This is a genomic window from Aeromonas sp. 600282 (genome assembly GCF_049175755.1).
Classification (GTDB): Bacteria; Pseudomonadota; Gammaproteobacteria; order Enterobacterales; family Aeromonadaceae; genus Aeromonas; species Aeromonas veronii_A.
Window position 1 is genome coordinate 1 of the sequence record NZ_JAAKVR010000012.1, and the last position, 56,533, is coordinate 56,533.

49 protein-coding genes, 4 tRNA genes, 1 rRNA gene and 1 pseudogene are annotated in these 56,533 nt (G+C 59.2%); 21 read left to right on the top strand and 34 right to left on the bottom strand.

The window, feature by feature from the left end:
* A 16S ribosomal RNA gene (locus G5137_RS12410) occupies window positions 1-246 on the bottom strand; the annotation flags it as partial.
* 491 nt (window positions 247-737) lie between these two features.
* Here G5137_RS12410 and G5137_RS12415 point away from each other — a divergent pair.
* Window positions 738-1,934 (top strand): NnrS family protein, encoded by a 1,197-nt coding sequence (locus tag G5137_RS12415; protein WP_421255473.1) that lies wholly within the window; start codon window positions 738-740, stop codon window positions 1,932-1,934.
* Between the two features lie 16 nt (window positions 1,935-1,950).
* Here the strand turns inward: G5137_RS12415 and G5137_RS12420 are convergent, their stop codons facing one another.
* On the bottom strand, window positions 1,951-2,520 hold the full coding sequence (locus G5137_RS12420; RefSeq protein ID WP_216947454.1) for a helix-turn-helix domain-containing protein: 570 nt from the start codon (window positions 2,518-2,520) through the stop codon (window positions 1,951-1,953).
* A 119-nt stretch (window positions 2,521-2,639) separates the two neighbouring features.
* On the opposite strand from G5137_RS12420, the gene G5137_RS12425 reads away from it, so the two are divergent.
* Together G5137_RS12425 and G5137_RS12430 are read left to right on the top strand one after the other, a co-directional pair.
* Window positions 2,640-3,815 (top strand): benzoate/H(+) symporter BenE family transporter, encoded by a 1,176-nt coding sequence (locus G5137_RS12425; RefSeq protein ID WP_421255474.1) that lies wholly within the window; start codon window positions 2,640-2,642, stop codon window positions 3,813-3,815.
* Window positions 3,816-3,937: 122 nt separating this feature from the next.
* The gene (locus G5137_RS12430; RefSeq protein WP_421255475.1) at window positions 3,938-5,002 is read left to right on the top strand and encodes a DUF3103 family protein; all 1,065 of its coding nucleotides are present in this window, start codon (window positions 3,938-3,940) and stop codon (window positions 5,000-5,002) included.
* A gap of 69 nt (window positions 5,003-5,071) precedes the next feature.
* On the opposite strand, the gene metF is transcribed toward G5137_RS12430, so the two are convergent.
* Complete coding sequence (gene metF / locus G5137_RS12435; protein WP_005340191.1) at window positions 5,072-5,962, bottom strand: methylenetetrahydrofolate reductase; 891 nt, start codon at window positions 5,960-5,962, stop codon at window positions 5,072-5,074.
* A 329-nt stretch (window positions 5,963-6,291) separates the two neighbouring features.
* On the opposite strand from metF, the gene G5137_RS12440 reads away from it, so the two are divergent.
* Window positions 6,292-7,092 (top strand): GNAT family N-acetyltransferase, encoded by an 801-nt coding sequence (locus G5137_RS12440; protein WP_258721854.1) that lies wholly within the window; start codon window positions 6,292-6,294, stop codon window positions 7,090-7,092.
* A gap of 73 nt (window positions 7,093-7,165) precedes the next feature.
* Here G5137_RS12440 and G5137_RS12445 read toward each other — a convergent pair whose 3' ends face one another.
* The 12 genes from G5137_RS12445 to G5137_RS12500 all read right to left on the bottom strand — a co-directional run bounded on the left by G5137_RS12445 (window position 7,166) and on the right by G5137_RS12500 (window position 21,604).
* On the bottom strand, window positions 7,166-8,653 hold the full coding sequence (locus tag G5137_RS12445; RefSeq protein WP_421255476.1) for an ABC transporter substrate-binding protein: 1,488 nt from the start codon (window positions 8,651-8,653) through the stop codon (window positions 7,166-7,168).
* Window positions 8,654-8,661: 8 nt separating this feature from the next.
* Complete coding sequence (locus tag G5137_RS12450; protein WP_421244496.1) at window positions 8,662-10,641, bottom strand: HAMP domain-containing methyl-accepting chemotaxis protein; 1,980 nt, start codon at window positions 10,639-10,641, stop codon at window positions 8,662-8,664.
* 222 nt (window positions 10,642-10,863) lie between these two features.
* Entirely contained in the window at window positions 10,864-11,460 is a 597-nt protein-coding gene (locus G5137_RS12455; protein WP_421255509.1) for an OmpW family outer membrane protein, read from the bottom strand.
* 458 nt (window positions 11,461-11,918) lie between these two features.
* Window positions 11,919-13,595, bottom strand: a complete 1,677-nt coding sequence (locus G5137_RS12460) for a sensor domain-containing diguanylate cyclase (protein ID WP_279464243.1) — start codon at window positions 13,593-13,595, stop codon at window positions 11,919-11,921.
* Between the two features lie 121 nt (window positions 13,596-13,716).
* Complete coding sequence (gene uvrA / locus G5137_RS12465; protein WP_421255477.1) at window positions 13,717-16,545, bottom strand: excinuclease ABC subunit UvrA; 2,829 nt, start codon at window positions 16,543-16,545, stop codon at window positions 13,717-13,719.
* Window positions 16,546-16,634: 89 nt separating this feature from the next.
* Window positions 16,635-16,949 (bottom strand): curli-like amyloid fiber formation chaperone CsgH, encoded by a 315-nt coding sequence (gene csgH / locus G5137_RS12470; RefSeq protein WP_254204223.1) that lies wholly within the window; start codon window positions 16,947-16,949, stop codon window positions 16,635-16,637.
* A 110-nt stretch (window positions 16,950-17,059) separates the two neighbouring features.
* Complete coding sequence (locus G5137_RS12475; protein WP_216952160.1) at window positions 17,060-18,511, bottom strand: curlin; 1,452 nt, start codon at window positions 18,509-18,511, stop codon at window positions 17,060-17,062.
* A gap of 34 nt (window positions 18,512-18,545) precedes the next feature.
* Window positions 18,546-19,067: a curlin gene (locus G5137_RS12480; protein ID WP_201952781.1), complete on the bottom strand. Its 522-nt coding sequence runs from the start codon at window positions 19,065-19,067 to the stop codon at window positions 18,546-18,548.
* Between the two features lie 186 nt (window positions 19,068-19,253).
* Entirely contained in the window at window positions 19,254-20,093 is an 840-nt protein-coding gene (locus G5137_RS12485; RefSeq protein WP_005355003.1) for a CsgG/HfaB family protein, read from the bottom strand.
* A 7-nt stretch (window positions 20,094-20,100) separates the two neighbouring features.
* Window positions 20,101-20,502 (bottom strand): curli assembly protein CsgF, encoded by a 402-nt coding sequence (locus G5137_RS12490; protein WP_270905357.1) that lies wholly within the window; start codon window positions 20,500-20,502, stop codon window positions 20,101-20,103.
* An 11-nt stretch (window positions 20,503-20,513) separates the two neighbouring features.
* Entirely contained in the window at window positions 20,514-20,957 is a 444-nt protein-coding gene (locus G5137_RS12495; protein ID WP_201952785.1) for a curli production assembly/transport protein CsgE, read from the bottom strand.
* On the bottom strand, window positions 20,957-21,604 hold the full coding sequence (locus tag G5137_RS12500; protein WP_158113813.1) for a LuxR C-terminal-related transcriptional regulator: 648 nt from the start codon (window positions 21,602-21,604) through the stop codon (window positions 20,957-20,959). The genes G5137_RS12495 and G5137_RS12500 overlap by 1 nt, the downstream gene beginning before the upstream one ends.
* Window positions 21,605-22,030: 426 nt before the next feature.
* Here G5137_RS12500 and G5137_RS12505 point away from each other — a divergent pair, with 426 nt between their 5' ends.
* Both G5137_RS12505 and G5137_RS12510 read left to right on the top strand, forming a co-directional pair.
* On the top strand, window positions 22,031-22,609 hold the full coding sequence (locus G5137_RS12505) for a single-stranded DNA-binding protein (protein ID WP_204480312.1): 579 nt from the start codon (window positions 22,031-22,033) through the stop codon (window positions 22,607-22,609).
* A 149-nt stretch (window positions 22,610-22,758) separates the two neighbouring features.
* Window positions 22,759-23,502 carry a substrate-binding periplasmic protein gene (locus G5137_RS12510; RefSeq protein WP_421255510.1) on the top strand — a complete coding sequence of 248 codons (744 nt, stop codon included), beginning with the start codon at window positions 22,759-22,761 and terminating at the stop codon, window positions 23,500-23,502.
* Between the two features lie 72 nt (window positions 23,503-23,574).
* Here G5137_RS12510 and G5137_RS12515 read toward each other — a convergent pair whose 3' ends face one another.
* Complete coding sequence (locus G5137_RS12515) at window positions 23,575-23,697, bottom strand: hypothetical protein (protein WP_005306071.1); 123 nt, start codon at window positions 23,695-23,697, stop codon at window positions 23,575-23,577.
* 463 nt (window positions 23,698-24,160) lie between these two features.
* Between G5137_RS12515 and G5137_RS12520 the strand changes: the two genes are divergently transcribed.
* The 8 genes from G5137_RS12520 (at window position 24,161) to G5137_RS12555 (ending at window position 31,847) form a co-directional block, all read left to right on the top strand.
* Window positions 24,161-25,063: a cation diffusion facilitator family transporter gene (locus tag G5137_RS12520; protein WP_268011852.1), complete on the top strand. Its 903-nt coding sequence runs from the start codon at window positions 24,161-24,163 to the stop codon at window positions 25,061-25,063.
* Window positions 25,064-25,209: 146 nt separating this feature from the next.
* Window positions 25,210-25,494 carry a DUF3811 domain-containing protein gene (gene yjbD, locus G5137_RS12525; protein WP_005340165.1) on the top strand — a complete coding sequence of 95 codons (285 nt, stop codon included), beginning with the start codon at window positions 25,210-25,212 and terminating at the stop codon, window positions 25,492-25,494.
* A 596-nt stretch (window positions 25,495-26,090) separates the two neighbouring features.
* Window positions 26,091-26,303 (top strand): transcription antiterminator/RNA stability regulator CspE, encoded by a 213-nt coding sequence (gene cspE / locus G5137_RS12530; RefSeq protein ID WP_005316548.1) that lies wholly within the window; start codon window positions 26,091-26,093, stop codon window positions 26,301-26,303.
* A gap of 305 nt (window positions 26,304-26,608) precedes the next feature.
* A complete protein-coding gene (locus G5137_RS12535) occupies window positions 26,609-27,967 on the top strand; it encodes an NCS2 family permease (RefSeq protein ID WP_421255478.1) in 1,359 nt (452 codons plus the stop codon).
* A gap of 238 nt (window positions 27,968-28,205) precedes the next feature.
* A complete protein-coding gene (dhaK, locus tag G5137_RS12540) occupies window positions 28,206-29,276 on the top strand; it encodes a dihydroxyacetone kinase subunit DhaK (RefSeq protein WP_421255479.1) in 1,071 nt (356 codons plus the stop codon).
* A 9-nt stretch (window positions 29,277-29,285) separates the two neighbouring features.
* On the top strand, window positions 29,286-29,915 hold the full coding sequence (dhaL, locus tag G5137_RS12545; protein ID WP_421255480.1) for a dihydroxyacetone kinase subunit DhaL: 630 nt from the start codon (window positions 29,286-29,288) through the stop codon (window positions 29,913-29,915).
* 1 nt (window position 29,916) lies between these two features.
* A complete protein-coding gene (dhaM, locus tag G5137_RS12550; protein WP_421255481.1) occupies window positions 29,917-30,633 on the top strand; it encodes a dihydroxyacetone kinase phosphoryl donor subunit DhaM in 717 nt (238 codons plus the stop codon).
* A 131-nt stretch (window positions 30,634-30,764) separates the two neighbouring features.
* Entirely contained in the window at window positions 30,765-31,847 is a 1,083-nt protein-coding gene (locus G5137_RS12555) for a glycerol dehydrogenase (RefSeq protein WP_042032199.1), read from the top strand.
* 90 nt (window positions 31,848-31,937) lie between these two features.
* Here G5137_RS12555 and dhaR read toward each other — a convergent pair whose 3' ends face one another.
* The 5 genes from dhaR to G5137_RS12580 form a co-directional block, all read right to left on the bottom strand.
* On the bottom strand, window positions 31,938-33,839 hold the full coding sequence (gene dhaR / locus G5137_RS12560) for a dihydroxyacetone kinase operon transcriptional regulator DhaR (RefSeq protein ID WP_421255482.1): 1,902 nt from the start codon (window positions 33,837-33,839) through the stop codon (window positions 31,938-31,940).
* Between the two features lie 110 nt (window positions 33,840-33,949).
* Window positions 33,950-34,810, bottom strand: a complete 861-nt coding sequence (locus tag G5137_RS12565; protein ID WP_216952179.1) for a patatin-like phospholipase family protein — start codon at window positions 34,808-34,810, stop codon at window positions 33,950-33,952.
* 277 nt (window positions 34,811-35,087) lie between these two features.
* Window positions 35,088-35,987: a hypothetical protein gene (locus G5137_RS12570; RefSeq protein ID WP_227341848.1), complete on the bottom strand. Its 900-nt coding sequence runs from the start codon at window positions 35,985-35,987 to the stop codon at window positions 35,088-35,090.
* A 74-nt stretch (window positions 35,988-36,061) separates the two neighbouring features.
* Window positions 36,062-36,751: an LrgB family protein gene (locus G5137_RS12575; protein WP_005341581.1), complete on the bottom strand. Its 690-nt coding sequence runs from the start codon at window positions 36,749-36,751 to the stop codon at window positions 36,062-36,064.
* On the bottom strand, window positions 36,744-37,145 hold the full coding sequence (locus G5137_RS12580; RefSeq protein ID WP_041202734.1) for a CidA/LrgA family protein: 402 nt from the start codon (window positions 37,143-37,145) through the stop codon (window positions 36,744-36,746). Before G5137_RS12580 ends, G5137_RS12575 begins: the two co-directional genes overlap by 8 nt.
* Before the next feature lie 134 nt (window positions 37,146-37,279).
* Between G5137_RS12580 and G5137_RS12585 the strand changes: the two genes are divergently transcribed.
* Window positions 37,280-38,164: a LysR family transcriptional regulator gene (locus G5137_RS12585; protein WP_216952181.1), complete on the top strand. Its 885-nt coding sequence runs from the start codon at window positions 37,280-37,282 to the stop codon at window positions 38,162-38,164.
* Here the strand turns inward: G5137_RS12585 and G5137_RS12590 are convergent.
* From G5137_RS12590 to argE, 6 genes and pseudogenes are all read right to left on the bottom strand, one after another.
* A pseudogene (locus tag G5137_RS12590) lies at window positions 38,158-39,041 on the bottom strand (hypothetical protein). The gene G5137_RS12585 and the pseudogene G5137_RS12590 sit on opposite strands and share 7 nt — an antisense overlap.
* Window positions 39,042-39,152: 111 nt before the next feature.
* Window positions 39,153-39,944, bottom strand: coding sequence for a substrate-binding periplasmic protein (locus tag G5137_RS12595; RefSeq protein ID WP_216952183.1), 792 nt, complete (start codon window positions 39,942-39,944; stop codon window positions 39,153-39,155).
* 67 nt (window positions 39,945-40,011) lie between these two features.
* Complete coding sequence (locus tag G5137_RS12600) at window positions 40,012-40,905, bottom strand: hypothetical protein (RefSeq protein ID WP_216952184.1); 894 nt, start codon at window positions 40,903-40,905, stop codon at window positions 40,012-40,014.
* 136 nt (window positions 40,906-41,041) lie between these two features.
* On the bottom strand, window positions 41,042-41,506 hold the full coding sequence (gene ybaK, locus G5137_RS12605; RefSeq protein WP_005336092.1) for a Cys-tRNA(Pro) deacylase: 465 nt from the start codon (window positions 41,504-41,506) through the stop codon (window positions 41,042-41,044).
* A gap of 351 nt (window positions 41,507-41,857) precedes the next feature.
* Entirely contained in the window at window positions 41,858-44,491 is a 2,634-nt protein-coding gene (gene ppc / locus G5137_RS12610; RefSeq protein ID WP_069554237.1) for a phosphoenolpyruvate carboxylase, read from the bottom strand.
* A gap of 231 nt (window positions 44,492-44,722) precedes the next feature.
* Window positions 44,723-45,868: an acetylornithine deacetylase gene (argE, locus tag G5137_RS12615; protein ID WP_421255483.1), complete on the bottom strand. Its 1,146-nt coding sequence runs from the start codon at window positions 45,866-45,868 to the stop codon at window positions 44,723-44,725.
* 271 nt (window positions 45,869-46,139) lie between these two features.
* On the opposite strand from argE, the gene argC reads away from it, so the two are divergent.
* From argC to argH, 5 genes are all read left to right on the top strand, one after another.
* Entirely contained in the window at window positions 46,140-47,147 is a 1,008-nt protein-coding gene (gene argC / locus G5137_RS12620) for an N-acetyl-gamma-glutamyl-phosphate reductase (protein WP_421255484.1), read from the top strand.
* 23 nt (window positions 47,148-47,170) lie between these two features.
* Complete coding sequence (gene argB, locus G5137_RS12625; RefSeq protein ID WP_411587105.1) at window positions 47,171-47,950, top strand: acetylglutamate kinase; 780 nt, start codon at window positions 47,171-47,173, stop codon at window positions 47,948-47,950.
* Between the two features lie 25 nt (window positions 47,951-47,975).
* On the top strand, window positions 47,976-48,887 hold the full coding sequence (locus tag G5137_RS12630; protein ID WP_421255485.1) for an ornithine carbamoyltransferase: 912 nt from the start codon (window positions 47,976-47,978) through the stop codon (window positions 48,885-48,887).
* Window positions 48,888-48,941: 54 nt separating this feature from the next.
* Window positions 48,942-50,177, top strand: coding sequence for an argininosuccinate synthase (locus tag G5137_RS12635; RefSeq protein WP_010635203.1), 1,236 nt, complete (start codon window positions 48,942-48,944; stop codon window positions 50,175-50,177).
* 423 nt (window positions 50,178-50,600) lie between these two features.
* Window positions 50,601-51,986: an argininosuccinate lyase gene (argH, locus tag G5137_RS12640; protein WP_421255486.1), complete on the top strand. Its 1,386-nt coding sequence runs from the start codon at window positions 50,601-50,603 to the stop codon at window positions 51,984-51,986.
* A gap of 435 nt (window positions 51,987-52,421) precedes the next feature.
* Here argH and G5137_RS12645 read toward each other — a convergent pair whose 3' ends face one another.
* Window positions 52,422-52,877: a hypothetical protein gene (locus G5137_RS12645; RefSeq protein ID WP_421255487.1), complete on the bottom strand. Its 456-nt coding sequence runs from the start codon at window positions 52,875-52,877 to the stop codon at window positions 52,422-52,424.
* Window positions 52,878-53,320: 443 nt separating this feature from the next.
* Here G5137_RS12645 and G5137_RS12650 point away from each other — a divergent pair, with 443 nt between their 5' ends.
* A complete protein-coding gene (locus G5137_RS12650) occupies window positions 53,321-54,013 on the top strand; it encodes a B3/4 domain-containing protein (protein WP_421255488.1) in 693 nt (230 codons plus the stop codon).
* Window positions 54,014-54,089: 76 nt separating this feature from the next.
* On the opposite strand, the gene G5137_RS12655 is transcribed toward G5137_RS12650, so the two are convergent.
* The 6 genes from G5137_RS12655 to plsY form a co-directional block, all read right to left on the bottom strand.
* Complete coding sequence (locus tag G5137_RS12655) at window positions 54,090-55,262, bottom strand: CD0519/CD1768 family membrane protein (RefSeq protein ID WP_215802146.1); 1,173 nt, start codon at window positions 55,260-55,262, stop codon at window positions 54,090-54,092.
* 106 nt (window positions 55,263-55,368) lie between these two features.
* Window positions 55,369-55,444, bottom strand: a tRNA-Asn gene (locus G5137_RS12660).
* Between the two features lie 8 nt (window positions 55,445-55,452).
* Window positions 55,453-55,528: transfer RNA gene (locus G5137_RS12665), tRNA-Phe, on the bottom strand.
* A 3-nt stretch (window positions 55,529-55,531) separates the two neighbouring features.
* Window positions 55,532-55,607, bottom strand: a tRNA-Thr gene (locus G5137_RS12670).
* 53 nt (window positions 55,608-55,660) lie between these two features.
* Window positions 55,661-55,736: transfer RNA gene (locus G5137_RS12675), tRNA-Phe, on the bottom strand.
* 47 nt (window positions 55,737-55,783) lie between these two features.
* Window positions 55,784-56,446 (bottom strand): glycerol-3-phosphate 1-O-acyltransferase PlsY, encoded by a 663-nt coding sequence (gene plsY, locus G5137_RS12680; RefSeq protein WP_421255489.1) that lies wholly within the window; start codon window positions 56,444-56,446, stop codon window positions 55,784-55,786.
* Window positions 56,447-56,533 lie beyond the last annotated feature (87 nt).

Genomic DNA, 56,533 nt, shown 5'->3' on the forward strand with positions numbered 1-56,533 from the left:
ATCCCACCTGGGTTCATCCAATCGCGCAAGGCCCGAAGGTCCCCTGCTTTCCCCCGTAGGGCGTATGCGGTATTAGCTACCGTTTCCAGTAGTTATCCCCCTCGACTGGGCAGATCCCCAGGCATTACTCACCCGTCCGCCGCTCGCCGGCAAAAGTAGCAAGCTACTTTCCCGCTGCCGCTCGACTTGCATGTGTTAGGCCTGCCGCCAGCGTTCAATCTGAGCCATGATCAAACTCTTCAATTTAAGTTTGGTTGCTTCGAAAAGCGGCTCAATGAATTGCTGAATTAACTGCTGCAACTTTCGTTGCTTTGGTCACTTCATCAGACATTGAAAATCAAAAATTGTTTTTGATGCTCGATGCTGTGAGTGCCCACACAGATTGCTTGATTCAAATTGTTAAAGAGCGTCACGCTTGTCGCGTTGAGGAGGCGCATATTACACCTCTCACTTCGAAAGTCAAGCGATTGTTTTCGCTTTTCTTTCGGCGCTCACTTCGCTAGGAAGCTGGCTCATCAGTTTGGCGTGCTCCGCCGTGCTGGTAGGGGCGCATTATAGGGAGCCGCGCCGGGATGACAAGGGCTTTTTCAGCAAAAAAGTTCGTTCGCTCAGATATCAAGCAACCACCTCTTTTTTTGCTCAAAATGGCATCAATCCTGACTATTGCCGGATTTAAATTGAACATTTGAAAAGCCAATTTATAATTGCCATTTCAAATGTTCAATTGGAATACCCTCATGCATCAAATCCTCGATAGCCATAAGGAAGAGCAAATCGTCCCGCTGTTCCGCTTGGGGTTCCGACCCTTCTTCTTGTTCGGGGCTCTGTTTGCTGCCGTCGCCATGTTGCTCTGGCTGGGGCAGCTCAACGGTTGGCTAACCTTGCCAGGGATTGCCAACCCGATCTGGTGGCATGGTCATGAAATGCTGTTTGGTTTCGGGGCAGCCATCGTCGCGGGCTTTCTGCTCACCGCGGTGCAGAACTGGACGGCCCATCCCAGTATTCGGAGCTGGCCATTGGCAATGGTGGTGGGGTTGTGGATATTGCCAAGGACCTTGTTACCCTGGCTGGGTGAGGAGAACATGATCCTGATGGTAGCAGACCTGCTCTGGCTGCCGCTGTGCGCCTGGTTCCTTGCCAAGCCTATCTTGATAACCCGGCAATGGCGCAATCTATTCTTCGTGCCCCTGTTGCTGATACTGACCTTGCTCAATGGTGCCAGCTGGTTATGGCAGGCCGATTGGACCACCGTTGAGCACCTATTGATCACCACAGTGCTGTTGTTTACCACCCTGATCGCCGTGATGGGTGGAAGGGTGATTCCGTTCTTCACCGCCCGAGCAACCGGTCAGGATAAAGCTGCACCTCAGCTCTGGCTGGAGCGGGCGGCGCTCGCGACACTGTGGCTTATCTTGCTCTGCTGGCTGCTGCTCCCCACCCAATGGGTCACCAGCATATATATAGTGCCTCTCTATATAGTGGCGGCGAGTTTGCATCTGTGGCGGCAACTGCGTTGGCATCTGCCATCGACCCTTGCGCATCCCCTGCTGTGGTCACTCCATCTCGCCTATCTGTTTATCCCTCTTGGCCTGCTCGCCCTTGCGGCACATAGCGCGGGTCTGCCCATCACGTTGTCGATGGCCAGTCACCTGCTCAGCGCAGGCTGTATGGGCACCATGATCCTGGGCATGATTGCGCGAGTCTCCCTCGGCCATAGCGGTCGGGCCTTGCAGGTAGGACGCAGGATCACTGGCGCATTCGCCCTGGTTATCGCTGCCGCTACAATGCGGGTGACGATTCCGCTGTTCTGGCCTGCTTATACCCTGCATGGCTGGAACCTCAGCGCGCTTGCCTGGATCGCTGCCTATGGTCTGTTTGTCTGGGTCTATACCCCGATACTGATCCGCCCCAGAGCAGATGGTCGACCGGGTTGATGACTGCGGAACATGTTCAGGGTGTTGCCACTGGATAGTGGATGAGGTTGTGGAAAATCGCCGGGGCTATGCCCAGATTGCGATAACCGTGGGGACGGTCGGCAGCAAAACGCACCGCCTCTCCTTGCACCAATGAACGCCACTCCCCTTCCACCAGCACCTCCATCATGCCGCTGATGACGATGACATGTTCGGTCACTCCCGGCTCATGGGACTCGGATTCACGCTGGTAACCCGGCAACAGGGTCAGCTCAAGCAATTCGAAGCCAAACCGGTTTTCATAAGGGAAGAGCGGCGCCACTTGCATGCCCTCTCCCGCTGGCTGCTGGCGAATGGCATCGGCGGTGCGATAGAGCACCTCAGCCTGCGCAGCGGGTGTGGGCTCAATGAAACTGGAAAATGAGACTCGAAAACCGGTGGCTATCTTCCATAGCGTCGCCACCGTCGGGCTGGACTCTCCCCGCTCAATCTGCCCCAGCATCGCTTTGCTGACACCCGTTTCGCGCGCGGCGGCATCCAGGCTCCAGCCGCGCTCGCTACGCAGCCCCTTCAGTCGAGCAGCCAGATGCTGACTCATCTCTTGCATAACTGCCTCTTTATTACTCTTGCACGATGCACCTTGTGCGCTATAACGCACAGCGATATAGTCAAAGCTGTATTGTACGTAATAACGCACAGCGCGTCACAACGCCAAGAGGAAGAGTCATGCCCTTCGTCATCCCCCATCTGGTCGCAGGCTTTATCGCCGTGATGGTCGGCTACACCAGCTCCGTCATCCTGATCATCCAGGCCGCCACGGCAGCAGGTGCTGATACTGCTCAAGTCGCCTCCTGGCTCTGGACGCTGGGGATCGGCATGGGGGTGAGCTGCATCGGCCTCTCTCTCTATTACCGCATACCCATACTAACCGCCTGGTCCACACCGGGCGCGGCACTGCTGATCACCACGCTGGGCAACTTCACTCTGGCGGAAGCTATCGGCGCCTTTGTGATCGCCTCCCTGCTGATCACTCTGTGTGGCATCAGCGGCTGGTTCGACCGTTTGATGAAACATATCCCGGCTCCACTGGCCGCCGCCATGCTCGCTGGCGTGCTGCTCAGATTCGGATTGGATCTGTTCAAGGTCGCCCCGCAAGATCCCTTGTTGCTTGGCACCCTGCTGCTGGCCTTCCTGCTGGGTCGTCATCTCTGGCCCCGCTATACCATGGTGCTGGTACTGGGAGTGGGGATGCTGACCTGCAGCGTGCGGGGGGATTTGCAACTGGGCACCCTTCACTGGCAACTCGCCAGCCCGGTCTGGACATGGCCAGCCTTCTCCCTTGATGCCCTGTTTGGCATCGCGCTGCCGCTGTTCATTGTCACCATGACATCGCAAAACATGCCGGGAATTGCCATCTTGCGGGCCCACGGCTATCAGCCTTCCACCTCCTCGCTGATCAGCTGGACCGGCCTGACTGGCCTGCTGCTCGCCCCTTTTGGCGGCTATGCCTTCAATCTGGCCGCCATCACTGCCGCCATCTGCATGGGCAAAGAGGTCGACCCGGATACCAAGCGCCGCTGGCCAGCTGCGGTATGGGCGGGTTGCTTTTATCTTGTGACCGGCTGCTTCGGCGCAACCGTCGCGGCCCTGTTTAGCGCCTTTCCGGCAACCCTTGTCACCTGCGTCGCCGGATTGGCCCTGCTAGGTACCATCGGCAGCAGCCTGCACTCTGCCTTGCACCAGGATGAAGCGCGAGAAGCTGCGCTGCTCACCTTTATCATTACCGCGTCCGGGATCAGCCTGCTCGGCATCGCGGCAGCCTGCTGGGGTCTGCTGATTGGTCTGGCGATCTATCAGTTCCAACCACATCGACAAAGGAATCAATTGAACCTCAAACCGTGAACCTCTGCACACTATCCAGATAAAATGATTCACAAGTGAAACTAATTTCCTTCTAGTGGTGCCAGGGCACCAATCTTCCCGGACATGGTGCCCTGTCAGGTTCCATGCAACGGAGTATAAAAATGAAAAATCAGGCTGTCTTGTTACTACTGGCCATACTGGGAGCCACGAGCGTCCAGGCTGCCGATACGGATCGAGAGCTGGCTCGCCAGCTCGCACTTCAGCAGAAAAACCTGCTGCCCCTGCTGAGCAATCAGCAATATCAGAGCCCGCTTCCCAATCTGCTGCAGAAGGCCAGCCCGCGCCTTAAGCGGCAGGCGACCGATGCCAACCAGGCAGCCATCAGCCGGCAAGGACTGGATGGCGAGGTCAAGCAACTGATGCAGTTGCGGCTGGCCAACACCGATCAGGCCGCTGCACTGCAACAGGGCGTCGAACCGCTGGTCGCCTATGTTCCAAGTGGAGATGAGAAGAGCTGGAGCGCCATTGAAGCGTTCGACAGCGCCGGTAATCCAGTCTATCTGGATATCGACAAGGCACCGGCCCGGCCGGTTCTGGTAGTCGAAGCCGATCCCGTCAAAGCCAAAAACGCAGGCTTGAAGGTGATGCGCAAAGCGCTGGCCGATGCGGATCTGCAAAGCGCTCCACGAGCAGCGTCCAGCACAGCGCCGCTCAAGACCAGTATCCTGAAAAAGATCAGATTGAAGGATGATCAGGAGCCCTGGCTACTCGGCGCGGCCGAAGTGTATGCAGTGGTCGCAGGGGTCAATCCCAGCCGAGATGAGCCAGTAGTCGATATTGTCGACATGCCCTACCTCGACTATGACAACACAGACTACACCCCCAACCAGATCCTGGTTTACTGGGATCGCTATCGCTGGGGTGCCGTCGATGTGGTGATGATGGAGCAGGATGACAACGTCAACTACAAGGAGCTGAGCGCCCTGCTGATTGAAGCTCTCAAACTCGGCTTTACTGCGGGTGGCGTGCCGGAAGCACTGCCCTTCCTCGATCTCGGCGGTCGCATCGTCAAGGCGCTACCCGACTCCTGGATGACCAATAACGACGACTATCTGGATACCTTCTACACACTGGAGCAGGATCAGGTCTATCGCCAGTATCCGGGGGCTGCCGGTAATGCGGTTATCGATCTTGAGCCAAAAGAGCTCGCCCCGACCAGACCTTGATAATCGGCCATAACGAAAAAGCCAATGAGCAACTCATTGGCTTTTTGCTTTTATCGCGGTGACCACCGGTCAACCCTTGGGACGAACCCCCAGAGTATGGCAGATGGCATAAGTCAGCTCGGAGCGGTTCAGGGTATAGAAGTGGAAATCCTTCACCCCTTCCTGACTCAGCACGCGCACCTGATCGATGGCGATGCTAGCCCCCACCAGATTGCGAGTCATCTGATCGTTATCCAACCCCTCAAAACGCTGATGCATCCAACGCGGGATCTTCACGTTGGTAAAACCGGCAAACTTGGCCAGGGTCTGATAGTTGGAGACCGGCAGGATCCCCGGCACGATTTCAGCATCAATACCGATGGCGGCGCAGCGATCCCGAAAGCGCAAATACGTTTCCACATCGAAGAAGAACTGAGTGATGGCGCGGTTGGCACCGGCATCGATCTTGCGCTTGAGGTTGAGCAGGTCGGATTGCGCACTCTTGGCCTCCGGGTGCCCTTCCGGATAGGCGGCAACCGAGATATCGAAGTCAGCCTCCGACTTGAGCAGGGCAACCAGGTCGGTGGCATACATATCCGGTTTCTCCAGCCCCTGCGGCAAGTCACCGCGCAGAGCCACGATATGACGAATACCGCTGTTCCAGTAGTCGCGGGCGATGGTGCGCAGCTCGTCGCGGCTGGCATCGATACAGGTCAGGTGCGGCGCCGCAATCAGGCCTGTCCGTTCCTTGATGTCCTTGATCACCTTGTGGGTGCGATCACGGGTGCCGGAGTTGGCGCCATAGGTGACGGAAACGAACTTGGGTTCCAGCACTTTCAGCCGTTCGATGGACTGCCAGAGGGTATTCTCCATCCCTTCACTGTTGGGCGGAAAAAACTCGAAACTGACCGATATATCGCCATTCAAATCTGCCAAGCTCTGGTTGAGCGCCTCAACCTGACGTGCACTGTGAAAACCCATCTGCTCTTCTCCCTGTCCTACAATCCATCTGCCCACGTCAAAACGGATGTTTGGACGTCTAAACGTCTTTATATTTATGAGTAAAACGACACAAAGTCAACAGGGATTTACCTCACATCCGATCTGACGAACTTCATATTTACAAAATTAACGGTACGTAACCGAAAAGTGCCCATCCCAAAATCGCCCCAGTCGAGTTATGATGGGGGCAGATCGTCCTGGACGTTCTGAATCTGCGTGTGATTGTTTGGCCGGAGGTTTCTCCGGCCCCTTTTCATCTATTTCCCACTCCTGCCGATAACAGAATGAGTCTTTGCAGGAGCACCATCATGGATACCCACCCCGGCTTTGCCACCGACTTGCTGTTCGATCGCTATCAGGGCGAGGTTGTTCAGCACGATCAGTTCTGGGCGGTTCGTACGCCGGATGCTCCCGACTACTACTTCGGCAACTACCTGCTACTCCCCAACCCACCCAGCGACCGTGACAAAGGCTGGCTGGAAGCCACATTTGATCAGCTGATCGGCCAGGATCCTCGAGTGCGCCACCGCACCTTCCAATGGCCGCTGGCCGCCGGGCAAAACAGCCGGATCGCCGGTTTTGTCGCAACGGGATACCAATATATGGAGTGCGTGGTACTGGCGCTGGATGAACAGAGCTGCCCACCTCCTCACGACGACATGAACAAGGTTGAGGCACGCACCTTCACTACTGCTGATTGGCCTGAGTGGCTCGACTTCGAACTCAATGAACGGGATGAGGGACACTCGGAACAGAGCTATCTCCCCTATCTGCGATCCCGCCAGGCGCTCTATCAGGCCATGATTGCCGATGGTCTCGGGGACTGGTGGGGGATCTGGAAAGAGGAACAACTGGTCGCCAGCTGTGGCCTCTTCTTTTGCGGCACACTTGGGCGCTTCCAGTTGGTACGCACGCACCATGCGTGGCGCAATCAGGGGTTATGCCGCCAGCTGCTGAGTCAAGTGGCTCGCGCAGGATTATCCCGTGCCAAACAGCTGATCATAGTGGCTGACGAGCATTACCATGCCCAGCGCATTTACCGCTCTCTGGGGTTTGCCCCGGTTGCCCGCATCGGCAGCCTCTGCCGCTGGCCCCACGAAGCACAATAAAGCGATACATGCTGGCCGCGAGCCATAAAAAAACGGGAGGCTGATGCCTCCCGTTTTTATTGATGCAGATGACCTATTGCTGTGGCTGCTGTGGCGCCTCCAGCTCGTTGGAGAGCGCCTGTTCCACCTCATCCGACGGCGCCGGTAATGGGGCAGCGGCCGCTGATGCGGGTTCTGCGGGAGTCACAGCTGGTGCCACCACGGCCGATGTTTCACTGGTCGCGGGAGCTGCGGACACCTCAGTCGCCGGCGCTGAAGCCGAAGCAGGGGCAGGGGCAGGGGCAGGGACAACCGCATCACACTGACAATCCGCGCTCTTGGCCTTGTTGCCCTGATGAGGGGCATACCAGCTCTTCAAGCCACTTTCCAGTCGATCCGCGGCAGCCTTGGGCTCCATCTTGCCGAGCAACACAGCCTGACTCACCTCGGCCAGCTCATCCCCCAACTTGGGCGTACCACGGGAGAGGATCTGAGTCGCCACCCGAATGGTCGAGTCACACTGATCCCGCCACTCCATCATCTCTTTAGCCGCCGGATTGGTGACATCGAAGAAGTGGTTGGAGAGGGAAAAGAATCCAGGCAACGAGTTGGTATAGAGCTCGGCAAATTGCGGCGTCGTCAGCCACTGCAGGAAAGCCATCGCCCCCTCTTTGTTCTTGCTGGCCGGATTCATCCCCATACCGATATCGGTGTGGTCGGTAAAGAAACAGCCATCACCCTGTTTGGCCACCGGCGGGCGCATGACACCAAAATCGACCTTGCCGGTGAAGGGGGCAATCTCCCAGGATCCTGCAACATAGAAAGCGGCCTTGCCGGAGGTAAACAGTTCGTTGCTGGTCGCATAATCGCGGCTCTCGGCCCCCTCGCCAAGGTAGGAACGCCAGCGGGCCAGCTCATCGAACACCCTCACATATTGCGGGTTATCCAACCGCTCCTGCCCGCCGATCAGAGCCAGACGGCCGTCCTCTCCCTTCCAGTAGTTGGGGCCAATATTCTGGAAGCCAAGCTCTGAGGCAACCCAGCTCTCGGAACCGCTCATGGCCAACGGCACATAGCGCCCATCAGCCTTGATCTTGTCCAGCACGGCAAAGAACTGATCGCGGGTTTGCGGCAATGTCAGCCCCAACTCACTGAAGATCTTCTTGTTATAGAAGAAGCCATGGATGACCGACGCCATGGGTACACAGAAGGTCTGGGCACCGGAATCGGTCTGCCAGGGTGACTGGGCAAAACTCGGGAAGTTCTCCATTCCCGCCATCTCGGTCAGCTCGGCCAGATGTCCCGCCTTGAACAAGGCAAGCGAGTCATCAAACGGACGACAGGTAATGAGATCCCCCGCCTTGCCCCCTTTCAGGCTCTCCCACAGAGTGGGCATGTAGTTGACGTTCTGCACCGGATGAAAACTCACCTTGATGCCGGGATGCGCCGCTTCAAACGCCGGGATAATCTTCTGCTCCCACAACGCTTTGTCATCGGTTCGCCAGCTTTCAATCACCAGCTCGCTGGCCATCAGCTGGCCACACAACAGGAGACTCAGGGCTCCAATCCACTGTTTAGACATAAGCCCTCCTAGACCTTGAAATGTGAGATCAATTGCTGCTGTTTGGCGACCAGGTCGGCCAGCACTTCACTGCTGCTGGCGGATTCGCGCGCCTCCCGCTCCGTTTCGTATGCCACATCGGCAATACCGGCGATATGACGAGCGACCCCCTGACTGACGGAGATCTGCTCCTGAGCGGCATGGGCCACCTGATCAGCCATCGACTTGATGGCACTCATCCGATCGGCAATCGATTGCAGCGCAACATCCATCTCGCGAGTCTGCTCGACACAGCTCTGGGTCTGCTCTTGGCTGCGCCCCATCACTTCAACCACATGCTTGCTGGAGCTTTGCAGGTTCTCAATCATCCCCTGGATCTCTTCGGTCGAGGTCTGGGTGCGATTGGCCAGCGCCCGCACTTCATCGGCCACCACCGCGAAACCGCGGCCGGCATCGCCAGCACGGGCGGCTTCGATGGCGGCGTTCAAGGCCAGCAGGTTGGTTTGCTCGGCAATACTGCGGATCACATCGAGAATGCTGCCGATATTGTTACTGAATTCCCCAAGTTTGTAGGTGATGCCGACAGCCTCCTCCATGGCGCCAGCCAGCTGCTCGGTGATCCGGCGAGTGGTGGCCACTTTCTGGCGACCATTGCGCGCCTCTTCGTCAGCCAGATCCACTTCCCGCTTGGTGCCATCGGTAGAGCGGGCCACCTCGGTCGCACTCACTTCCAACTCGGTAATGGCGGCGGCTACCTGATCGGTCTGGCTCTTCTGCTCCTGCACCCGAGACATGGCCCGTTCGCTGATCTCGGCAGCGCGACTCGCCTCGTCCACCAGATGGCGGGAGCCCGCATTGATTTGGGAGAGCAGCTCGCCAGTCTTGCCCGCCAGCGTATCAATGGAGCGAGAGAGGCTGCCAAATTCGCAACTGCTGCGGTAGTTGATGCGCCGTGTCATGTCGCCAGCCGCCATGTAATCGAGCTCCTTGTTGATCATCTGCAACGGACGCTGAATGCTGCGTGCCGTGGTATAGCCGATCACCAGTGCGGCAGCAGCCGACATCGCGGCAACCACCAGGATCCAGAAGCTGGCACTGCTGACCGCCTCATCCGCATTGACACGGCTCTCGCTGGCGATGGCTCCGGCAGACTTGCCCATCTCATCGAGCAAATTGAGGCTGTTGACCAGACTGGCATCCAGCTGTTGATTCTGAGTAGCCAACGATAGCTCCAGTTGTTGGGCCTGACGCATGGTCGCCAGCAAGCCCTGAGCGCCGAGCGCCAGCTCCTGCATCCGATCCAGGTTGGAGACAAAGCGCGCTTTCACATCATCGGGCACCAGTACACGCTCCAGACGCTTGCGGGCCATCTCAATATCCTTGCTAAGCACCTTTTCCAGCTCGTTCAGGTCGGTTTTGGCATCGGCACGGCGGATATTCTTCAGATCGCGGGCGATCCCTGAGGTAATGAGTTCCGCCTTGTTGCGCATGGAACGCTTGCTGGCCGTCTGTTGCAACAGCAGATCAGCCGCCCACTGGTAGGTATCCTCAAGGCGGATAAATTCCATCTCCAGCTTGTGGCGCTGATCCAGTGCACTGACCCACTGCCTATGCTGGGCCAACACCTGATCCGCCAAGCCATAAAATTGGGTGGTAGCACTCTCGACCTGCTGGAAACGGGCTCGGGCATCCGCTACGCCGGTAAATTTACCCATCTCCTGACTCAGCTGGGCGAAGCGGTTCTGCTGCTCCTTGAACTGATTGGCCAGCTGCGGCAACTGGGCGGCATCTTCACTAGTGCGGTAGACCAGCACCCAGCGGTTACTATCCTGCAGTGCCCCCTTTAGACCTGCGACAGCCACTACCAGCGGGGTTGCCCGGTCAGATACGGCAGAGAGGCCGTCATTTATACCCTTGATTTTAAAGGTACTGATCACACCAAGCAGGATCAGCAACAGCAGCATCAACACAAATCCGGCGATGATCCGCTGCACAATAGATAAGCCCATGGAGACATCCTCACTCATTGGGGGAAGGTAAAGTGAACATAGTCACTATCGGCAAGGGTGGCGAATAACTGAAATAAAGCGACAGGGATTTAATTGATTTGTATCGGGTTGGATCACAGTCCAGACAAAATCAGCAATACGAAAAAAGCCCGGCAAAAGCCGGGCTGAAAGAGACGTACTTTGCTATCTTCCGCGATCCGTTCAGAACCGCAGTCAGAATCATTAGAAGCGGTAGCCAACACCCACCATAAAGGCCATCGGGTCGACCTTGGTATTAATGGTGCCAATCGCAGTATGCACATCGGTATCGATATCCATGATCCAGGCTGAACCGTTGATAAACCAGCGGTCAGTGATCGCCATATCGATACCAACTTGTCCGGCAACCCCCCAGGAGTCATCGACTTTGACATCGGTTCCTGACAGTGCACCACGACCCTCTTCATCAAAGAAGGTGGTGTAGTTCACGCCAATACCGACATACGGGCGAACCTTGCTTTGAGCATCGCCAAAATAGTACTGACCCATCAGAGTCGGCGGCAGATGCTTGATCTTGGCAACTTCAGCGCCACCCAGTTTGACTGAATGAGAGAAGGGGGTTGCAGCCAGCAATTCGATACCCCAGTTATCAGTAATCATGTAAGAGAGAGTCAATCCCAATTGCATGTTGTCATTAATTTCCAGCTCTACAGGCGTGCTGCTTTCCTGCGGCGATACAAATGCCAAACCACCACGAACCAGAATGTCGCCAGCCTGATGGGCCATGGCGAAAGGAGAGGCCACTGCAGCGGCAATCATCAGAGGAAGTAATTTTTTCATCACGTAATCCCTTTTTTTGTTTTCATTTGATGCTGTAAGCCCGCTGACTATATGCCCTTGTAAATGCAAAGTTATTGACTTGAAGCAAAGGTTGCGCGGAAATAAATCGATTGGTGTGACATCTTTGCGCGCCATCCCAATCTCCTTGAGTCCCCAGACAACAAGCCGGAATACCTGTTTCGACAGGTTGTAACTAACCCCATTCAGCGCCAAAACAAGCAAGCAAACCACACCTTATCGCTCGGCAGAGTGGCTATTAATTGTTGTTAATATGGGCAAATCAGCGTATTTTTTGCGCCATGCAAGTTACTGGGAAGTAATGGTTTATTTATGAAAAATGAGTCGAAATGGCAAAAGGTGGGGGCCTTTCTCGCGGCCGTTTGGGGGATCGGATCCTTTCTCTTTATCCTGCTCGGTTTTATTGTCGCCCTGGCCTATCTGGTATTGGTCCGGCAGGGCTAATCCGGGCTGACAGTATGTTGCAACGCAAGACTATTCCCTTCGACAAGTTGCTCCGGGGTCTTTTCCATCACCTCCCGAACAGACAGAGTGCCCGAATAGCCACAGCATCGATTACGGCCCCTCAGTTTTGCCTGATAGAGCGCCAGGTCGGCCAGCTTGAAACTGTGGCTCCAGAAGGTATCGGGGCACGCCGGATGCAGAGGATACCGACAATATCCCGATGAAACCGTTAACCATAGCGGCCTCTCCTCCGAACCGAAACGGTGCTGAACAACACGAAGCCGCAGATAATCGGCACGCTGTACCAACTCTTGCTCATTATCCACCTGCAACAGGAGTAAAAACTCCTCCCCTCCCAACCGGATAACGGGCTCGGCGTCACTCACCACCAGCTTGTGCAGCAGTTCTGCCAGCTGCTGCAACACCAGATCACCCATATCATGACCAAATCGGTCGTTGATCCGTTTGAAATGATCGAGATCGAGCAGCAACAGCTGACAAGGGCGGGCCCAATTGTCTTGCAACCAGCTATCCAGATAGCGACGATTGAAACAACGGGTCAAGGGGTCGGTGAATGCAGCCATCTCCATCTGGCTGGATTTTTCCAACAAATCATCGTGTTGCTGACTGACCTTGCTGGCCATCTCCTTGAACTTGCCGCTCAAGGTCGCCATCTCGGCGCTGCTGTCGATATAGGGGATCAAGGTGGCATCTGGCCGATCGCCAAAGCGTTGCAGCGCCGACACCAGCTGCTGCAACGGGGTAAGCACAATGCTGTTGAGCCGGTACATGGCGATCATGACGCAGATAAAACTGATAAAAAGCATACCAATAAAGGTCCAGAGCGCCCCCTCCATGACGCCACTCAAGATCTTTCTCTCCTCCTCAATCACCAGAGTCAGCACCGGCTGGTTATCGCTGTTGAGCAGTCGCACCTCTCCCCTAAGCCGGGTGAGCCCAAGGTCGATCAGGCGATACGTTATTTGCGGTTTCAGTTTTTTGAAGGTAGCGGTGACATCCAGATTGGCGTGGGAGATCGCCAGAGGCAGCGCGGTACGCTCCGATACCTGCTCGAGATAGGCCTTGTCGAGCCAACGTACAACCAGCAAGAAACCGTTGAACGGTGCCGACTCGTCACTGTTTCTGATCGGCTGCCACGAGTACATCAGCGGCCCCCACTGGGAAGCACGGATCCCGTGCAGATTGATGCCCCCTTGCGCCACCGAGCGCGCCCTTAACTGCTTTTTCAGCTCATCAAGGAAGTAGGGAAACTGGTCCGGATTGATCCCCGGCGCATCGGGTAGCAGGGTGCGCGTCCAGATTTCGTAGCCGGTGAGATCCATGAAGCTCATCAGGTTGAGACTAAAATCCCGCATCGGCATATCACTGAACAGGTTGGATTCGATGTACGCCCTGCTTTTGTTGTCCATAAAACGGTGACTGTCATCCCAGATGCCCCAATCCCGACTGAATGCATCCAGAGCGGCCACATCCGCCTGCACCGCCTTGGTCACGCGCAGCAGATGCTCCTTCATTCGCTGCTCTTCAATCCGGCTGGCAGCCGGGATTTGGGCCCACGCCAGCAGGACCAGCAATAGCAGGATCGCCCCCAGCCAGATGGGGAACATGGAGTAAGCCAACTGATGATCAATCGTGCGCGGAGCCTGAGCCATAACCCGATATATCCATTACCATGATGCTGAGATGCCAAGCCTGCCCACACTTGACGAGCTTCCCCCTATGCTCCCGATTTTTATAACAAAAAGGGGCCAAAGGCCCCTCGATTATAACGGCTTATCGCGCCAAAAGTGGCCTCAAAAAACGAGCTGTATGAGACTCTTTATTGGTGCAAATCTCTTCCGGCGTCCCCGTCACCAGAATGCGGCCACCACCGGCGCCCCCCTCCGGACCCAGATCGACGATCCAGTCGGCAGTTTTGATGACATCCAGATTGTGCTCGATGATGACGATGGTGTTGCCACGATCCCGCAGCTGGTGCAGCACCTTGAGCAGTTGCTGGATGTCGTGGAAGTGCAGGCCGGTGGTCGGCTCGTCCAGAATATAGAGGGTCTGACCGGTATCCCGCTTGGAGAGCTCGCGCGCCAGCTTGACCCGCTGTGCCTCACCGCCAGACAAGGTTGTGGCCGACTGGCCGAGGCGGATATAGGAGAGGCCCACGTCCATCAGGGTCTGCAGCTTGCGCGCCACTGCCGGTACCGGATCGAAGAACTCGCGGGCATCTTCCACCGTCATCTCGAGGATTTCGTGGATGTTCTTGCCCTTGTACTTCACCTCCAGCGTCTCGCGGTTGTAGCGCTTGCCCTTGCAGACGTCGCACGGTACGTAGACGTCCGGCAGGAAGTGCATCTCCACCTTGATGACTCCATCCCCTTGGCACGCCTCGCAGCGGCCCCCTTTCACGTTGAAGGAGAAGCGGCCCGGCTGGTAGCCTCGGGAACGCGCCTCCTGAGTGCCGGAGAGCAGCTCGCGGATCGGGGTAAACAGGCCGGTGTAGGTGGCCGGGTTGGAGCGTGGGGTACGACCGATGGGGCTCTGGTCGATATCCACCACCTTGTCCAGATGCTCCAGCCCCTCGACACTGCGATAGGGTGCCGGGGTGGATTCGGTGGCCTTGTTCAACTCGCGGTGAGCAATGCGGAACAGGGTATCGTTAATCAGGGTCGACTTGCCGGAGCCGGAGACGCCGGTGACGCAGGTCATCACTCCGATCGGCAGATCCAGGTTGACGTTGCGCAGGTTGTTGCCGCTCACCCCCTTGAGCTTCAACCACTTGCCGGTGAGCGGCGTGCGCTCGGCAGGAATGGCGATCTGCTTGCGACCGGAGAGGTAGTCACCGGTGAGTGACTCGGGATTGGCAATGATCTCCTCCGGCGTACCCTGCGCGACGATGGCCCCGCCGTGTACCCCGGCTCCCGGGCCGATGTCGAGCACATGGTCCGCAAGGCGGATAGCGTCCTCGTCGTGCTCCACCACGATCACCGTGTTGCCGAGATCACGCAGATGAGTGAGTGTCTTGAGCAGACGCTCGTTGTCGCGCTGATGCAAACCGATGGACGGCTCGTCCAGCACATACATGACACCTACCAGACCGGCACCGATCTGGCTGGCCAGTCGAATGCGCTGCGCTTCGCCGCCCGAGAGGGTCTCTGCGCTGCGCGACAGGCTCAGGTAGTTGAGACCGACGTTCACCAGGAAGCCGAGCCGCTCGACGATCTCTTTCAATATCTTCTCGGCAATCTGGGCACGCTGGCCGGTGAGGTTCAGCCCCTCGAAGAAGGCCAGTGCATCGCCGATGGACTGCTCGGCAATGGCCGGCAGGTTGCGGTTGTCGACGAAGACGTGGCGCGCCTCCTCCCGCAGCCGGCTGCCACCGCAGCTTGAGCAAGACTTGTTGGCGATGTATTTGGAGAGCTCTTCACGCACCGAATTGGACTCGGTTTCCCGGTAGCGCCGCTCCATGTTGTGCAGGATCCCCTCGAACGGGTGCTTGCGCACCACCACGTCGCCGCGGTCGTTCATGTAGCGGAACTCGATCTCGGTGCGACCGGAGCCACGCAGGATCACCTCCTGGGTCTTGAGCGGCAGATCCTCCCACGGCGTCTCCAGATCGAATTTGTAGTGCTCGGAGAGAGATTTGAGCATCTGGAAGTAGTAGAAGCTGCGCTTGTCCCAGCCACGGATGGCGCCGTTGGCCAGGCTGATGGCCGGATCGCCGATCACCTTGGCCGGGTCGAAATATTGCTGCACGCCCAAACCATCACAGGTGGGACAGGCACCGGCCGGGTTGTTGAAAGAGAAGATGCGCGGCTCCAGCTCCGACATGGAGTAGCCGCACTCCGGGCAGGCGAAGTTGGCGGAGAAGGTCATGGGAGCAACCCCCTCCTCCCCGTCCATCGGCACCACCAACACGATACCACCGGATAGGGTCAGCGCCGTCTCGAACGACTCGGCCAGACGCAAGGCAAGGTCATCGCGCACCTTGAAGCGGTCCACCACCACCTCGATGGTGTGCTTCTTGTGCAGCTCCAGCGCGGGAGGGTCGGATAGATCGCACACCTCGCCGTCGATACGGGCACGGATATAACCCTGCGCCGCCAGATTCTCCAGCAGCTTGGTGTGTTCCCCCTTGCGGTCACGCACCACCGGGGCCAGCAGCATCAGCTTGCTCCCCTCCGGCTGGGCCAGTACCTGATCCACCATCTGGCTGATGGTCTGGGCGGCAAGCGGAATGGCATGGGTCGGGCAGCGCGGCTCACCGACCCGGGCGAACAGCAGACGCAGGTAGTCGTAGATTTCGGTGATGGTGCCGACGGTCGAGCGCGGGTTATGGGAAGTGGACTTCTGCTCGATGGAAATGGCGGGCGAAAGCCCCTCGATATGGTCGACGTCCGGCTTCTCCATCAGGGAGAGGAACTGGCGAGCATAGGCGGAGAGGGACTCCACATAGCGGCGCTGCCCCTCGGCATAGAGGGTATCGAACGCCAGAGAGGATTTGCCCGAGCCGGAGAGGCCGGTGACCACGATCAGCTTGTCGCGGGGCAGGGTCAGATTGATGTTCTTGAGGTTGTGGGTGCGAGCACCCCGGACCACGATCTTTTCCATCTTGTTGCACGCTCGATACAGAAACCTGAGCGAGTCAGTATGGCATAGAGACTACTGGATGAATAGACAGTCATGAGATGAAATGCGCATCATCCGGCGCACGCCATCTGCTCTTTTTTCTCCACCAGCAGCCGCTCGTTTTGCCATATCAGAGCGGTGACCTCGACCCGATAGGGACAACGCAAACCCAGCCCTATTTTGCCAACCGCCATGACCACTCCAGCCTGCAGCGACAGATTACGGCTCTGGCGCTGAGTCGTGCTCCCGGCCGCCCCTTCGCCATGCACCAGCAAGCTGACACTCACCGTCAAGTCGCGCTTGCTGAGCAGCGTTGGCGCAAGTGACAGCCCCTGCTCGTTCTGCGCAATATTGAGGGACAAGCGGATCGACGGATCGGGCTCCATCTCGTTTCCCCTAGCGCTTGCTGGGGAAGCGACGCGATGAACCAGCATCAACCCACAGAGCAGCACCAATAAAAGAGGGGCCCGCAGGCCCCTGAATCCGGAGATGACCATCAGTTGCTACCAGCCCCTTGATAGACATAGGCATGGTTATCGCTGCCCAATACGGTCACATTGGCAGTATTAAAGCTTTCGTTTTGCACCACATCAACGGTGTTGCGCCCCCCACCAACCCCAGCATTGACGTAGACATTGGCCTCGTGCTCAGCGCCGTTCTGGGTCACGGTGAGCTTGTTCTCGCTACCCAAGTAGGACTCAACCTTGGCATTGTTCAACTCACCATCCTGGGTCACTTTGACCACAGACTCAGAGTGAGACGCATCGGCATAGGCCCAGTTGTCAGTGCCTTTCTGAGCAACGACCAGCTCGTTGTCCGAGCCCCAGGTCCAGGCGCCTTTGCCTTCACCATCACGAGCAGAGGCAACCTGGTTGCCAGTTCCGTTCTGGTCGATATCGATGGTATTGCCGCTGCCTGCTTGTTGCACTGCATTGGCATAGTTGTCATTACCTACCTGATCAATGGTGACCGCACCATCGGTACTGCTGGCTAACTGGTTGACCACGGCCTTGTTGTCATCACCTGTCTGGTTGACCAAGGCATCATTGCCAGTACCTTGCTGGTCGGTCTCAATCCGGTTGCGATTACCATCCTGTGTCAGGTCAGCAAACTCCCCGGTTCCAGACTGTTTGGCCAACAGGCCGTTGCCATTCCCGGCATCAGACCCTTGCTGCAGAGTCACCACTTCACCGCGGGTTCCACTTTGCTCAACAGTCGCTACGTTGGCACTATCGTATTGAGTGACGTCTGCATTGTTCAAAGAACCACTCTGAGTCACCACTGCAGATGTTCCTTCCGCCGGTGCATAGTCATAGTTACCGGTTGCCTGCAGCACCTTGGTGATATTGCTCTCTCCACGTTGTACCACTTCGGCGTTGGCTCCATCAGCCGCTGTCTGGGTCACGTCAGCCTGGTGAGCCCCCCCTTCTAGCTGCTGTACACTCGCCCGAGCGAAATCGGATATCTGGTTATTAATGACAGCCCGATTACCATCCGAGATTTGAGTGATCCTGGAGTCAGCTAAGTCACCATTATCTTGCTTGATCTTGGCGTCGTTGCGATCCCCATCCTGCACAACCCCGGCAACCGCACCGCCATTCTCAAATTGCTGAATCACATCAGCAAAGTTGTCGTTCCCCTTTGTATCGATGGAGGCTTTGGAGAGGTTAGTGTCACCTTGTTGCAAGATGTAACCCTCGTTACTGTCACCTACCTGCCGAGTATCGGCATCTGACTGGCCGGTATTCTTTTGAGTGGTAACAGCTGTGTTGTTGTTACCAGCTTGATCGATGTTAGCCTTGTTATCGACGCTTCCCACCACCTGGTTAATGGTGGCGATATTGCCGCTCTGGGCCTGGTTCACCGTAGCCTGGTTGCCAGTAGATGCCGCCCAAGCGGTGCTGGTCGCCAGAAGAACTGCCGAGGCAATGATGGTACGTTTAAACATGATTTCCCTCTCGTGCTAATGGTTGAGCCTAGGCTCAGTTGGTTTGAACGACATTTACTTGCTGATTGGCCCCCATCTGGATGACGGTGGCCGTTAATCCGATTCCGTTCTGCTCGATGCTGGCCTGATTGCCATCACCCAGTTGGATCGCCCGGGCCTGATTGTCTGCCCCTTGCTGACTGATCCAGGCTTCATTGCCGCTGCCTTGTTGCAGCAGCCAAATCCGGTTATTGATGCCCGCCTGATAGAGTTCGGCGCTATTGCCCTCACCCAGTTGCGCACCATTGACCCAGTTCTCATCTCCTACCTGGGAGAGCGCCAACTCATTGGCCCAACCCTGTTGCAGCAGGCGCGCCTGATTCAGCTCCCCTTGCTGGGTGAGGTGCAGTTGCTGCTCGCTACCGAGTTGCCACAACAGCGCCTGATTCCCGTCGTTCTGCAAACCGGAATCCAGCTCGCTTGCCATCGCCAGCTCATCAAAGACGGCAGGCTCTGCGGCGAGTTGCGGGGCGCCCGATATCAGCAGAAAAAAGAGAGCACTCAACAGATGTTTCATCGCGCCATCGCCTTGTTGGAAAACGCCCACAGTATCCCTGTCAGACAAGAGGCGGCCTATCAGGCACTCCGCTGATTCGAGGATGAAAAACACCGCCCTGTCGTTGAGCAGAAAGTCTTAAGTCGTATTCGATAGAGGCCAAAAAAATGCCCTCCACCAGGGAGGGCATTGCGAGAGCGGGAAAACTCAAAGCAGCGGGGCGTTGTCTTGCAGGTACTCCTGCAGGATCGGATTGTCGATATCCCGCTGGTCGGCCAGTTGCCACAGATTGTCCCGCACGCCATTGGCAATCAGCCGGATCACCCCGGACTCGATAGCCGACATGACACACATCTGTACCGGCTCATTGGTGCTGAAACCGGCCTCGGCCTCCAGCAGGCGCTTGTACTCGACGAAGCGGAATACCCCTGCCTGCACCTGTTGCGACAGCACTGTCTTGGAGGTGGTGACACTGTTCAGGATCCGGCCTGAACGGATATCGACGGCTCGCAGATTGACCGTCACCTGATCGACCCGGTACTCCCCGCTGGCACCGATGCCAAAATACTTGGCCCCCGCCCCGCCGGTGCGCACATTGCTGTCATAGGCGACGATCCCCCCCTCGATCAGGATGTTGGCGGCTACCAGCGAGGGCAGTTGATTGGCATTGTTGCCGGGAACGTTGGGCTTGTTCTGGGCCGCCCGCACAATCTTGCGTTCGGTCAGCAGGTTCTGCAGCCCCTCCCGCTCCAGCGGCACAAACCATTGGGAATCCCACAAAGCCGTGCTCAGCATGGCGACCCCGCCCTGGGTGACCGCCGTGGAGAAGTTGGATGCCGGTGCTGGCAGATACTGACCGGTCTGATCGCGAAAATCGTAGACGGCCGCGACAATTTTCCCTTTTGGCTTGGGCAGACTGATCAGCTCCTTGTAAGAGACGGATCGCGGCATCAGGGTTGCCTTCTCATCGGCAACGGGCGAGCCGATATGGGTCGCACAGCCAGCCAGCGCAAGCAGGGGCACTATCAATAACAGTTGTCGTTTCATCGCGCCCTCAGTCGGCAATCAGGCCATTCACTTCGATCATGGTGGTCTGGTTGGTCACCCGGTCGGTGATCGAAACCACCAGAGTGCCATCTTCATCCACCACATTGATGGCAAAATCATCGGTCACCAGACTGCCACTCTGGCTGCCATCCTTGCCGATATCGGCCAGCAGCTGGCTGATCAAGCGGGATTGCAGGTTGGAGGTCAGGCGATCCAGCGCCGAGGTACCGCTGCTACCGCTGCCACTGGCGGGATCCTTGTAATCATTCTGCGCATTGGCGGTGCCAAGCAGATGACTGCTGTTGAGAGGGTTACCCCCAAAGCTGGGGTTGACGGGGCGATAGACAAGCTCCGACGCATGGAGCGCTGGCGCTATCAGTGCTGCAACTAGCAATAACCGGGCACGCATGAGAAATATCCTTATAGTTCATCATGTTCCAAATCGAAGGTATCCATGAACAGGGTCGCGATCTTCTGCTGTTCGAGGGTCTGCCTGACCTGTGACCAAGCCAGTTTGGCGCTCTGCTCCTGCTGATTGCGGCCGGGAGAGAGCGCGGTTTTAAAAATCACCTTCCGGTTATGGGTGATCCAGATCAGGCTGCCCCAGCGAGCAGTCGGGCGCTCATGAATCGTCAGATTTTCTCTGGCATTCGGGTCTTCATCACTGCGCAACCGGGTAAATTCGTTATAAAAGCCCTGACCGAAGCGGGTAAAAGTGCGGTCCAGCACCAAACCATCCACATCCAGCCGATCACTCTCCTGCTCCGGCTGTACCGACTCCAGCGGAGCATCGGCCTCGGCCGCCACAACGGTCGTGAAGCCCCAGAGCAGCACAAGGCAACACGCCAGAGAGAACGCTTTCATCAGTGGGAGTCCGGAGCATCGAGATACTCTTTGGCCCAGCTCACCGCCTGGATCCGGTTCTTCACGTTCAGCTTTTTAAAAACGTTATAGAGGTGGGATTTGACGGTGTGCTCGCTGACAAACAGGCTGTCGGCGATCTCGACATTGGAGGCGCCCGTCATCAGATAACGGATGATCTCCTGCTCTCTGGCTGTCAGCAGGGTGTCGTTACGCAGCAGGTAGCTATTGCCCTGGCGATAGTATTCGACCAGCTCGCACAGCAGGTGGCGCGGCATCCAGTACTCGCCCAACAGGATTTTCTGCAACCCGGCAACCAGTCGGTCGAGCGGATCCTGACGGAAAAACAGACCGCAGATCTGCGGCCACATCAGCAGCAGGTCGCGATCCGTCGCAGTGGGAGCATTGAGCAGCACTGTGGCCGCCATGCCAAAGCGTTCAGAGATCGCCCGGTTCCAGCCCAGTGACTGGCCGGAGCGGATATAGTCGAGATCGATGAGAAACAGCGTGCCGTCACACTGGTTATCTAGCTGATTAATCTCGTGGATTAGCTGGACGGGACGGCTCAAATGAGAGATGAGATATGCAGCAAATGTGCTGGCCTGCACATTATTTTCAGTGACCAGTGCGATCGGGCATGCGGCTTTCATTGTGTGCTCTTCCTTGAACCTGTAAACCACCTAATCTGGCCGACTGAGTCTACCAAGGAGGTATGGGAGCACAATATTAAAAAAGTATGAGAATGGATCTCATAAATATCGTAACCATATGTTTTTAGTCGATTTAAAAACTGTTCCCAATTCGCCAATCTGCCAGCATAACAGGAATATATGGCAGAAATGTGATGCAGGATGCGCCGAAAAAAGATGCAACCCGACCATCACCACAGCAGGAGCCAACCGTTGCCTTTGGCACATCAAGCCGGTTAAGGATGCTGCCAATCCGCTTCGCAACTGTTACTATGACCGTCACATGCGTCTGCGGGACATTGCGCCCCGTACACAGCAACTAATCAGGTATCTAGTCGTGTTGGACCAGGTTTCGACCTGGCCGGTAAATAAGGTGGAAGAGAGATTATGGCCAGTCGAGGCATCAATAAAGTCATTCTGATCGGTAACCTCGGGCAAGACCCGGAAGTACGCTACATGCCGAGTGGCGGTGCTGTGACCAACATTACTCTGGCCACCTCTGAAACCTGGCGCGACAAGCAGACCGGTGAGCAGAAAGAGCGCACCGAGTGGCACCGTGTCGTCTTCATGGGCAAGCTGGCCGAAGTGGCTGGCGAGTACCTGAAGAAAGGCTCCCAGGTCTATGTGGAAGGCAAACTACAGACCCGCAAGTGGCAGGATCAGAGTGGCCAGGAGCGCTACACCACTGAAGTGCTGGTCGACAGCTTCACCGGCGTCATGCAGATGCTGGGTGGCCGTCCGCAAGGTGGTCAGGGCATGGGCCAGAACATGGGTGGCCAACAAGGTGGCTGGGGTCAACCGCAGCAAGCCATGCAGCAGCCGATGAATCAGCAGCGCCCGGCGCCGGCTCCGCAGCAGAACATGCAGCCGCAAGGCGGTTATGGCCGTCCTGCCCAGCAGCCGCAATCTGCGCCGCCGGTATATAACGAGCCACCGATGGATTTCGACGACGATATCCCGTTCTAAGAACAGAATATTGAAAAGGCCCTGATAACTCAGGGTCTTTTTTTATGCACTCAGGCTGAACCTCTCAGCCCGAAAGGGATATAACGCTTTTTGGTTGCCTCCCCTACAGTGATGGATATTCTCCACAGGAACGCTTTGTGAAAAGTGCAATGAAACTGCTCACCCCTTTATTGCTGATGCTGACCAGCATGCTCTCCGGCCAGTTGCAGGCAACGCCACTCAAGGTCGGGGTCAGCTTTGCCATCCCCCCTTATGTCATCGAAAGTAATCAGCGTGGCATCGAGCTGGATCTGCTGAAAGAGGCGTTCGCTGGCAGCGGCTATGAGCCCAGCTTTGAATTTCTGCCGCTGGAGCGCACCTTCCGCCTGTTCGAGTCAGGAAAGCTGGATGCCATCATCAACGTCAGACCCGGTATGGTTGATCCTCACGTTCTGACCCAGCCCGTTATCACCTTCCATAACCGGATCTTCACCCTGCGCAGCACCCACATCAGTACTCTGGACGACCTGCATTCAAAACGGGTCACCGCCTTTCAACGGGCAAGGATCATTCTGGGGGGCGCGTTCGCCACCATGGCCAACCAGAATCCCCACTATGAGGAGGTAGCCAAGCAGCAGGTGCAGGTACATCAGCTAATGCGCGGCAGGGTGGATGCAGTCATACTGGAGGAGCGGGTGTTCTACTACTACCTCGACCAGCTGATTGCCACCGCCCAGGCAGGCGAGCACTACGAGCGCAATCAGGTCAGGCAAGCAGACCTCTTCCCGCCCACCGTCTATCACTTTGCCTTCCGAACGGCCGATGCCCGCAATCTGTTTGATAAGCGCCTTGAGGCGATGCATCAGGATGGTCGTTATCACCAGATTTTCGCGGCTTACGGCGCCACGCCGTGAGCCACAAACATAAAAGCCAGCCGGTAAGGGCTGGCTTTGTACTGGCTCCGAAGGAACAGCAGTAGGGGTGCGTTACTTCATTGCGCTGCCGTTTTTCAGTTCTGCTTTCTGACGTTTGGCTTCGCGTTTCTCTTTCAGTGACATCTGCGGTTTTTTCTTGGCATCTTTGCCGTTGTGATGTTCTTTGTTACTCATCATCAAACTCCAAAAATGTTACCCAGACAGTTGGTTCCTCATGGGAGCCAGCATGCCATCCGAATCATCAACTTCAGTACGCTTGGTGGGATGGTGCAAGACCATCACCAGACCCAGCATACCCTCCAGTGGCATCCGGATCCAGCCTCATTCTCGTCCAAAAAATGTCGCGCGCAGCCCCTTGAGCGGGGAGGCCAAACGACCTCGACAGGAAAGACCAAAAAAGAGTAATTCGCATTATTAAATGTTGTCACGCTTATATTAAGCTATCGTTACCTGGATATTTTCACGGATAAATATAAATCCCTCTCATTATTTATTGCCACGCAAGAGGTCACCATTTTAATAAGCATTCGCAATACCATCGGAAACATCAGGTTACAACACCGAATAGGTTATTTCCGGTCAGCCGGATATAATGCGCGCCGCACCGAAATATCCGTTTTTATTCAGGAAGCTGTACATGAACAGAAAAACCAGAGCCGCCATGGTGTCGGTCTGCTCCAATATCAGTCTGATCATCATGAAAATGGTGGCCGGGTTCGCCAGCGGCTCGGTCAGTATCATCTCGGAGGCGATCCACTCCGCCATGGATCTGGTGGCGGCCCTGATCGCCCTGTTCGCGGTGAAAAAGTCCGATCTCCCGCCCGATGAACGCCACCCCTATGGTCACGACAAGATTGAAAATGTCTCCGGCGTCATCGAAGCACTGCTTATCTTGCTGGCCGCGGGCTGGATCATCTTCGAAGCCGTCGACAAGCTGATCACCCCCAGCCCGATTGAAAGCATTGGCTGGGGCGTGCTGGTGATGGTGATCTCGGCGCTGGTCAACAGCGGCGTCTCTGCCTACCTCTACAAGGTGGCCCGAGAGGAGGAGTCGGTCGCGCTGGCTGCCGATGCGCTTCATCTCAAGGCGGATGTGCTCACTTCAGCCGGTGTCGCCGTCGGTCTTGGCGGGATCTGGCTGGCCGGTCTGTTCGACCATTCACTCGCCATCCTCGATCCGCTGGTCGCCATTGCGGTCGCCATCTTTATTGTCAGAGAGGCGATCAGCATGCTCAACGAGGCCTTCCAGCCGCTGATCGACCAGAGCATGAGCCCGGAAGAGCTGGCGATGACCAGCCGCATCATCACCGAATGCTGCCCTGCCGCCAGCGGTTTTCACGATCTGCGCAGCCGTCGTGCCGGTCGTCGTCGCCATATCGACTTCCATCTCACCCTGCCCCCGGAGATGAGCATCGGCGAAGCCCACGATATCTGTGATCGCATCGAACACGCCATCATGGCGCAGTTGCCCCACGCCATCGTGCTGATCCACGTCGAGCCGGAGGAGCAAGAGCTGTCCTCACCGCTCGCCATAAATTGAAATGTGGCAAACAGGCGGGAAAGTGGCAGCGAAATAACGGAAAATTGGCACAAACCCGCATTTTTACTGCCGGAAAGCCGATTGCATAAGAAGTGATCGGCACAACTGTGTTAGGGTGTCTAACCACCCTGCCGCAGGAGCGCGCCGTGAAAAAGCTGGAAATGAAAGATCTGACCGAGGCCGAAAAAGCCGAGATAGCCTTGTTATTGCAAAAGGCACAAGCCAATGCAGACCACCAGCTGACCAACGGAGAGCGGAACAAGATCCGCGAAGAGGGTCGCCTGAAAATTGTGGCGGACCGCGCCGAAGCAGCCAAGGCTGCCTCCAAGCTGGCTCGCGAGAAAGCCAAAGAGCGCGCCAAGAACCAGGTACTGCCGGAAACCTTCAGCTGGATTGATTCGGTCAGCAACAAGTTTCGCAGTAAGCGCTGATCCCTTCTTGCAAAACGCCCGCTGGCACTTGTGCCTGCGGGCGTTTGCATGTCTGGGCGATGCTCGATGAGCCAGATTTGGCGCTGCCATTGATTTGCAGCCCAGAAGCTAATCGCAGCAGCAAAGAAGTGATTTACATTGTGACTTAGAGAGAACGCCAACTGACAATCCCCGGTCTATCGCCACCTTTTTCATTTTTTCTCATATTTTTTGTCAGAACTGGCTACATAGTCAGGACAAAAAAGCCGAATCTGACTTGCCACAGGGTGATATGAGTCTGCACTGATTTTTCTATGCCGTTGAAATGCATCATGTTTACTATAAAAAATGATATTTTTGGCTGTTACAAAACATTAATATCGAGATAAAGTTTGCTTTAAAAATGAGAGCGTGTTTTAATCTTTCTCGATGGTTCGGCAGTTCAGACCTGATTATGTTAGGCAGTCATTTTAGTAAAGCAGTGATTAGCATAAGAATTATCCTCGGATAATTCTTATCAATTAATTCTCCTTCTTTAGTGCTCCCCATACGTATTGCTGACGAAAAATCAAAAATTGCCATTTAGGTGGCATTCAACACTATTTAAGGAAATTATTATGTCTAACAAAATGACTGGTACCGTTAAGTTCTTCAACGCTGAGAAAGGTTTTGGTTTCATCTCCCCGGCTGACGGCAGCAAAGACGTGTTCGTACACTTCTCCGCTATCCAGTCCACCAGCTTCAAAACCCTGGACGAAGGTCAGCGCGTTGAGTTCACCATCGAGCAAGGCCAGAAAGGCCCGGCTGCTGCCAACGTAGTTGGTCTGTAATTCAAGCCGGAGCATGCTGCTGATGGCTCATGCCAACTGCTGACAGCTCTGCAAGAATTTAAAAAAACCCGCTTAGGCGGGTTTTTTGTTTTTCCCCGCTTTTTCCTCACAGATCTCCCCTCCCCCGACCGCTTGATCCCTCCCTTACACGCTCTCACCGCTTGAGTCTTAGAATGAGCTCCGAATGGACTCAAAATGTAAAATAGTGACGAAAAAGTCAGGTTATCCGCTGTATTTGCCGCGAATTCTTGCTATTTTGCGCGCCACCAACGCAAACGATTTCCTTCACACTTTCAGGATTAGTTATGGCAAAGCAAGATATGGCCGCCCAAACAGGGACAGGCGGCTTTCTGGACTCTTATTTTTCCATTTCTGCGCGCGGCAGCAGCGTGCGTCAGGAGCTGGTCGCGGGGCTGACCACCTTCCTGGCGATGGTCTACAGCATCATAGTGGTGCCGAACATGCTGGGCGCAGCCGGCTTTGAGCAGGGCCCGGTGTTTGTGGCCACCTGTTTGATCGCCGCCTTCGGCTCCCTGCTGATGGGCCTGTGGGCCAAGCTGCCGATGGCTATCGGTTGCGCCATCTCTCTCACCGCCTTTACCGCCTTCAGTCTGGTGCTGGGTCAGGGACTGAGCATTCCGGTCGCGCTGGGCGCCATCTTCCTGATGGGTGTGCTGTTTACCCTGATCAGCGTCACCGGCGTGCGCCAGTGGATCCTGGACAACCTCCCCTCCGGCATCGCCCACGGTACCGGCATCGGTATCGGTCTGTTCCTGCTGCTGATCGCCACCAACGGCGTTGGCATGGTGATCAAGAACGAAGGGGCCGGTCTGCCGGTACAGCTCGGTGAAGTGACCGCCTTCCCGGTGATCATGACGGTGCTGGGTCTGGCTGCCATCTTCGGTCTGGAGCGTCGCAAGGTGCCGGGCGGCATCCTGATGGTGATCATCGCCATCTCCATCCTCGGCCTTATCTTCGACCCGAAAGTGACCTGGCAGGGCTTCTTCGCCATGCCGAGCCTGACTGGCGAGAAAGGCTCGCTGGTAGGCAGCATGGATCTGCTGGGCGCCCTCAATCCGGTAGTCATTCCGACCGTACTGGCGCTGGTGATGACAGCCGTGTTTGACGCAACCGGTACCATCCGTGCCGTGGCCGGTCAGGCAGGCCTTATCAACGAACGTGGCCACATCATCAGCGGCGGCAAGGCCCTGACTGCCGACTCCGTCAGCAGCATGGTGGCAGGCGTCGTTGGCGGTGCTCCGGCGGCCGTCTACATCGAATCCGCCGCAGGCACCGCGGCCGGTGGCAAGACCGGTCTGACCGCTGCACTGGTCGGCGTGCTGTTCCTGCTGATGATCTTCCTCTCCCCGCTGAGCTATCTGGTACCGGCTTACGCCACCGCACCGGCGCTGATGTATGTCGGTCTGCTGATGCTGGGCAACGTCACCAAGCTGGACTTCAGCGACTCGGTCGATGCGCTCTCCGGCATGCTGTGTGCCGTCTTTATCGTGCTCACCTGCAACATCGTGACCGGCATCATGCTGGGCTTCGTGGCGCTGGTCGTTGGCCGCATCTTCGCTGCCGAGTGGAAGAAGCTGAACGTCGGCACCGTCATCATCGCCCTGGCGCTGGTGGTCTTCTATGCCGGTGGCTGGGCCATCTAACCCGCCCGCATATTCCGGTTGTAGCGAAGGGCCCTGCGGGGCCCTTTTTCATGGCTGTGAGTCAGCTAACAGTTTCCCGCCCGCCAGCCCTGCGCCGTTTCAGATTGAAACACCGAGCCCCCTTCTGCTGTTTCAAATCCGAACCAAATCACCCGTCATTTTTATCCCTTTTTCTGTCGTTAGACTGGCTCCATCAACCATTTGCCCACCCGTGCGGTGGCAAGCCAAGGAGTGAGCCATGAAGAAACTGATCAATGCCGTCGATGCCGTGGTCCGTGAACAACTGATGGGGATGGCAGCCGCCCACCCCGAGCTCAAGGTACGTATCGAACCCCACTACATCACTCGCGCCGACGCCCCCGTGATGGGCAAGGTGGCGCTGGTCTCCGGCGGTGGCAGCGGCCACGAGCCGATGCACGGCGGTCTGGTGGGCAAAGGGATGCTGGATGGCGCCTGCCCCGGCGAGATTTTTACCTCCCCGACCCCGGATCAGATGTACGAGTGCGGTCAGGCCGTTGATGGCGGCGCGGGCGTGCTGTTTCTGGTGAAGAACTACACCGGTGACGTGCTCAACTTCGAGACCGCAGTCGAGCTGCTGCACGGTGACGGGGTCAAGGTGGGCTTCGCCCTGATCGATGACGACGTAGCAGTCAAAGACAGCCTCTATACCGCCGGCCGCCGTGGGGTTGCCACGACCGTGCTGTGCGAGAAGCTGGTCGGTGCCGCCGCCGAAGCGGGCTACGATCTGGCACGTTGCGAGGCGCTGGCCCGCCGCATCAACAACCAGAGCCGCACCATAGGCGTGGCCATGCATGCCTGCACCGTGCCGGCCGCTGGCAAGCCCTCCTTCACTCTGGCGGACAACGAGCTGGAGTTCGGCGTCGGTATCCACGGCGAGCCGGGCATCGAACGTCGCCCCTTCACCGACCTCAATACCCTGGTGGACGACATGTTCAGCGAGCTGGCGGACAACACTCCCTACGGCCGTACCCTGCGCCACTGGGATCGCACCAGCGGCAGCTGGCAGGAAGAGCACACCTTCATCGAGCCGCTGAATGCGGGTGATCGGGTTATCGCGCTGATCAACAGTCTCGGCGGCACCCCGATTTCAGAGCTCTATGGCGTCTATGGTCGCCTCGCCACCCTGTGCGAGGAGGCGGGCATCCATCTGGTGCGCAACCTGATCGGCCCCTACTGCACCTCCCTCGACATGACCGGCATCTCCATCACATTGCTCAAGGTGGATGATGAACTGATGACCCTGTGGGATGCCCCCGTTCACACCCCCGCCCTGCGTCGCGGCTGCTAAGGAGAACCCATGTTAAGCAAGCATCACATCGTCAACTGGCTGCTCGACTGCGAGCATATCTTCACCGAGCAGCGTGACTACCTCACCGCGCTGGATACCGACATCGGCGACGGCGACCACGGCCTCAATATGCAACGCGGCTTCGCCAAGGTGGCCGAGAAGCTGCCCGCGGTAGCGGACAAGGATATCGGTCAGGTGCTGAAAACCACCGGCATGACCCTGCTCTCCTCGGTCGGCGGCGCCAGCGGCCCACTCTACGGCACCTTCTTTATCCGGGCGGCGGCCAGCAGCGATGCCTGCCAGAGCCTGAACCTCAGTCAGCTGTGCAAAATGCTGAGCGATGGCGTCGAGGGGATCGTCTCCCGCGGCCGTGCCGAGCCGGGCGACAAGACCATGTGCGATGCCTGGTGGCCGGCACTGGCCGCCCTGCAACAGGCGCAGCAGCAAGATCTGCCCCTCAACGAAGCGCTGGACAAGGCGGTGGCAGCCGCCGCGGCCGGTACCGAGGCGACCATCCAGATGCAGGCCCGCAAGGGGCGCGCCAGCTATCTTGGCGAGCGCAGCATCGGCCATCAGGATGCCGGGGCCACCTCGACCCTGCTGCTGCTGACCGCCCTGCGTGACAGAGCGAGGTTGTGACATGATCGGAATCGTAGTTGTCTCTCACAGCGCCATGCTGGCGGCCGGCTTGAAAGCGCTGGCCGACCAGCTCGGCAGCCCGGCCCGCCTGCTGCTGGCGGCCGGGGTTGATGACCCAGACCACCCCATCGGCACCGATGCCATCGCGGTGATGAGTGCGATTGAAGAAGCGGACGACGGCAGCGGCGTGCTGGTGCTGATGGACTTGGGCAGCGCCCTGCTCAGCGCCGAAACCGCCCTCGAACTGCTGCCCCCGGAGCTGAGCGCGAGGGTGCGACTCTGCCCGGCCCCGCTGGTCGAGGGTACTCTGGCCGCCGTGGTGGCGGCCGGTTCCGGCCTGACGCTGGATGAGGTGGCCGCCGAGGCGATCGGCGCGCTGGGCCCGAAACAGGCGATGCTGCCTGCCAGCGCGGCGCAGGCCGCCACCGAGACAGCCCCCGTTGTCGACGACGGCTGGCTGCGCTGCGAGGTGGTGGTGGATAACCCCCACGGCCTGCATGTGCGCCCCGCCGCCCGACTGGTGGCCGCCCTCAAGCCCTTTGCCGCCGAACTCAAGCTGCAAAAGGGGGATAAAGAGGCCAATCCCCGCAGCCTGACCCGGCTCGCCATGCTCAACGTGCGTCAGGGCGATGCGCTCACCCTGCTGGCGCGCGGCGAGGATGCCACCGCAGCATTGACCTGCTTCAAGCAGCTGGCCGACGAGCGTTTCGGCGACTGACGCCGCACGCCACTGTTTCAAGGGCTGCACTCGCTCGCTGAGCCTGTGCAGCTTCATTCAAGACGAAGGAGTCCCCGGCACAGCCGCCCCTTCGCCCCGATTCTTAATTCATAAAGAGAGAGGGATAAAATATGGACCGCATTATCATCAGCCCCAGCAAATACGTGCAAGGCAACGGGGCCCTCGCCAATATCGGCAACTACGTCAAGGCGCTCGGCAGCAAGCCGCTTATTCTGGCCGACGCCTTCGTCACCAAGCTGGTGGGCGATACCGTAGCCACCAGCTTCCACGGCGCCGGTATCAAGCCGGAGTTCGACTGCTTCAACGGCGAGTGCTCCCGCCCCGAGATCGACCGCCTGCTGGCCCGCTGCCAGCAGACCCCGTTTGACGTCATCATCGGCATCGGCGGCGGCAAAACGCTGGATACCGCCAAGTCGGTCGCCTTCTACCAGAAGGTGCCGGTGGTCATAGTACCCACCATCGCCTCCACCGATGCCCCCACCAGCGCGCTGGCGGTCATCTACACCCCGGAGGGGCAGTTCAGCGAATACCTGATGATCCCGACCAACCCCAACATGGTCATCATGGATACCGGCGTGGTCTCCCGCGCCCCGGTACGGCTGTTGGTCTCCGGCATGGGTGATGCGCTCTCCACCTACTTCGAGGCGCGGGCCAACAAGGTGTCAGGTTGCCAGACCATGGCCGGTGGTGCCTCCACGCTGGCGGCGCAAGCCATCGCCGAGCTCTGCTACAAGACCCTGCTGGCCGATGGCTACAAGGCCAAGCTGGCGGTGGAGCAGGGGCTCTGCACCAAGGCGGTGGAGAACATCATCGAGGCCAACACCTATCTGAGCGGTATCGGCTTCGAGAGCAGCGGACTGGCCGCTGCCCACGCCATCCACAACGGTCTGACCCAGCTCGCCGAGTGTCACCACCTCTACCACGGTGAAAAAGTGGCGTTCGGTACCCTGGTACAGCTGGTGCTGGAGAACGCGCCGATGGCGGAGATCGAAACCGTGTTGGGCTTCTGCCGCTCTGTGGGCCTGCCGACCAACCTGCATATGATGGGGGTCAAGGAGCTGGATATGGCGCGCCTGATGGAGGTGGCCAAAGCCTCTACCGCCGAGGGCGAGACCATCCACAACATGCCGTTCAAGGTCACTGCCGAGGATGTGCTGGCGGCCATCGTCACCGCCCACCAACTGGGGCTGTAGCAGCGCCACCACTGACCTTGCCATATAAAAACGGCCCCGCAACTGCGGGGCCGTTTCGTTTTCTGCGGGCCAGTTGGCGACGGGTCGCCGTCAGCCGTGATAGTCGGCGGGATCGATCTCGAGCAGCTTGAGCCGCCGCCACAGGGTGGTGCGGCTGATGCCCAGATGCTGGGCCATCTGGCTCACCTGTCCCTTGCAGGCGTGAGCGCAGCGCAGGATGGCTTGCCGCTCCAGCTCCGCCAGCGTGAGCAGCGGTTGCCCCACCACCTCATCCGCCACCCGCTGATAGCCGTGCCGAATGGCGGCAGGCAGCGCCTCGGGCGGGATCGGCCCCTGACCGGCGTGAAGCAGCGCATGCTCGACGGCACTGCGCAGCTCCCCCAGATTGCCGGGCCATGGATAGGCGAGCAGACAGTCGAGGGCCGCCGGACTGAACTGGCGCACCGGCTCGCGCCCCTGCGCCCCTAGCTGCTGGCTGATCAGGCCCGGCAAATCCGCCGCGCGCTCCCGCAGCCCCGGCAGCCACAGCTCGCACGCCTGCAAGGCATAGAGCAGCTGGCGGCCAAACAGCCCCTCCTGCACCAGCTGCTCCAGCGGAGCGCTGCTGGTGGCGATGATCCGCACCTTGAGCGGCAGGATACGGGCCGAATCGAAGCGCTGGATGCGGCCGGTCTTGAGCAATTGCAGCAGCGCCGCCTGCATGGGGGCAGAGAGGCACTCCACCTGCTCCAGCACGAGCGTGCCGCCGTGGGCCAGCTCGAACTTGCCCGCCCGCTCCTGCCCCGCCTCGTCGGAACCCATCAGCTCCAGCGCCATCCGCTCGCTCGGCAGCGCCTTGCAGTTGAGGGTAATGAGCGGCCCGGCGGCCCGCTCACTGCCAAAGTGGATCGCCTCCGCCAGCTGGGCCTTGCCCACCTCCTCCTCGCCGCGCAGCAGGATCGGCCCCTGACTCTGGGCCGCCTGCCGGGCGTAGCGCAGCAGCTTGCGCATGGCGCTCGACTCCCCCACCAGCGCCGACAACTCGGGCACCGTCTGGCGCAACTGGTGAATGGCCCGCAGCCGATCGACCGGGTGCAGCAGGGCGATAAAGCTGACCCCCTCCGGCCCCGGCAGCGGCTTGAGGCTCACCAACGCATTGATAAACTCCCCCTCCTGCGCGCCGAGCCGCTCCAGCGTCACCTCCACATGGCTGAGCGGCGTCTGCCCCCTGATGGCCAGCTGCAACCGCTGGGGTAGCAGCAGGTGCTGCTCCAGCGGCTGGCCGAGACAGAGCGCCGGATCGAGCCGCAGCCGGTGTGCCGCCAACGCGTTGAGGTAGCGCAGTCGGCCCTGCGGATCCCAAGCCAGTACGCCGTCATCCATGCCATCGAGCAGGGCGTAAAGCTCGCTCAGGTGGTGCTGGGACTCCTGCATCAGGGTCTCCATCTGCAGCAGATGGGCCAGCTCGCGCCCGGCGCTGACGGTGAGCGCCAGATCGCCGGCGCTCGCCTCCTCCACCTTGCAGATCAACGCGATGATGGCGACCTGACGGCCATTGCTGTTGTAGACCGGGCTGGCACAGCTGTGCCACGGGTGGAGGGTCTGATTGAAGTGTTGAGCACCGCTGACGCAGAGCGGCACGCCCTCCAACGCGGCCAGATTGATGGCATTGGTGCCGATACGCCCCTCGCTGAAAAAGGCGCCGGGGCCAAACCCCAGCGCCGCCAGCTCGCGCAGGGTGGCGGGGTGGCCGGTCCGGGCCAGCAGGCAGCCGCTCTCGTCGGTGAGCAGCAGGGCGCAGGGGCGCCCCTCCATAAATTCGTAGAGATCTTCGAGGGCCATCTCGCCGGTGGTGAGCAGATCCCGTTTGCGCTGGCGCAGGCTCTGCAAGGTCTGCCCCTTGGCGCTGTGGGGGGGATGCCAGAGGGTGGCACTGGTCTGGTGGGCGCAGCGCAGCCAGGAGGCCTGCAGATAGTCAGGCCAAGCGAGCAGCGGCTGAAGGTCAGATGGCATGGTCACAGCAATATCCGGCAAGATGTGAGCCGACCATTTAACCACGCCAGCGCCCCCGATTCAGTGACCTGCCTCAGAGGGTGGCAACGTTTAAAGACACCAGGTTGCCGCTAAGCGGCACGTACAGTCCTGACTGCCCGCAGCACGCTCTGGCGCCCCTGCCAGTAACCCTGCAGATAGCCGGACTCCAGCTTGATCGGATCCTGGGTAAAACGGGAGACCATGAAATCGGTCGGTGGCGCGATCACCTCGATGTCGCAATCGGCAGGGGGATTGGCGATGAAATCGAGCGCCCGGTTGTAGGCGCGATCCCGCTCCAGCATAGCTTGCGCCAGTGCAGGCTGGGTTTTCAGCAAGGCTTTGACCATCCAGCAGAAACGGGCCGGCTTCTTGCGATAGCCCCGGGGTTCCGACAGCACCACTGTCATCCGCCGTGCACCGCGCCGATAGGCCTCGATCACCGGAATGGAGTCGCTGATGCCGCCATCGGCCATGGGGCGACCATCGACACAGGGGGTATCATGCTGCACCACCGGCAGGGCGCAGGTGGCGGTCAGCACCTCATCCATGTTGTCGGGCCGCACCGGCAGATAGATGGCCTTGCCGCTCGCCACATCGGTCGCCACCGCATAGAAGGGAATGTCGCGGGCGCAGAAAGTCTCGAGATCGAGCGGGAAGCGATGGCGACTGGCTTGCCACAGCCAGCCGATGTCCACCAGATCGCCCCCTTTGACAAAGCGCAGGGGATCGAGAAACCGGGAGCTGCAAGCCAGCTCGGTGATGATGTGGTGGCTGCGGCGCGGCTGCTCGCTCAGATAAGAGACCAGATTGGTGGCACCGGCCGAGACGCCCATGACGAAATCGAACGGGTAGTGGTGACTTTCGACAAACGCATCGAGCACGCCGCTGGCAAAGATGCCGCGCATCGCGCCCCCTTCGACAATCAGGGCGCAAGAGTGGGGATTAAACATAACAAGGCTCCGTCAGCTGTAATACCTGCCGGGATCGATCCCGGCCCAGTGATGGACGCCTTCATGCAGAACATCAAGACGCCGCAGCAGGACGATTCAGGCTCACTCGCGCAAGCCAGAAGCGGACAGGAGCAAACCTGAACCGTGAAGCGACCCCCAGTATATGCAGCGCAACAACCATCAAAAAATGAATTTAAATAATAAAAAACATGCCTTTTTGGCATGATTTAGCACATCAGCAGAGACGGCCCTTTATCCGCTAACAACACCATCAGGTTCAAGGCAGCCCGGGCCCGAACGTCCCGTCAACGGGGTTGTAGTGGTAGGCCCTATAATCAAAGTCCACCTTATCAAGGCGCGGATTGGCCAACTCGAACAACAGGCGTCTGGGGAGCTGCGCCTGCTCGAGGGAAGGTTTGAAGTGGCACAGCCAGAGCTGTTGCAGCGAGCCATCCCGCCACGCCAGCTTGAGGCCGACCGAGAGGCGGCGGATGGCGGCCTGATTATCCTTGTGGGTGTAGAAGAGATGGAGGAAGGGATAGTGCAGCGCCACTCGCCGATCCACGGTGAGGCCGGGCAGATCACTGTGCTGCTCCTGCTCGATAAAGAGCTCGTTGGCACCGCGGCAGAAGAGATCGATGCGGCCACGGGCCACCAGCTTGAACAGCCGCTCGTAACCGTCGACCTCCTGCACCTTGAATCCCCCATGACGCAGGATCTCCGCATCCTGCCAGCCACGCCCCTGCCCGTGCAGAAATTGCTGCAGCTCGGTCAGGGTATTGACCCTTGCCACTGCGTCGGCCTGCTGCGGACTGACAAAGCAGATGCGATAACCGAGGATGCCCAGCTCCACCGGAAAGCGGACGTAATCCAGCGCTCCGCTCTCTGCGGCCGGACGCAGACTGTCGGCCACAAACAGATTGGGGTATTGCTGAGTCTGCACAATCTGTCTCATCCGGATACGGTTCATAGGCGGTGCGGTCCGCAGCTCGTAGTCACCGAAGCTGTCGCGGGTCTTCTCCAGCGCCAGCTGCAACAGATCGCGAAAGTAGAGGGTACGCAAGTCCCGATCGCTCTCGGGGCTGATATGAGTGATGACGTCGCTCGCCCTTAGGGGAGTGGCAAGGAGGGAAAGACTGCACAGCAGCAAGCAGGAAGCGAGGCGATGAAAGGTCATACTGCTCATCCCGGGAATACACGCTCACTAGAGTGTAGCGCCGGGGCGAGCAGCCTTCTAAAGGGAAGCCAGGCCTACCAGAACATCCGGCCCAGCAGGGGCGCCAGCAGCACTGTCACCATACCGGCGATCATCATCACCATGCTGGAGACCACTCCCTCCTCATTACCCATCTGATAAGCCCTGGCAGTGCCGGCGCCGTGAGCCGAGGCGCCAAACCCCGCCCCCTTGCCGAGGCGACTGCGAATGGCCAGCACGGTGAGCACGCTCTCCCCCACCGCCATACCAATCACCCCGGTCAGCACCACAAACAGCGCGGTGAGATCGCTCTGACCGCCGATGGCGCGGGTCGCCTCCACCGCAAACGGCGTAGTGATGGAGCGCATCGCCAGACTGCGCTGCAACATGTCGGAGAGATCCAGCCAGCGGGCCAGCAGCACGGTACTCCCCACCGCCATGATGACCGATGCGACCACCCCTACCGACAGCGACAGCCAGTGGCGGCGAATGAGCTGGCGGTTCTCGTAGACCGGCACGGCGAAGGCAACGGTGGCGGGGCCCAGCAGCCAGAGCAGCCAGTGGGATTCCGCCATGTAATCCTGATAGGGGATGTGGAACAGCAGCACCACGGCCACCAGCAGGGTCGGCGCCAGCAGCAGCGGCATCAGCGGCAGGATCCGCTTTTTGCCGTAGAGCCATTTGCTGGCGTAGTAGAAGAGCAGGGTGAGGGCGAAACAGATCAGCCCGAGCAGGGTATCAGACATGACGGCGACTCCGGCGGGCCAGTTTCAGTTCGAGGCGGTAAACCCGATCCACCACCAGCGCCGTGGTGCCGAGTACCAGGGTGGTGCTCACCAGCAGCACCACCATGATGCGCCACCCCTCTTGCAGCAGCAGCTCCTGATAGTTGACCACCGCTACCACGGCGGGGACGAAGAAGAGCAGCATCTCGGCCAGCAGCCAGCGCGCACCGGCACTGAACCACTCGGCCTTGACCACTCCGAGCAGGATGCAGGCCAGCAGCAACAACATGCCGGTGAGGTTGGCGGGCAGCGGCAGATGGAGGGTACGCACCGCGGTATCGGCCAGCAGCCAGATGGCTGCCAGCAACACAATCTGGAAGGGAGTCTGTAACCAGCGCAAGCAGAGGGCTTTCATGATCATCGTCTTTCTGTGAACCGGCTCACAGTATAGAGTTGAGCAAAACCTGCCAGAAATGAATTAAAATTATCAAATTCATGCCGCATAGGCATACTTCATCCCGTACCCGCCAACACGAGTCGAGAGAGTCCATGGATATTCGCGCCCTGCGCTATTTTGTCGAACTGGTGCGGGAAAAAAGCTTCACCCGCGCCTCTGAAAAGCTGTTCGTCACCCAGCCCACCATCAGCAAGATGATCCGCAATATCGAAGAGGAGCTGGGCCAACCCCTGCTCAACCGGGAAGGGCGCCGCTTCACCCTGACCGACAGCGGCCAGGTGCTGTTCAACCGGGCCCAGACCATCTTGGCGGAGATGCAGCAGCTGGAGGCCGAACTGGCGGATCTGCAGAGCCTGCAACACGGTCGCCTCACCCTCGGCATTCCCCCCATGGTGGGTCACGTCTATGCGGATCTGATCCGCGCCTACCGCACCCGCTATCCCAAGGTGGAGCTGACCCTGGTGGAGTATGGCGGTCGCCGTATCGAACAGGCGGTGCTGGAGGGGGAGCTGGATCTCGCCATCACCATGCTGCCGACCAAAGAGGGGGGGGCCCTCAGCGCGCTGGAGCTGGATCAATACCCGATCCGGGTAGTGCTGCCTGATCAACCCCGCTGGCATGGCGAGACGCCGCTGCGGCTGGAGTCCCTGCAGGAGGAGCCCTTCCTGCTCTATACCCAGGCGTTTACCCTGAGCGAGCGGCTGGAGCAGGCATGTCAGGAGGCGGGCTTTGTGCCGCAGGTGGCGGCGCGCAGCAGCCAGTGGGATTTTCTCACCGCCATGGTACGCAGCGGCATGGGGGTCGCCTTCTTGCCGGAGCCGGTCTGCCACCGGCTGACCCCGGATGGTCTGGTGCTGCGGCCGCTGGAGCCCGAATTGAGCTGGCGACTCGGGGTGATCTGGCCGAGCGAGCGCTATCTCTCCCGCACCGCCGAGGCCTGGTTGGCCCTCTGCCGCCAGCGGCAGGCACCTCAGTAATCGCCGAAGCGATCGGTCTGCGGATTGTAGAAGTAGGGGCGGAAATCGAAGCTGATCCCGTCGAGGAAGGGGTTATCCAGTCGCAGCAGTCGGCGCTGGGAGAGCTTGGCAAAGGCGATGGCCGGGCCAAAGCTCTTGCGCCACAGCGCCTGTAGCGAGCCATCCTGCCACGCCAGCTGCAACCCCGCTCGACCCGCTGCAGCGCCTCGCGATTGTTGGGATTGGTGTAGAAAACCCGGGGCAGCGGGTAGTAGATCAACAATGCATCATCCACCAGCAGGTCCGTCATCTCCTTGTGGGTCAGCTGCTCGCTGCGCAGCTCGCTCACCCCGCGGCAGAAGAGATCGAAGCGGCCCCGCGCCACCATTTTGAACAGCTTTTCGTACCCCTCCACTTCCACCACCTCCATCCCGGCGTAACGCAGGATATCCACATCCAGCCACCCCTTGCCCTGACCGAAGGTGAACTGGCGCAGCCCCTTGAGGTCGGTCACTTTGCTCACCGCCCCCTTTTGCTGCGGGCTGACAAAACAGATGCGGTAGCTGACGATGCCCAGATGGATGGGAAAACGGACATAGGCGAGCCCCAGATCCTCGCGGGTGCTGCTGTAGCTGTCCATTACAAAGAGGTTGGGATAGTTGTCGAGCTGCATGCTGACCCGCTCGCGCGCCTTGGTCATGGGCGGCGCAGGCTCCAACAGATAGTCGCCAAACTGGTCGCGGGTCTTGTCGAGGGCGAGCCGCAGCAGCTCCCGATCATAAGTGGTGCGCGGGTCCCGCTCGCTCTCCGGGCTGATATAGGTAAACCGGGTGGCCGCCTGTCCGGTCAGCGACAACATGCAGAGCAGAGCGGCAGCCAGCAGATGCAGGGGTGACATAAACCGCGCCTTGGCTGAAGGGGTTCTTTCAGTGTAGCCCCTAGCTTGGCCGCTCGGCCCTGCCGCCACCCCACGCTCTCCTCCACTTTTCGGCCAGTCGCATCCATCAGCCTACTCCCCCACCGGAGGTGTGCTTCTGAGCGATGTGGCATAACGCTGATAGGCAGCAGAGTCGCGCACCTGCTCGATAGCATCCCACGCCTGCCGGCTTTGTCGGGGATGAGATTGATAGAAGCGGTGAGAGAAGACCAGATAGTAGGGCTTCTCCACCAGTACCGGCGACAGCCGCTCGATACGGGCCTGCAACGCGGGATGGGCCGCCAGAATGCTGTCGGCCACCTCGGTCTGGATGGCGGTCGCCTGCGCCCGATCCATCACCAGCTTTTTCAACATGATCAGCGGGTCACGGCTGGAGTCATCCACCTCGGCTCCCGCAGCCTGCAACCAGTCGACGATGGAGAATCCCGACTGGGCCGCCACCATGCCCTTGATCCTGAGGGTGGTGCCATCCCACAGGCTCTTGCCCCCCTTTAGCTGGTAGAGGCTGTAGCTCTCGGTCAGCAGCCGCTTGGCGGGGTCGGGTTTGCCCTCACGCATGGGATAGACCCCCACCCTGGTCGCCCGCTCGACGCTGTAACTCATCTTGATGGCCGCATCCATCTGGCCACTGCTCACCCGAGAGAGGCAGCGCTTCCACGGCAGCGGCGTCAGCACGATCTCGGCATTGAGGGCGGTAGCAACCGCCTTTAGGTGATACTGGACAATCCCCTCCCCCGATTGCAGCAGCCAGGGGTAGGAGTCACTGTTTTCGAGGCAGGTACGCAGCGTAAAGACCGGGGCTGCACCGCCGGTGGCAGGCAGCAGCAACGCGATGAAGAGCAAGGAGAGGGCAGATGCGTGCATGGGCCATCTCCTTTGCGGCAATGATCTCTCCCTTACTCTATCAGAGCTGCGCACCTGATAACCCGGCTCAGGGTTGTGAACCGAAATCATCCGTCAGCGGGTTGTAAAGGTAGGGGCGATAGTCAAAACCGTCCTTGGGTAACTGCGGATTGCCGAGCCGGACAATCTGGCGAGCCCCCAGATTGGCAAACACCAGCGAGGGTTGGAAGTGATGGCGCCAGAGCCGTTTGAGCGAACCATCCTGCCAGGCCAGTTGCAGACCGCGCTCAAGGCGCTCGCGCTCCTGAACGTAGCGGGCATTGCTGTAGAACACGTGGATCAGCGGATAGAAAAGGGCCAGATGGCGATCGACCGTCAAACCGGCCACCTTGCCCTGATGAGATTGCCACTCCGACAGGATCTCGTTGGCCCCACGACAGAAGAGATCGATGCGCCCTCGTGCCACCATACGAAACAGCGACTCGTAGTTATCCACCTCATGCACAGTCAGCCCGCCGTTGCGCAGGATCACCGCATCCTGCCAGCCGGTGCCCACCCCTTGAGTGAAGTGGCGCAACTGATCCAGGGTGTTCACCCGCGCCAGCTCGGCAGCACGATCCGAGCCGACGAAACAGACCCGATAGCCGAGGATCCCCATATCGATCGGGAACGGGATCGATGCCACCTGATCCGCCACTGCCTCCCCCTGATAAGGCCAGCTGTCGACAATAAAGAGGGCGTTTTTGCCCTGCTCCTGCACCTCGATCCGCATCCGCGCCTTGTTCATCGGCAGGGAGTCCAGCAACTCGTAGTCGCCATATTCGGGGCGAGTTTTCTCTAGCGCCAGCTGCATCACCTCACGGTAATAACGCATCCGCATATCCTGACTGTTTTCAGGGCTGAGCAGGGTAAAACGGGTGGCAGCCAGCAAGGCAGAGGGGAGGGATAAACAGAGGCAAAGCAACAGAAGTCGGTACATCATGGCTGAACTCATACAACGGGGTTCACCCATTATAGACTGGCACGCACCCCGTTGAGCACAGGGCACGCGCCCGCTCACAGGTGGGGCTATCCGGGCCACCACAGGCCCGGAGAACAGGTTCACAACGTGCCCGGCACTACTCTTCGCCGATGGGAGCGGCGATCCACTTCATCAGCGTCAGCATATCCTGCGGCGCCACACCGACCGAGAGGCCGCGCTTGCCGCCGCTCACCAGGATCTCGTCAAACTGCAGCGCCGACTCGTCGAGCACGGTGGGCAGCAGCTTCTTCTGGGCCAGCGGGCTGATGCCACCCACCTTGTAACCGGTCAGCTTCTCCGCTTCCGCCGGTTTCATCATCTCCACCTTCTTGAGGCCAGTCGCCTTGGCCAGCTGCTTCAGACTGCACATGCCGGATGAGGGAACGATGGCCACCACCGCCTGCTTGTCGTGATGGGCAACCAGAGTCTTGAACACCTGCGCCTCCGGCAGCCCGAGCTGGGTCGCGGCATGCTTGCCGAAATCGTCGTGGGCTTCGCACTCGTAGGGGTAGAGCTTGTGGGGAATTTTTAGCTTCTTCAGCAGGTTGATGGCAGGAGTCATGATGGTTGCCTTGAATCGAATCGCATAAAAACAAGGCCAAACAGTCTGCGCCTGCATGGCGAGGGATGCAAGCCGGAGGGGAAATATGTACCCATCACCGATAATACGTAGGGTGCAATTAACAAGGTGAATTGTGCCACTTGCCCTATGAAACACAGGACGAGACTAGGCAAAGAGCATTTTCGAGCGGTGCAATGCGCTGTGCTTATTGCACCCTACAAAATACCGCCCAAAACATGGGTGAGGCTCCCATCGAGCCGAATTCTGCCGGGCAACAAAAAAACAAAGGGCGCCTTATTGGCGCCCTTTGGCTTGATAGATATAACTAAAGCCTCTTGCTTGGGCTGGCTATCAACCCGTATTGCGCATACCTGCGGCAATACCGGCGATGGTGACCATCAGCGCCTTGTCCAGCTCGGGGTGCAGGGTCTCCGGGTGGTTGCGGGAGCGGTTGAGCAGCTCGGCCTGCAGCACGTTGAGCGGGTCTGTGTAGGGGTTGCGCAGCTTGATGGACTCCTTGATCCAGGGCTGATCCTCCAGCAGATCCCCGCGCGGGCTCAGTTTCAGCACCACTTCAATAGATTCGGCGAGCTCCTGACGCAGCTGTTTGCCAAGGCCCCACAGCTCCTGCGGCACCAGACGGGTGTCGTAGTACTCGGCGAGCCAGACGTCCGCTTTGAGGAACACCATCTCCAGCATCTCGAGGCGAGTGCGGAAGAAGGGCCACTGGGCGCTCATCTCTTCCAGCACCGCCAGCTTGCCGCCGTCGATGGCCTGTTGCAGCGCCTTGTGGGCACCGAGCCAGGCCGGCAGCATCAGGCGGTTCTGGGTCCAGGCGAAGATCCACGGAATGGCGCGCAGGCTCTCGACGCCGCCGTTGGGCTTGCGCTTGGAGGGACGGGAGCCGAGCGGCAGCTTGCCGAGCTCCATCTCCGGGGTGGCGGCACGGAAGTAAGGGACGAAGTCCGGATGACCGCGCACGATACTGCGGTAGTGCTCGCAGGAGTCGGCGGCCAGCTGTTCCATCACCTCGCGCCAGCACTCTTTCGGCTTGGGCGGTGGCAGCAGGTTCCCTTCCAGCACGGCGCTGGTGTAGAGCTCCAGACTCTTGATCGCCACTTTCGGCAGACCGAACTTGAAGCGGATCATCTCCCCCTGTTCGGTGGTACGCAGACCGCCGCGCAGGGATCCCGGCGGCTGGGAGAGGATGGCCTGATGGGCAGGCGCACCACCACGACCGACGGTACCGCCACGGCCATGGAACAGGGTGAGGCGGATATTGTTGGCTTCGGCAAGTCCCACCAGGGATTCCATGGCGGCGTACTGGGCCCAGCCAGCAGCCATCATGCCGGCATCCTTGGCAGAATCGGAGTAGCCGATCATCACGTACTGACGACCCTGGATGTAGCCACGATACCAGTCCACCGAGAGCAGACGCTCCATCACGGCGGTGCCTGCCATCAGGTCATCCTGGGTTTCAAACAGCGGGGCGACCGGCATGCGGAACTTGCAGCCCGCCTCTTTGAGCAGCAGTTGCACCGACAGCACATCGGACGGCGCACCGGCCATGGAGATGATGTAGATGCCGAACGCATCGGGGTCGTGCTCGGCGATAACCTGACAGGTATCGAGCGTCTCGCGCACCTCGGCGCTCGGTTCCCAGTCGTGGGGAATGAGCGGGCGGCGAGAGTTCAGTTCGTTGAGCAGGAAGGCCTGCTTGTCATCTTCGCTCCACTCGGCGTAGTCACCCAGACCCAGATAGCGGGTCAGCTCGGAGAAGACCAGCCCGTGACGCTCGCCATCCTGACGGATATCCAGCTTGACCAGATGGATGCCGAAACAGGCGACCTTGCGCAGCACATCCAGCAGCATGCCATCGGCGATGTTGCCCATGCCGCAGGCGTGCAGTGAGTGGTAGCAGAGCTCCAGCGGCTCGCGCAGCTGGGCGGTAGTCTTGACCAGATCCTGGCTCTCGCTCGCCTGACCCTGCACCTTGGCAGTGAGATGCTCCTTGGTTTCGCGCAGCGCTTCACGCAGCTCGCGCACCAGCGCACGGTAGGGCTCGGGGTGATCGCCAACGCGAGCGCGCACGGCGTCGGTACAGTCGGACATGGAGAGCTCGGAGGTGAGCTCCTTGATGTCTTTGTAGAACAGGCTCACCGCCATCCAGCGGCCCAGCTCCAGCACTTCGGCAGTCACCTTGGCGGTGACGAAGGGGTTGCCGTCGCGGTCACCGCCCATCCAGGAGGTGAACTTGACCGGCGCGGCATCCAGCGGCAGCCGCACACCCAGATGGTGTTGCAGACGCTCGTCCAGATTGCGCATGAATTCGGGGATGGCAGGCCACAGGCTGTTCTCCACCACGGCGAAGCCCCACTTGGCCTCGTCGACCGGAGTCGGGCGCTGTTCGCGGATCTCGTTGGTGTGCCACGCCTGATTGATGAGCTGCTCGATGCGATTGAGGATCTTGTCCCGCTCGCGGGGCAGCAGGTCGGAGAGCTCCAGCGCCTCGAGGCAGTCGTTGAGCTGTACGTGCTTGTGGATCAGGGTGCGACGGGTCACCTCGGTGGGGTGAGCGGTCAGCACCAGATCGATATCCAGCTCGCGCACGGCCTGAATGATGGCCTCTTGCGACAGGTTGGACGCTTTCAGCTTGTCGAACATCTGCTCCAGCGGGTCCGGGGTGCAGACCTGCTCTTCACAGCGACGGGAGATGGTGTGGAACTGTTCCGCCACGTTGGCCAGATTGAGGAACTGGCTGAAGGCGCGGGCCACCGGCAGCAGTTCATCATCGCTCAGGGTGCGCAGGGTATCGAGCAGACGTTCCCGGTCTGATTCATTGCCCTTGCGGGAGGACTTGGCCAATTGGCGAATGGTTTCGATCTTGTCGAGAAAGGCCTGACCCTGATGATCCTTGATGGATTTACCCAGCAGCTGACCCAGCATACCTACGTTGGCGCGTAGTGCGGCGTACTTTTCGTTCATTCCACATCCTTATCTTGTTGGTGCCTGACACCCATCCGGGGTGCTAGACGACCTCACTTATTGTTGTGCGATTACAACATATGCTCCGTCATCTTAGGGTGACAATCTACCCAGATTGTCTGCGCAAGGTCAAATAACAGGCCGATTCAGAACATGTATTTCCCTCACCACTCCACAACCGGCTTGTTATGTAACTTACTTACAGTTTTTACGCCCCTTTCACCGCCGCCGCTACAGGCAAAAACGTCTGATCAGGTGCTGCAACACCGAGGTGGTCGGCTTGACGAAGGAGAGGTCGAGATACTCATCCGGCTGGTGCGCCTGGGTGATATGGCCGGGGCCCATCACTATGGTCTGGCAGCCAAGCTGCTGGATAAACGGCGCCTCGGTGCAGTAGTTGACCGACTCGGCGGCGCGACCGCTCGCCTTCTCTGCTTCGCGCACCAGCAGAGAGTCGTCGGCGCAAGCGTAGGCGGGAATGGGTTCATGCAGATGTTGCATATGCAGGCAGCCCGGCTGGTGGATCTCGATGGGTGACAGCGCCTCTTTGAGCATCCCCATCAGCTCATCCGGCCCCACCTGCGGAGTGGGTCGCAGGTCGATATGCAGCTCGCAGCAACCGCAGATGCGGTTCGGGCTGTCACCGCCCTGAATGTAACCAAGGTTCAGGGTCGGCTGCGGCACGGCAAAGCGGTGATCGGCATAGCGATCTTTCAGATCCTGCTGCAAGCGCAGCACCTGCCCCATCGCCTTGTGCATGATCTCCATGGCGTTGACGCCGTTGGCGGGATCCGAGCTGTGACCGCTCTTGCCGGTAATGCGGATCGCCTCCGACATATGCCCCTTGTGGGCCACCACCGGCACCAGCCCGGTCGGCTCGCCAATCACGGCGTAGTCGGGTTTCAGCTCGGCAGCGGCGGCGATGGCACGGGCCCCCGCCATGGTGGTCTCTTCGTCGGCAGTGGCGAGAATACGCAGCGGCTTGGTCAGCTTGGTGAGGTCGATCTCTTTGAGCACCTCGACGATAAAGGCGAAGAAGCCCTTCATATCGATGGTGCCGAGGCCATAGAGGCGATTGCCCTCTTCGGTCACCTTGAAGGGATCCTTGCTCCACCCTCCTTCATCAAACGGCACCGTATCGGTGTGACCCGCCAGCAGCAGTCCGCCCTCCCCCTGACCGATCGTCGCCACCAGATTGAACTTGCCCGGCAGCTCGGGGAGCGCAGTTACCTCGCACTGAAAACCGAGCTGACCGAACCAGTCGGCCAGCAGCCGGATCACCGCCTCATTGCTCTGATCCCACTTGGGATCCGTGCTGCTGATAGAGGGAATCGCAATAATATTCTTATAAAGTGAAAAAAAATCCAGATTGGCCATCAGCTCCTCCTTGCGTCCCCGGAATGTTTCTGTTAGAAAATACAAATGCAAAGCGAGTGCATGAATATTCTGTAATTTTACCTGAATATCTGGCTCATCAACAAAGGCTTCTAGTTGTAAGGGAAAGTTAATGTTCTGTCACCTGATCTATAACCGACGACACACACCCGCCTGAATTGCCCCTCCGCACTTGTGCAAAGGGGCGATCGAACACCCTTGTGCACTGCAGCGTCATGCTGTGAATCTCGAACTCTGACTTGGAATATTCAACATGCTTAACACCGTCATCGTCGGTGCCAGTGGCTACGCGGGAGCCGAACTGGCCGCACTGGTACAGAACCACCCACAACTCAAGCTGTTCGGCCTCTACGTCTCCGCCGGCAGTCAGGATGCCCACAAGCGCTTCTCTTCCCTACATCCCCAGTGGGTCGGCGCCCTCGATCAGCCGCTGCTGCCGCTGGACGACGACGGCATGACCCGGATCCTGACCCAGGCCGATCTGGTGCTGCTGGCTACCGCCCACGAGGTGAGCGCCGAGCTCGCGCCCAAGTTTCTCGCCAAGGGGCTGCCGGTGTTCGATCTCTCCGGCGCCTTCCGGGTCAAGGATCAGGGCTTTTACGACAGCTTCTACGGCTTCACCCACCAGAGCGAACAGTGGCTGGATCAGGCCGTCTATGGCCTGGCCGAGTGGAATGCCGATGCCATCGCCACCGCCCAGCTGATTGCCGTGCCGGGTTGCTACCCGACCGCATCGCTGTGCGCCCTCAAGCCGCTGCAGCAGGATGGTCTGATTGCCAAGGGGTGGCAGCCCATCATCAACGCCGTCTCCGGGGTTTCCGGCGCCGGTCGCAAGGCGGCCATCAACACCAGCTTCTGCGAAGTGAGCCTCAATCCCTACGGCACCTTCAATCACAGACACCAGCCGGAGATCAGCCACCACCTCGGCAAGGAGGTGCTGTTCCAACCCCACCTTGGCAACTATGTGCGCGGCATCCTGGCCACCATCTATGTGCAGCTGGCGGATGGAGTGACGCCGACCCAGGTGGATCAGGCCTACCTCAAGGCCTACGAGGGCAAGCCGCTGGTGCGCCTGACCGGCCAGATGCCCTCCATCCGTGGCGTCGCGGGCACCCCTTACTGCGACCTCGCCTGGCAACAGCAGGGCAACATGCTGGTGGTGGTATCCGCCATCGACAACCTGCTCAAGGGCGCCGCCTCCCAGGCCATGCAGTGCATAAATATCAAATTCGGATTTGAACCGGCCACCGGCCTGATTTAAGGACTCAAGGAAGGATCGCAACGATGAACAAGCAGACTCTGGTAATCAAGCTGGGCGGCGCACTGATCGAGAACGACGAGGCGCTGACCGCCCTGTTCGCCACCCTCAAAAGCTTTCTGGACGAGCAGCACAGACCCCTGGTGCTGGTGCACGGCGGCGGCTGCCTGGTGGATGACCTGCTCAAGGGGCTGGGTCTCACCTCCACCAAGAAGAACGGTCTGCGGGTGACCCCGTTCGAGCAGATCCCGTTTATCGCCGGCGCCCTGGCCGGCACCGCCAACAAGCAGATGATGGCCAAGGCCATCGCCACCGGCATCCCGGCGGTGGGGCTCTGTCTGGCGGACGGCGGTCTGTGCCAGGTGAGCCAGCTCGACCCGGCACTCGGCGCGGTCGGTGACTGCCAGCCGGGCAACCCGGCACTGGTGGCGGGGATCCTGGGGCAGGGCTTCCTGCCGGTGGTGAGCTCCATCGGCATCACTGCCGAGGGGCAGCTGATGAACGTCAACGCGGATCAGGCGGCTACCGCCATTGCCGAGGCGCTCGGCGCCGACCTGGTGATGCTCTCCGACGTGAGCGGCATCCTGGATGGCAAGGGCAAGCTGGTGCCCCAGCTCGACAAAGTGACCGCGCTGGATCTGATGGAGAAGGGGGTGATCAGCGACGGCATGGCGGTCAAGGTGAAAGCCGCCCTGCATGCCGCCGAGACCCTGGGCAAACCGGTCTGTGTCGCCAGCTGGCGCTACCCGGATCAGCTGCTCAAGCTGCTGGCCGGCGGTGCGGTTGGCACCCAGGTCTCTCTCTGATCTCCACCAGAACAAGGAACATTCGATGCAACATCTTCTGAAAGACAGCGACTTGAGCAAGGCCCAGATCGAGGCGCTGATCGCCCTGGGCAAATCGGTCAAGGCAGATCCGAAAAAGTACGGCCAGGCACTGGCGGGCAAGAGCGTGGTGACCCTGTTCGAGAAACCCTCCCTGCGCACCCGGGTCACCTTCGACATCGGCATCGCCAAACTGGGTGGCCACAGCGTCTATCTGGATCAGCAGAACGGCGCGCTGGGCAAGCGCGAATCGGTGAAGGATTTTGCCGCCAACCTGTCGCGCTGGTGTGATGCCATCGTCGCCCGGGTGTTCGATCACCAGACTCTGGTCGAGCTGGCGGAACACGGCACAGTGCCTGTGGTGAACAGCCTGTGCAACCTCTACCACCCCTGCCAGGGGCTGGCGGACTTCATGACCATCAGCGAGCACTACGGCGATCTGTCGAAGGTGAAGCTGGCCTATCTCGGCGATGGCAACAACGTCAGCCACTCTCTGCTGCTGCTGGGGGCGACCCTCGGCACCGACGTCACCCTGATCTGCCCGAAAGGCCACGGCCCGGATACCCAGATCTTCCTGCAGGCGCAGGCTCTGGCGGCCAAGTCAGGGGCGACCATCCACATCAGCGATGACGTGGCAGATATCGAAGGGTTCGACGTGGCCTACACAGATACCTGGGTCTCCATGGGTGACAACACGCCAATGGAGCAGGTAAAAGATATCTTTATGCCTTATCAGATCAACCAGGCCCTGCTCGACCGCACCGGCATCCAGCATGTGCTGCACTGCCAGCCGGCGCACCGGGAGCTGGAGATCACCTCTCAGGTCATGGACGGGCCTGGCTCCCTCATCATGGACGAGGCTGAAAACCGGATGCATATCCAGAACGCCGTGCTGCTGACCCTGCTTGGGCACAAATAACGGCAACCGACCCCAAATCACACCCTTTTATCGAATCATCATGGAGAGAAGTAAATGAGCGGAATCAACAAGATCGTACTGGCTTACTCGGGCGGACTGGATACCTCGGCCATCATTCCCTGGCTGAAGGAAAACTATGATGCGGAGATCATCGCCTTCGTTGCCGACGTCGGTCAGGAGCGTGACGATCTGGAAGGGATCGAGCAAAAAGCCATCGCCTCCGGCGCCACCAAGTGCATCGTCAAGGATCTGCGGGAAGAGTTCGTCAAAGAGTACGTCTACCCGACCCTGAAGACCGGCGCCGTCTATGAGGGCACCTACCTGCTGGGTACCTCCATGGCCCGTCCGGTGATCGCCAAGGCGATGGTCGAGGCGGCGCTGGCGGAAGGGGCCGACGCCATCTCCCACGGTTGTACCGGCAAGGGCAACGATCAGGTGCGTTTCGAAGGTGCGGTGGCCGCGCTGGCACCCCAGCTGAAAGTGATCGCCCCCTGGCGTCTGTGGGACATGCGTTCCCGGGAAGATCTGCTGGCCTACCTGGAAGCCCGTCAGATCCCCTGCAAGGCGACCCTGAAGAAGATCTACAGCCGCGATGCCAACGCCTGGCACATCTCCACCGAGGGTGGCGAGCTGGAGAGCACCTGGAACGAGCCCTCCGAAGCGGTCTGGCAGTGGACCGTTTCCGCCGAACAGGCCCCGGATCAGCCGGAGTACGTCAAGCTGACCGTGGCCCAGGGTGAAGTGGTGGCCGTTGACGACCAGCCGCTCAGCCCGCACCAGATCCTGATGACCCTGAACGAGCGTGCCGGCAAGCACGGCGTGGGCCGCATCGACATCACCGAAAACCGGATGGTGGGCATGAAGTCCCGCGGCTGCTACGAGACCCCGGGCGGTACCGTGATGGTCGCTGCGCTGCGCGCGGTAGAAGAGCTGGTCTTGGATCGCCCGACCCGCGCCTGGCGGGAGAAGCTGGGGGCCGAGTTCTCCCACCTGGTCTATGACGGTCGCTGGTTCACCCCGCTGTGCAAGGCCATTGTCGCCTCTGCCAACGCCATCGCCGAAGATCTCGATGGCGAAGTGGTGCTGAAGATGTACAAGGGTCAGGTCACCGCGGTGCAGAAGAAGTCGCCGAACAGCCTCTACTCCGAAGACTTCGCCACCTTCGGCGCCGACGAAGTGTACGACCAGAGCCATGCCGAAGGCTTTATCCGTCTCTACACCCTGGCCAGCCGGATCCGCGCCATGAAAGAGCAGCATCAGGCCATCGGTGGTGATCACACCCACGGCTAAGCAAGCACGATAACCCGTTGATTCCGTTGAGGGGGCATAGCCCCCTCTTCTACAGGTCGAGGGCATGGCCCCTGATCCATCATCGGCGGTGTGACAAGAGCGGCAGCGCCCCGGTCGCTTCTGTGAGATAACAGGGGCTGTGTGAATATGATGCTGACGTATTTTCTCCCTTCTCCTCTTGTGGGAGAAGGGTTGGGGATGAGGGGGAGGTCATTGGCCATTCCCCTCACCCTAGCCCTCTCCCAGAGGGAGAGGGGACCGGTTCGTAGTTGCTGGATGTGACATGTTCAACGGCAACAGCACTCCTCACCACCGCACTGTTATACAGGAAAATACAGGGCAAGATTTCTGCGCGCAGGCCAAGAGGCCGCGCGAGTAGGGCAGGCGCAAACGCCTACCGACAACGCATTCAAGGAGAGCAGTATGGCACTTTGGGGTGGACGCTTCAGTCAGGGAGCCGATAGCCGGTTCAAGCAGTTCAACGATTCGCTGCGGTTCGATTACCGGCTGGCGGAGCAGGATATTCAGGGCTCCATGGCCTGGGCCAAAGCGCTGGTGAAGGTGGGCGTGTTAACCGAGGGTGAACAGGGCAAGCTGCAGCAGGCGATGGAAGTACTGCTCGCCTCGGTGCAGCAGGATCCCCAGCAGATCCTGAGATCGGACGCTGAAGATATCCACTCCTGGGTCGAGAGCCAGCTTATCGCCGCCGTCGGCGATCTTGGCAAGAAGCTGCACACCGGCCGCTCGCGCAATGATCAGGTCGCCACCGACCTCAAACTCTGGTGCAAGGCGCAGGGTGAGCTGCTGCTCGGCTCCATCACCGCCCTGCAACAGGGGCTGGTGGCCTCCGCCCGCGCCAATCAGGCCGCCGTGCTGCCGGGCTACACCCATCTGCAGCGGGCCCAGCCGGTCACCTACGCCCACTGGGCGCTGGCCTATGTGGAGATGCTGGAGCGGGATTACTCCCGGCTGCAGGATGCCCTCAAGCGCCTCGACACCAGCCCGCTCGGTTGCGGCGCACTGGCGGGTACCGCCTACGCCATCGACCGCGAAGCCTTGGCGCTGGACATGGGCTTTGCCGGTGCCACCCGCAACAGTCTGGATTCGGTCTCAGATCGGGATCACGTGGTGGAGCTGATGCATGTAGCATCCCTCTCCATGACCCACCTGTCGCGCTTTGCCGAAGATCTCATCTTCTACAACACCGGCGAGGCTGGCTTTGTCGAGCTCTCCGATGCGGTCACTTCCGGCTCGTCGCTGATGCCGCAGAAGAAGAATCCGGATGCGCTGGAGCTGATCCGTGGCAAGACCGGCCGGGTGGTCGGCGCCCAGATGGGCATGCTGATGAGCCTCAAGGCGCTGCCGCTGGCCTACAACAAGGACATGCAGGAAGACAAAGAGGGGCTGTTCGATGCCCTCGACACCTGGCACGACTGCCTCGACATGGCGGCCCTAGTGCTGATCGATCTGAAGGTCAATGGCGAGCGCACCATGGCGGCGGCGCAGGGGGGCTACGCCAACGCCACCGAGCTGGCGGACTATCTGGTGGCCAAGGGCATCCCGTTCCGCGAGGCGCACCATATCGTCGGCGAGACCGTTGTTTACGCGATCCAGATGAAGAAGCCGCTGGAAGAGCTATCCCTCCCCGAGTTCCAGCGCTTCAGCCCCGTGGTGAGGGAGGATGTCTACCCGAACCTGGAGCTGGAGGCGACCCTGGCCAAGCGGGTTGCCAAGGGCGGCGTCGCCCGCGAGCAGATCGAATCGGCCCTCACCGCCGCCGAACAGTGGCTGGCCAAGCGAGCGGGTTGATCTCTGATGTATTTGGAAAATAAGAGGGGGAGCAATCGCTCCCCCTCTTGCTTTATCTTGGCTTTAAGCGCTTTTCAACATAATGGCATTTGCAGGTATTGCCTTATCAATGAATTCACCACTTCCATAAACTGACAGGATATCTCCACAAGCTGGGCAAGCTGCAGTGTATTCACTCATTACGTTGAGAGAACCCAGCACGAACCCTTTGAAGTGGTTACTGCATTTCTTACATTTCATTGATTTGATTGAAAACATCTTTGATTCTCCACGAATAGAAAGATATGAATTCCTCTCTTCTATGGATATGAAACGGGTGGGCTATTTCATGGGGAAATAGCCATAGTCACGCTTTGCATCACATCCACACGAATACGCTACCAGATTATTTATTGACAGGCTCGTCATCTACTGAAATCCATATTTTCAGTCATTTCACGCGCTGGCATTGAGCAGTTTGCCCACCCCCTCCCCCTTGCCATTGGGCAGGGTCTGTTTAAAGGCGCCGAGCAGCTGGTCGAGGTTGAGATTGCTGGCACCGAGGGAATCCTTGAGGGTATCGAGCTCGCTTTGCAGCGCATCGAGGCGGGTGCTCTGGGTACCATTGGCCAACTGGCTACGGGCGCTATCGATGGCGGCAGGGAGGGATTGGCCGCCATTCTCCTGCCCCAGAGTCTGCATCAGCTCCCCCATAAAGTGGTTGATGGCAGCGCGGTTCTGCTCGCTATTGGCATCCTTGATTCCCAGCCGCTGGAACAAGCTCTGGACGGTAGGGGCGAGGCGATCTTCCTGCACTGTTTGCTGCACAGACTCGGGTTTGGCACTGCTGCCGAGCAGCTGACTGCCCAGCTTGAGGGCGATAGAGGCAAGGGGAAGCAGGCTGCTGATCATGATATCTCTCCGCGACAACGACCCTTGATGGTGTTGCCAAGAGAAATGCATAAGCGGGGCCAGAACGATGAAAAAACGCCAGCCATAGCCAACTCATTGAGCAATCAAGCGATTTGAGTGACCGCCTCGTGCTTGGGCATGACAACTGAGGGCATCACAAGAGAGCCGGACGGCCAGCGGCTGCCGCTGCAGATCAAGGCGGCAAAGGGGTATTGCCGCAACGAACCGGAAACCGCAGGGCTACTCTTCGCTATATACCGGTACATGCCCGCCATCTCCTTGAACACATCATTTTTCATTCATGAAACTTATGGCTATTAAGATCATGTAAATTTTCTTATCTAAAATGTTCGCGCAAGATGGCTCTCAAACCGGATTTGCCGTTGCCGCTATGCTGGCCGGCAACCGCCTTCTCCCAGCCTCGTTCGTTTTATGGAGTCGCTATGTCCCTGATCACCCCCTATATCTCCCCCGAAGTCAGCCAGTTGGCTCCCAGCTTTCGCGCTCTGAGCATCACGGTGCAGGCCGCAGCCGTGGTCGACCCGAACGTGGGGGCACGCGCCCTTGATGAAGCCTGCACCGCCATGCTGACTGCCGATGTGCCGTGGGCAGAGGCGCATCTCGCCGCCTGGGGCGATCTATTCAGAAAGTTCGGCGCCAAGCCGCAGCGGACTCCCTGTTCCGCCGAAGCTCTGAGAAAACGGGTCGCCCGCGATGGCAACCTGCCCGCCATCGCTCCCGTAGTCGATCTCTACAACGCCATCAGTATCCGTTACGCCATTCCGGTGGGGGGCGAAAACCTGCTTGCCTATGAGGGACTGCCGCGACTGGTGGTGGCCGATGGCAGCGAGCGGTTCGATACCATGAAGGGGGGCGAGCCGACCCACGAACCAGTGGAGCCCGGCGAGGTCGTCTGGCGGGATGACAAGGGGGTCACCTGTCGGCGCTGGAACTGGCGGCAGGGTATACGCACCCGATTGAGTGTCGATTCGGGCCAGATGTGGTTCATTCTGGAGAGCCTGCCCGAGATGCCGCTGGCTGCGCTGCATGAGGCGGGGGAAAAACTGATCGCCGGGCTGCGGGAGATGATGCCGGAAGCGGTGATCGCACAGAGCCTGATCGGCGATGTTGAGTAAACCGAAGGACGAGCCAACTCGTCACCGATAGATACAGAAAGGGGCGCCGCAGCGCCCCTCTCTCTTTTCACTCTGCTCAGCCCAGCAGCATATAAAGCTGGTGCGCTGCCACCCCGGCGCACAGGCCGCCGACCGTGTGGGCGACAATGGCGCGGGAGGTGAGATGGCGATAGCCGAGAGCATCGAGCATGGCGGTGTGGGTGCTCAAAAAGCCGCTCCAGCACATCCCCATGGCGGTAAACACCGCGACCTCGTTGCCGGTGATCCACCCCTTGGCAATAAAGGGGGGCACCAGCGACATGGCGGCACCGACCGCACCGAGCGAGGTTGCCGGGAAGGCGACCAGCTCCGGCTGCTGGAAGCCGAACAGCAGGTCAAACAGCCAGCTAACCTTGGCGGCCAGCACCGGCAGCAGGGCAACCCCCTGAAACGCTTCGCCGGTATAGCCCTTCTCCCCCGGGCCGAAGGTGAGCAGCATGACGAAGGTACTGATGATGAGCACGCCCGGGATCACCGCCATTCCCAGCTCCACACCGGATTTGCCGCCATCGAGCAATGAGTTGAGGATCCGCAGCCAGCCCGGCGCCACCTCTTTGCTGACCCCGACCTTGTGCCCCTTGGCATCAGTCGGCTCATCGTCCAGCACCTCACCCACCAGCGGGCGGATCATCCGCTGCATCAGTCGGGTAGAGACCACAGAGCCAACCAGAGCGCCGAGCAGACCGATCAGCGCCGCGCTGGCGGTAGACTCCCCGCCCGGTAGCTGCAGGGTAGCCATAAAGGTCACCACGATCAGGCCCATGCCGAAGGCGGTACCGAAGTTGGTCAGAGACACCAGCTGCCAGGGAGTGAAGCCCTTGCGAAAGCGGCTGTCCTTGGCGAGGCTGATCACCGCCGGGTTATCGGAGAAGAAAGTCATCAGCGCCGCCAGCGCGGTGCGCCCCGGCAAGCGGAACACCGGCTTCATCAGGGGGGCCAGCAGCACCTCCAGCAGCCGGATCACCCCGAATTCGCTCAGCAGCTGGCTGAGAGCGCCGGAAAGTACGGTGATCCCCATGATGAAGAGCACGGTATTGAGCAGCAGCTGGTGGGCGGTATTGAACAGGGTGTTGACCATGGCGGAGAGGCCCATCTGGCTGCCGAGGTAGCCAAACAGGCTGCCCAGGATCAGCAGCACCAGCACGGGCTCAAGCCACTCGCGGATGGTGGCCAGTCGCCCCTTTGAGTCTATAACTACTTGATTTTCCATATCTATCCTGCCGTCATTCTGTGCGTGTGTGATTGTTGTTATGGTAAAAACTCGGTATTGAACCAAAGAAAAAAAGCCCTTGTCTTGCGACAAGGGCTTTTCGGTTTGGCTCCTCCTGCTGGGCTCGAACCAGCGACCTGCGGATTAACAGTCCGTCGCTCTACCGACTGAGCTAAGGAGGAATTATTAGTGGTGCCCAGAGACGGAATCGAACCGCCGACACGGGGATTTTCAATCCCCTGCTCTACCGACTGAGCTATCTGGGCAAATGGTGCCGGCTACCGGAATCGAACTGGTGACCTACTGATTACAAGTCAGTTGCTCTACCTACTGAGCTAAGCCGGCACACTTTAAACCATTGTGCATGAACAAATTTTTTATTTCATGGCACCAAAATTTGGTGCCCAGAGACGGAATCGAACCGCCGACACGGGGATTTTCAATCCCCTGCTCTACCGACTGAGCTATCTGGGCGTGGGCGCTATTAAACGGATTTTAAGGCGGATGGTCAACGGGAAATTTTACTTTTTGTCTCGTTCGTCTCTTTTTTGCTCAACATCACCCGTTTTTCCCACTTCCTCGCCACTGGCACACCCTTTTCGCCGCCAGACTCTGGGTTCTTCCCCCTTGAGCAGACGGGAAATGTTCTCGTGATGGCGGATCAGGATAAGGCAGGAGAGCAGCGAGACAGGGAGGGTGTATTCGGGTTTGAGCAGGTAGGTGAAGAGTGGCGTGAGCAGTACGGTAATGATGGAGGCCAGCGAAGAGTAGCCGCTTGCCAGCAACACCAGCAGCCAGGTGCCGATGACAGCGCCCCCCATGGTGAAGCCGAGCGGCATCATGGTGCCCAGCGCCGTAGCCACCCCCTTGCCACCGCGAAAATGAAAGAAGATGGGGTACATGTGGCCAAGACAGGCGGCCACCCCGATAAAGCCGAGGTAGACCGGCTTTATCTGCAAATACCAGGCGAGATAGACGGGCACAGTCCCCTTGAGCACATCGAGCAACAACACCACCAGCGCCGCCATCCGGCCACCGAGGCGCAGCACATTGGTTGCCCCCGGATTGTGGGAGCCATGATCCCGCGGGTCGGGCAGACCGGTGCAACGGGAGACCAGCACAGCACTGGATAGTGAACCACCCAGGTAGGCCAGAATAATCATCAAAATCGTCAGGGCCGTCATCTTGGTCGTTTTTACCACGATATGAATGGGGTATGATGCGGGCCACATACGCTGGCATGGGCCCATGCCCACCCAGAGCGCCTCGGC

Excerpts from the sequence above, each read along its gene's own strand:
- dhaL (WP_421255480.1), top strand. The coding sequence starts at position 29,286 with ATGTTAAGCAAGCATCACATCGTCAACTGGCTGCTCGACTGCGAGCAT.
- G5137_RS12570 (WP_227341848.1), bottom strand. The coding sequence starts at position 35,987 with ATGACCTTTCATCGCCTCGCTTCCTGCTTGCTGCTGTGCAGTCTTTCC.
- G5137_RS12505 (WP_204480312.1), top strand. The coding sequence starts at position 22,031 with ATGGCCAGTCGAGGCATCAATAAAGTCATTCTGATCGGTAACCTCGGG.
- G5137_RS12535 (WP_421255478.1), top strand. The coding sequence starts at position 26,609 with ATGGCAAAGCAAGATATGGCCGCCCAAACAGGGACAGGCGGCTTTCTG.
- G5137_RS12520 (WP_268011852.1), top strand. The coding sequence starts at position 24,161 with ATGAACAGAAAAACCAGAGCCGCCATGGTGTCGGTCTGCTCCAATATC.
- uvrA (WP_421255477.1), bottom strand. The coding sequence starts at position 16,545 with ATGGAAAAGATCGTGGTCCGGGGTGCTCGCACCCACAACCTCAAGAAC.
- G5137_RS12420 (WP_216947454.1), bottom strand. The coding sequence starts at position 2,520 with ATGCAAGAGATGAGTCAGCATCTGGCTGCTCGACTGAAGGGGCTGCGT.
- G5137_RS12635 (WP_010635203.1), top strand. The coding sequence starts at position 48,942 with ATGAGCGGAATCAACAAGATCGTACTGGCTTACTCGGGCGGACTGGAT.
- dhaK (WP_421255479.1), top strand. The coding sequence starts at position 28,206 with ATGAAGAAACTGATCAATGCCGTCGATGCCGTGGTCCGTGAACAACTG.
- G5137_RS12455 (WP_421255509.1), bottom strand. The coding sequence starts at position 11,460 with ATGAAAAAATTACTTCCTCTGATGATTGCCGCTGCAGTGGCCTCTCCT.
- G5137_RS12630 (WP_421255485.1), top strand. The coding sequence starts at position 47,976 with ATGCAACATCTTCTGAAAGACAGCGACTTGAGCAAGGCCCAGATCGAG.
- G5137_RS12565 (WP_216952179.1), bottom strand. The coding sequence starts at position 34,810 with ATGTTTAATCCCCACTCTTGCGCCCTGATTGTCGAAGGGGGCGCGATG.
- metF (WP_005340191.1), bottom strand. The coding sequence starts at position 5,962 with ATGGGTTTTCACAGTGCACGTCAGGTTGAGGCGCTCAACCAGAGCTTG.
- G5137_RS12440 (WP_258721854.1), top strand. The coding sequence starts at position 6,292 with ATGGATACCCACCCCGGCTTTGCCACCGACTTGCTGTTCGATCGCTAT.
- G5137_RS12580 (WP_041202734.1), bottom strand. The coding sequence starts at position 37,145 with ATGAAAGCCCTCTGCTTGCGCTGGTTACAGACTCCCTTCCAGATTGTG.
- G5137_RS12485 (WP_005355003.1), bottom strand. The coding sequence starts at position 20,093 with ATGAAACGACAACTGTTATTGATAGTGCCCCTGCTTGCGCTGGCTGGC.
- G5137_RS12650 (WP_421255488.1), top strand. The coding sequence starts at position 53,321 with ATGTCCCTGATCACCCCCTATATCTCCCCCGAAGTCAGCCAGTTGGCT.
- plsY (WP_421255489.1), bottom strand. The coding sequence starts at position 56,446 with ATGACGGCCCTGACGATTTTGATGATTATTCTGGCCTACCTGGGTGGT.
- G5137_RS12500 (WP_158113813.1), bottom strand. The coding sequence starts at position 21,604 with ATGAAAGCCGCATGCCCGATCGCACTGGTCACTGAAAATAATGTGCAG.
- dhaM (WP_421255481.1), top strand. The coding sequence starts at position 29,917 with ATGATCGGAATCGTAGTTGTCTCTCACAGCGCCATGCTGGCGGCCGGC.
- G5137_RS12450 (WP_421244496.1), bottom strand. The coding sequence starts at position 10,641 with ATGGGCTTATCTATTGTGCAGCGGATCATCGCCGGATTTGTGTTGATG.
- argC (WP_421255484.1), top strand. The coding sequence starts at position 46,140 with ATGCTTAACACCGTCATCGTCGGTGCCAGTGGCTACGCGGGAGCCGAA.
- cspE (WP_005316548.1), top strand. The coding sequence starts at position 26,091 with ATGTCTAACAAAATGACTGGTACCGTTAAGTTCTTCAACGCTGAGAAA.
- G5137_RS12655 (WP_215802146.1), bottom strand. The coding sequence starts at position 55,262 with ATGGAAAATCAAGTAGTTATAGACTCAAAGGGGCGACTGGCCACCATC.
- ybaK (WP_005336092.1), bottom strand. The coding sequence starts at position 41,506 with ATGACTCCTGCCATCAACCTGCTGAAGAAGCTAAAAATTCCCCACAAG.
- G5137_RS12510 (WP_421255510.1), top strand. The coding sequence starts at position 22,759 with ATGAAACTGCTCACCCCTTTATTGCTGATGCTGACCAGCATGCTCTCC.
- G5137_RS12555 (WP_042032199.1), top strand. The coding sequence starts at position 30,765 with ATGGACCGCATTATCATCAGCCCCAGCAAATACGTGCAAGGCAACGGG.
- G5137_RS12600 (WP_216952184.1), bottom strand. The coding sequence starts at position 40,905 with ATGATGTACCGACTTCTGTTGCTTTGCCTCTGTTTATCCCTCCCCTCT.
- G5137_RS12425 (WP_421255474.1), top strand. The coding sequence starts at position 2,640 with ATGCCCTTCGTCATCCCCCATCTGGTCGCAGGCTTTATCGCCGTGATG.
- dhaR (WP_421255482.1), bottom strand. The coding sequence starts at position 33,839 with ATGCCATCTGACCTTCAGCCGCTGCTCGCTTGGCCTGACTATCTGCAG.
- G5137_RS12585 (WP_216952181.1), top strand. The coding sequence starts at position 37,280 with ATGGATATTCGCGCCCTGCGCTATTTTGTCGAACTGGTGCGGGAAAAA.
- G5137_RS12490 (WP_270905357.1), bottom strand. The coding sequence starts at position 20,502 with ATGCGTGCCCGGTTATTGCTAGTTGCAGCACTGATAGCGCCAGCGCTC.
- G5137_RS12515 (WP_005306071.1), bottom strand. The coding sequence starts at position 23,697 with ATGAGTAACAAAGAACATCACAACGGCAAAGATGCCAAGAAAAAACCG.
- G5137_RS12595 (WP_216952183.1), bottom strand. The coding sequence starts at position 39,944 with ATGCACGCATCTGCCCTCTCCTTGCTCTTCATCGCGTTGCTGCTGCCT.
- argB (WP_411587105.1), top strand. The coding sequence starts at position 47,171 with ATGAACAAGCAGACTCTGGTAATCAAGCTGGGCGGCGCACTGATCGAG.
- G5137_RS12475 (WP_216952160.1), bottom strand. The coding sequence starts at position 18,511 with ATGTTTAAACGTACCATCATTGCCTCGGCAGTTCTTCTGGCGACCAGC.
- ppc (WP_069554237.1), bottom strand. The coding sequence starts at position 44,491 with ATGAACGAAAAGTACGCCGCACTACGCGCCAACGTAGGTATGCTGGGT.
- G5137_RS12575 (WP_005341581.1), bottom strand. The coding sequence starts at position 36,751 with ATGTCTGATACCCTGCTCGGGCTGATCTGTTTCGCCCTCACCCTGCTC.
- G5137_RS12480 (WP_201952781.1), bottom strand. The coding sequence starts at position 19,067 with ATGAAACATCTGTTGAGTGCTCTCTTTTTTCTGCTGATATCGGGCGCC.
- argE (WP_421255483.1), bottom strand. The coding sequence starts at position 45,868 with ATGGCCAATCTGGATTTTTTTTCACTTTATAAGAATATTATTGCGATT.
- argH (WP_421255486.1), top strand. The coding sequence starts at position 50,601 with ATGGCACTTTGGGGTGGACGCTTCAGTCAGGGAGCCGATAGCCGGTTC.
- G5137_RS12445 (WP_421255476.1), bottom strand. The coding sequence starts at position 8,653 with ATGTCTAAACAGTGGATTGGAGCCCTGAGTCTCCTGTTGTGTGGCCAG.
- G5137_RS12460 (WP_279464243.1), bottom strand. The coding sequence starts at position 13,595 with ATGGCTCAGGCTCCGCGCACGATTGATCATCAGTTGGCTTACTCCATG.
- csgH (WP_254204223.1), bottom strand. The coding sequence starts at position 16,949 with ATGGAGCCCGATCCGTCGATCCGCTTGTCCCTCAATATTGCGCAGAAC.
- G5137_RS12415 (WP_421255473.1), top strand. The coding sequence starts at position 738 with ATGCATCAAATCCTCGATAGCCATAAGGAAGAGCAAATCGTCCCGCTG.
- G5137_RS12645 (WP_421255487.1), bottom strand. The coding sequence starts at position 52,877 with ATGATCAGCAGCCTGCTTCCCCTTGCCTCTATCGCCCTCAAGCTGGGC.
- G5137_RS12495 (WP_201952785.1), bottom strand. The coding sequence starts at position 20,957 with ATGAAAGCGTTCTCTCTGGCGTGTTGCCTTGTGCTGCTCTGGGGCTTC.
- G5137_RS12430 (WP_421255475.1), top strand. The coding sequence starts at position 3,938 with ATGAAAAATCAGGCTGTCTTGTTACTACTGGCCATACTGGGAGCCACG.